A 56,008-nucleotide genomic window follows, 5' to 3' on the forward strand; every position below is an offset into this window, starting at 1 on the left:
CCAGGTCGTCAACATCATCTACGACCCGAACGCCGCCAACTTCGACACCGAGGTGCAGGAGATGGTGGACCTCAACCCGGACGCGATCGTCGTCATCGGCTTCGACGAGTCCGCCCGGATCATCCAGGGTCTGAACGAGAACGGCATCGGCCCGCAGCGCTGACCCGCTGACGGCGCTGTGAGGCCACAGCGCTGACGACAGCACCACCGGCAGCGGCCCGGTACCCCCACGGGGTGCCGGGCCGCTGTGCTGTCCGGCGGTGCCGGGCCCGGGCGCCACTGCCAGGACGCCCCGGGATGAGTGAGTCCGGACAGCGACTGGAGAGGCGCGGTGGGCCGGACCCGTGATCGACGATGGCGGTCGCGGCTCCCGTTCCCGCGCCGTGGTGCCCGACCTCACCCCGCAGCGCGAGGTCGGGCACCGCGCGGTGGGGACGGCGCCGCCGTCGGTCCGCGCGGTGCCGCACGTCCCCGGCCCGGACCGGCGCGCACGGCGAGGCCGGCGCACACGAGCGAGGCCGGCGTCCCCGTGGGGACGCCGGCCTCGTCGCCGTTCGGGAGGGCAGGCCCTCCAGGGGTCACTGCGCCTTGGCGAGGGTCCCCAGGTAGAGCTCGATCACCTTCGGGTCGGTCATCAGCGACTGGCCGGTGTCGGTGTAGGCGTTGCGGCCCTGGTCGAGCACGTAGCCGCGGTCGCAGATCTGCAGGCAGCGGCGGGCGTTCTGCTCGACCATGATGATCGAGACGCCGGTGGCGTTGATCCGCCGGCAGCGGATGAAGACCTCGTCCTGGTAGGCGGGGGAGAGGCCGGCCGACGGCTCGTCGAGCAGCAGGACCGAGGGGTCCATCATCAGCGCCCGGCCCATGGCGACCATCTGCCGCTCGCCGCCCGACAGGGACCCGGCCTTGCCCTTGCGCCGCTCACCGAGCAGCGGGAACAGGTCGATGACGTAGTCGAACCGCTCCTTGAACGTCTTCGACCGCAGGTACACGCCCATCTGCATGTTCTCCTCGATGGTCAGCGAGGGGAACACGTTGTTGTTCTGCGGGACGTATCCGACCCCGAGTGACACCAGTCGGTGCGCCGGCGCGGAGGTGATGTCCTCCCCGCGCAGCTTCACCGAGCCCGAACGCACCGGGATGAGCCCGAACAGCGTCTTGAGCAGCGTGGACTTGCCGGCACCGTTCGGCCCGATGATGCCGACGAGCTCGCCGTCCTGCAGGTAGAAGTCGCAGCCGCGCAGGATGTTGACGCCGGGTACGTAGCCCGCGACGAGGTCGTCGGCACGCACCAGCGCACCCTCGGCGAGGCGCAGGTGCTCCTCGCGGGTGGCCGCCTTCTCGGCGGGGGACAGCTCCGTCGACGACGCCGCTTCCTCCGCCCGCGTCAGGCCCTCGCCCGATTCGTCGACCTCGAACAGCGGCTCGCTCATCGATCGTTCCCCTCGCGCTCGACGTCCGAGCTGATGACATCGCCCTGGGGGACGTTCTCCTCCGCGGCGATCCTGCGTTCGGCCTCGGCGAGGACCTGGTCCTCCTCCTCGACGGTGAGCGGGGCGTCGTGGTGGGCACCGAGGTAGGCGTCGACCACGGCCTGGTTCTGGCTGATCGACTCCGGCGGGCCCTCGGCGATGACCCTGCCGGCGGCCATGACGACCACCCAGTCGCTGATGTCCCGGACGACGTCCATGTCGTGCTCGACGAAGATCACCGTCATGCCCTCCTCACGGAGGTCCTTGACGTGGCCGAGCAGGCTCTGGGTGAGCGCCGGGTTCACGCCGGCCATCGGCTCGTCGAGCATGACGACCTTCGGGTCGCTCATCAGCGCCCGCGCCATCTCCAGCAGCTTGCGCTGACCACCGGAGAGCGTGCCGGCGAAGTCGTCCTTCTTGGCGTCGAGCTTGAACCGCCGCAGCAGGTCCATGGCCTTCGCGGTGTTGTCCCGCTCCTGCGTCCGCCAGGTGCCGGGGACCAGGGCGCGCAAGAAGCTCTCGCCGCGCTGCCCCTGCGCGCCGAGCAGCATGTTCTGCAGCACGGTGAGCCGGGACAGCGCCTTGGTGAGCTGGAAGGTGCGGACGACGCCGAGTCGGGCCACCTGGTGCGGGGCGAGCTTGCCCAGCGGCCGGCCGTCGAACGACCAGGTGCCGGTGTTGGGCTGGTCGAAGCCGGTCAGCAGGTTGAACAGCGTCGTCTTGCCGGCGCCGTTGGGCCCGATCAGGCCGGTGATGCCGCCGCGCTGCACCTCGAGGTGGTCGACGGCGACCGCCGTCAGACCGCCGAAGGTGCGGGTCACGCCGTCGACGACGATCGCCGGGTCGGGCTTGGCGACGCCCACCTCCCAGGGGACGTCCCGCAGCGCCGTCTGCGCCAGCCGCTGCGGGGCGTCCCCACGCTGCCAGGTGCCCGGCTTCTGCAGGGAGGCGCCGGACTCCGACGCGCCGGAGGCCGAGGCGCCTGCGCCGGACGCCGCAGCACCGGACGCCGAGGCCCCCGACGCCGAGGCGCCGTGGGGGTTGGGGTCAGCGCGCATCGAGCATCACCTCTCGTCGGTCGCCGAAGATGCCCTGTGGCCGGAAGATCAGCAGCAGCATCAGGCCCAGGCCCACCAGCACGAACCGGATCTGCGCCACGTCGGTCGAGGAGAGCAGCCCCTCGGGGATGATCCCGTTGTCGATCAGCAGCCGCAGGCCGGTGTCGGCGAACTGGATCACGAACAGCAGGATGATCGCGCCCACCACCGGACCGAGGACGCGCCCGGCGCCGCCGAGGATCAGGGCGGCGTACGCCAGGAAGGTGTTGGCGTTCTGGAACTGGTCCGGGTTCGCCGCGCCGGTGCCCACCACGTAGAACATGCCACCGAAGGCGCCGATCACACCGCCGAGCACGAGCGACTGCATCTTGTACAGGTAGACGTTCTTGCCGAGGGCGCGCACGGCATCCTCGTCCTCGCGGATCGCCTTGAGCACGCGGCCCCAGGGGCTGCGCACGAGCAACCAGACGAGGACGCACAGCAGGGCGACGAGCACCCAGCCGACCAGTGCCACCCACAGCTCCCCGCCTGACCAGCTGGTGCCGAGGATGCGGTAGCGCGTCGCGGTGTCCCAGGGGGCCAGGGCGATGAAGTCACCGTTGAAGGCCGCCAGGCCGCGGGTGCCACCGGTGACCTCGCTGGCCGACACCGACCGGAAGAGCAGTCTCAGCCCCTCCGCCGCCGCGATGGTGGCGATCGCGAGGTAGTCCGCGCGCAGCCGCAGGGTCGGCAGACCCAGCAGCAGCGCGAGCACGACGGCCGCCACGAGGCCGACGACCACCCCGACCCAGAAGTTCCAGCCCCACTGGGAGACGGAGACGGCGATGCCGAAGCCGCCGAGCAGGGCGAATCCGATCTGGCCGAAGTTGAGCAGTCCGGTGTAGCCGAAGTGCACGTTGAGGCCGATGGCCAGCAGTGCGAAGAACACCGCCTGGAAGCCGAGAGCCGACTTGCCGGCGACGGCGAGTGCGTTGACGAGGTCGCCCATGGCTCAGCCGATCCGGGTGCGGCTGCCCAGGATCCCCTGGGGCCGGATGACGAGGATGACGATGAGGAGCAGCAGCCCGCCGACGTACTTGACGTCGTTGGGGATCACGAGCGTCGACATCTGGACGAAGACGCCGACGATGACGCTGCCCACCAGGGCGCCGTAGGCGGTGCCGAGCCCGCCGAGGGTGACGCCGGCGAACATGAGCAGCAGCAACTGGAAGCCCATGTCCCAGCGGACCTGGTCGGACAGCCCGAGCAGCACGCCGCCGAGGGCGGCCAGCCCACCGCCCATCATCCAGACCACCAGGATCACCCGGTTGACGTTGATGCCCGAGGACGCGGCCAGGTCGCGGTTGTCGGAGACGGCCCGCATGGCCTTGCCGATCTTGGTGCGCTGCAGCATGACCGCGACCAGGACCAGCACGACGACGGAGATGACGATCGACACCAGCGACTGGTTGGTGAGGCGGAACAGTCCGTAGTCCACTGCCCTGGAGGTGCCCAGGCCCTGGTACGGGTTCGAGGACCCGCCGTAGAGGATCTGGATGAGGTAGCGCAGCACCAGCGACAGGCCGATCGAGACGACGAGCGCGGCGACCAGGCCGGTGCCGCGGCGGCGCAGCGGGCGCCACAGGCCCAGCTCGTTGAGCGCACCGAACGCGGCGCCCCCGATGATGGCGATGATCGCCGCCGGGAGGAGCGGCACGCCGAGACCGGTGTTGACCCACCAGGCGAACACCGCACCGATCGTGACCAGCTCGCCGTGCGCGAAGTTGGTCAGCCCGGTGGTGCCGAAGATCAGCGACAGGCCGACCGCGCACACCGCGATCAACAGGCCGAAGCGCAGCCCGTCGACCAGCAGCTGGATGGCCCGGACGTTGCCGCCGCCACCGCCGGTGCTGCCGTCGTTCAGGCCGAACTGCACCGGCTGCCGCCGTCCGGTGTCGACGGTGACGGTGCGGCTGTCCTCGCCGGTGATGACGACGCCCTCGGGCAACGAGTCGGCGTCGATGGTGACGGTGTACTGGCCGGGACCGGGGACGTCGATGGCGAAGCGGCCCTCCTCGTCGGTCTCGACGCTGTCGACCTCGTCACCGGCGGCGGTGGTGATCGTCACCTCGATGCCCTCGATGGGGCCGGACCGGCTGGTCTGCAGCGTGCCGATGACCTGCTCGCCCTCGGCGCTCGCGACGCCGGGGACCAGCACGGCGAGGCCGGTGGCGGCGACGAGGACCAGCAGGAGCCGGAGCAGCACCCTGCGGGCGGCCCCCGAGCCCGGGCGGATCGCGCTCCGGTGCGGCCGAGGGGGCCCGGCAGTGGCTGACGGGTGCCTCACACAACCTCCCTGGTCGTGGCAGTGCTCGTGGTGGGCGGTGACCGACGGGCACGCTCGTGCCCACCGTCACAGCGTGCGGTGGGGCGTGACGGTAACCCAGCACCCTCGCCTGCCCACCCCCCGACGCCGAGCTGTGACCTGAGCGCGACCTCCGGGGACCCGCCGGCCGACGCCACACCCGTCCCACCCCGGCGCGTCGGAAGGGGCCGCGGGCCGCGCGGGGTGGACGATCCCGGCACCGTCCAGGGAGGGCTCCCGTGCCAGCAACCGGTCAGTGGTCCCGCGTCACGACGCGCACGGCGCGTCCCGACGACCTGTCCTCGGTCCTCGCGCTGGTGCGCCAGCACCGGGCCGAGGCGCACGCCGAGGGCGTCCTGACCGGGCAGACCCCGGGAGCGGCCGCCGCGGTGGGGTTCCGCCGGCTGCTGACCGACCCCGGTCACCGCGTGGTCCTCGCCGTCCTCCCGGGTGCCAACGCACCGGGTGCCGCCTCGGCCGGTGAGGTGGTCGTCGGTCTCGCCGTCCTGGGGCTGGACCCGCTGTCGACCGTGCTCGGCGTCCCGCAGGTCACCGTCGACAACCTGGTCGTCCACCGCGACCACCGGCGCCGGGGCGCGGGCACCGCGCTGCTGGCCGCCGCGGCGGCCTACGCCGGGGAGCTCGGCGCCCTGCACGTGGTCGCCGCGGTGGGCGGGCACGAGGCCGAGCGGCAGCGCTTCTTCGCGCGGATGGGCTTCGCGCCGCTGACCACCCGCCGGATCGTGCCGCGGGAGACGCTGGCCCGGGCCCTGGCGACCTGGCAGCGCGGCGGGCTGCCCCTGCCGCGCCGCCTGCCGCGGCGGCGTCCGCTGCCGCCCCGCCCGGTGCCCGTGGTCACCGCGGCCGCCGACGGGTGAGCTAGGCGGGGAGGATCGCGCAGGTCAGCCGGGCGGTGGCGGTGGTGCGGCCGGACTCGTCGGTCACCTGGACGAGGAACGTCGACAGCGTCCGCCCGATGCGCGCGGGGGTGCAGACGGCGGTGACCGTGCCCGAGGTGGCCGCGCGCAGGTAGCTCGCGTTGAGCTCCACGCCGACGGCCCGCCGCCCCGGCCCGGCGTTGATCAGCGCCGCCCAGGAGCCGATCGTCTCCACGAGCGAGCAGGTCGCGCCGCCGTGCAGCAGGCCGAAGGGCTGCTGGTTGCCCTCGACGGGCATCGTGGCCACCAGCCGGTCGGGGGCGAAGTCGACGATCTCGATGCCCAGCTTGTCGTCGAGGGGGCTGGCGGCGCTCGGCGGGAGCCAGTCCGGGGGAGGGGTGCTCACGTCGTGGCACGGTAGCCAGCCCGGTCCGCCGGGGCCGGGAACGTCGTGGCCCGCACCTAGGATCGACGGTGATGTCCGCTCCGGTTGCCACCCCCGCGCCCGCCGTCCAGCCCTCCTCGCCGGAGCAGCGGCCGCGGCTGCTGCTGCTCGACGGGCACTCGCTGGCCTACCGGGCCTTCTTCGCGCTCCCGGTCGAGAACTTCTCCACCACGACGGGCCAGCCGACCAACGCCGTCTACGGCTTCACCTCGATGCTGATCAACGTGCTGCGCGACGAGCAGCCCACGCACCTCGCGGTGGCCTTCGACGTCGGCCGGCAGACCTTCCGCAGCGAGATCTACGCCGAGTACAAGGCCAACCGCACCGAGAGCCCGACCGACTTCCGCGGCCAGGTGAGCCTCATCCAGGAGGTCCTGGCGGCGCTGCGGATCCCGGCGGTCACCGCGCCGGGTTACGAGGCCGACGACGTCATCGCCACGCTCACCGTGCAGGCCGTCGCCCAGGGCATGGACGTGCTCATCTGCACCGGCGACCGCGACGCGCTGCAGCTGGTCGGCGAGCACGTCACCGTCCTGTACCCGCGCAAGGGCGTCTCCGACCTGACCCGGTTCACGCCGGAGGAGGTCGAGGCCAAGTACGGGCTGACGCCGCAGCAGTACCCCGACTTCGCCGCGCTGCGGGGCGACCCGAGCGACAACCTGCCCAGCATCCCGAGTGTCGGGGAGAAGACCGCGGCCAAGTGGGTCCGCGAGTACGGCTCCCTCGACGAGCTGGTGGACCGGGTGGACACGGTCAAGGGCAAGGTCGGCGAGAAGCTGCGCGAGCACCTGTCCTCGGTGCTGCAGAACCGGCGGCTCACCGAGCTCGACCGCTCGGTGCCCCTCGACGTCGGCCCGCAGGACCTCGCGCTGCGCGCGTGGGACCGCAACGAGGTGCACACCCTCTTCGACAACCTGCAGTTCCGCGTGCTGCGCGACCGGCTGTTCGCCACGCTGAGCAGCGCCGAGCCGGAGGTCGAGGGCGGGTTCGACGTCACCGCCGACGACGTCCCCGCCGGCGGGCTGGGCGCCTGGCTCGACGCGCACGCGCGCACCGGCCGCACCGGGCTGGTCCTCCGCGGGACGTGGGGCCGGGGCACCGGCGAGCTGGCCGGCATCGCGCTGGCCGCCGCCGACGACCGCGCCGTCTTCGTCGACCTGGGCCCCGGCCTCGACCCCGCCGACGAGCAGGCGCTGGCCGGCTGGCTGGCCGACGCCGCCACCGAGAAGGTCGCCCACGACGTCAAGGGCCCGCTGCTGGCGGTGTGGGCCCGCGGCTGGGACCTGCAGGGCCTGGTCAGCGACACCGCGCTCGCGGCCTACCTCGCCACGCCCGGTCAGCGCTCGTTCGACCTCGCCGACCTGGCGGTGCGGTACCTGCGCCGCGAGCTCAAGGACGACGCGGCCCCCGAGGCGCAGCTGACCCTCGACGGCATGGGCCCGAGCGAGGCCGACCTGGCCGCGGAGGCCGCGCACGCCGACGTCCTCAAGGCCGTCGCGGTCAACGACCTCTCCGACGCCCTCGAGCAGGTGCTCGGCCAGAAGGGCGGGGACCACCTGCTCGACCAGCTCGAGCTGCCGCTGACCCGGGTGCTGGCCCGGATGGAGCAGCGCGGCATCGCCGTCGACATGGACCTGCTCACCGAGCTGCAGCGGGAGTTCGCCGACGGCGTCGCGGCCGCGGCCGCCGAGGCCTACGCCGTCATCGGCCGGGAGATCAACCTCGGCTCGCCCAAGCAGCTGCAGACCGTGCTGTTCGACGAGCTCGGCCTGCCCAAGACCAAGAAGATCAAGAGCGGGTACACCACCGACGCCGACGCGCTGACGTGGCTGCTGGCGCAGACCGGCCACCCCTTCCTCGAGCACCTGCTGCGCCACCGCGACGTCACCCGGCTGCGCACGGTCATCGACGGGCTGATCCCGATGGTCGACGACGGCGGGCGCATCCACACGACGTTCCAGCAGACCATCGCCGCCACCGGCCGGCTGTCCTCGATCGACCCGAACCTGCAGAACATCCCGATCCGCACCGCCGAGGGCCGCCGCATCCGGCAGGCGTTCGTCGTCGGGCCGGGCCACGAGTCGCTGATGACGGCCGACTACAGCCAGATCGAGATGCGGCTGATGGCGCACCTGTCGGAGGACGCCGGGCTGATCGAGGCGTTCACCTCGGGGGAGGACCTGCACTCCTTCGTCGCCTCGCGGGCCTACGACATCCCGATCGACCAGGTCGACCCGGAGATGCGCCGCCGGATCAAGGCGATGAGCTACGGCCTGGCCTACGGGTTGAGCGCCTACGGGCTCGCGCAGCAGCTGCGGATCACCCCGGAGGAGGCGCGCGGCCAGATGCACGCCTACTTCGAGCGCTTCGGCGGGATCCGCGACTACCTCGACGGCGTCGTCGAGGAGGCGCGGCTGCGCGGCTACACCGAGACCACGCTGGGCCGGCGGCGCTACCTGCCCGACCTGACCAGCGACAACGGGCAGCGGCGGCAGATGGCCGAGCGGATGGCGCTCAACGCGCCGATCCAGGGGTCGGCGGCCGACGTCATGAAGGTCGCCATGCTCGGCGTCGAGCGGGCGATCGAGGCCGAGGGCCTGTCCTCGCGGATGCTGCTGCAGGTGCACGACGAGCTCGTCCTCGAGGTGGCGCCGGGGGAGCGGGAGGCGCTGGAGGCGGTCGTCCGCCGGGAGATGGCCGGGGCGGCGCAGCTGTCGGTGCCGCTGGAGGTGTCGGTCGGCGTGGGCCACAGCTGGGACGCCGCCGCCCACTAGGAACGACCACCCCCCACGCCCCGCTCGCATGGGCGACGTGGAGCGCGGCACCGGGTCAGCGGGCGAGGGGTGTGACGACGTGGCCGCTGCCAGGCCGACGGGCTACGTGTCGGTGCTCCGCGTGCCCGGCGCGTTCGCGTTCAGTGCGTCGGCCACGCTGGTGCGGCTGGCGCAGGCGATGCTCGGCCTGGGGTCGGTGCTGCTGCTGGTGCAGCTCGGCCGGTCGTACGCCGTGGCGGGGCTGGTGGCCGGTGCGATCTCCGCCACGCAGGGCGTCGTCGGCCCGCAGGTCTCGCGCCTGGTCGACGTGCACGGGCAGCGAGCGGTCGTGCTGCCGCAGGTCCTCGTGCACGCCGCGGCCGTGAGCGGGCTGGTGGTGGCGAGCCTGGCCGGCGCGCCGACCTGGCTCCTGGCCGGTACGGCGCTGGTCGTGGGTGGCTCGTTGCCGCAGGCGGGCGCCCTCGCGCGAGCCCGGTGGACGGCGCTGCTGGACGACCCGTCGCAGCTGGAGCGTGCCCTGGCACTGGAGTCGCTGGTCGAGGAGGCGGTGTTCGTCGTCGGTCCGGTGCTGGTCACGCTCCTGGCGACCGCCGTCGCCCCGGCGGCCGGGCTGTTCACCGCGCTCGGGCTGGGCGTCGTGGGCACCGGGCTGTTCCTCGCGCAGCGCCGCACGGAACCGGCCCGTCACCTGCCCGGACCGGCCGGAACCGGTGAGCTCGGGGGGAACAGGGCGCCGGTCCGGCACGGCTCGGCACTGACCAGCGCCGGGCTGCTCCTGCTGGTCGGCACCTTCGCGGCGATCGGGGCGCTGTTCGGCTTCGTCGAGGTCGGGGTCGTCGCCCTGTCGAGCCGGCAGCAGGCGCCAGGAGCGGCCGGGACCATGCTCGGACTGTGGGCGGCCGGCAGCCTCGCGGCCGGCCTCCTGTACGGGGCCAGGGCGTGGCGGACCGCCCCGGCGACCCGGTTCCAGGTCAGCGCCGCTGCGATGGCCGCCGGCGCGGTCCTGGTCGCCGTCGCCGCGGGGTCGGGGTCGCTCCTGGCGACGACGGTGGCGCTGATCGCCGCCGGTACGGCGAACGCCCCGACCCTGATCACGGGCAACACGCTGGTACGGCTGGTCGTGCCGGCCCCGAACCTGACCGAGGCCTACACCTGGCTCGGCGTGAGCGTCTTCGCGGGCATCGCCCTCGGCTCGGCCGTCGGTGGCGCCCTGATCGACCACGGCGGTCCCGGTGCAGCCCTGTGGGCCTCGGCCGGCGCCGGCGTCCTCGTCGCCGGGTTGCCGCTGCTCGGGGGCCGCCACCTGGCCGCGCGCGGAGCGCGGGGCCCTGGAGGGTGGCCGTTCCGGTGGGTCACCCGCCGAACGGCGTCGTCGGGGCGGCGCCGATCGTGACCTCGGTGAGCACGCGGCCGGCGGCGTCGACGGTGCGCACCTCGCGCGCGCGGTCCGGCAGCAGCGCGGTCGCGCCGCCGTCGGTGAGCGGGAGGGTGGCCAGCACGGTGCCCCACCCGTCCAGGACGTCCGCGGCCACCGCCTCGGCCGGCGCGGTGACGACCAGCCAGCGGCCCTGGTCCGAGGGCTCGGTCTCCGGGGAGGAGAGGTCGCAGACCCGCGCCACGACCAGGCCGGCCACGTCGGTCGTCCCCGGTGGGGTGTCCACCCCGCACGGCACGGTGCGTCCTCCGCCGCCGGACCCGACCTGACCGGCCCGGGTGGTGACGACCAGGCCACCCTCCGGGCTGCGCGCCACGACGACGGCCACGCTCCCCGGCACGTCGTCCATCGGCAGGGCGCCCGCCCACAGCAGCCGCGGCTCGAGCGCGGCCGGCTCGGCGCCCAGCGGGACGGCGACCTCGGTGAGCGCCTCGGCGACCAGCCGCGGGACGGGTGGGGTGGCGGCCGGCCGCAGCGGCTCCAGCCGCGGCGGTTCGGCGGTCCCGGCCGGCAGCGCGGGCGCGGGCACCGCGGCGTGGTGCACCGGGTCCCCGTCGTGGAGCACCCGGACGCTGGTGCCCGCGCCGAGGGTTGTCGTGGGGACGGTGGTCACCGCGACGCCGTCGTCGGCCGGTACCGGCCGATAGGTCCGGCCGGGTGTGCCGCGCGGGCCGATCTCCAGCCGCGGCGACACCTCCACCTCGTCCCCGCGGGCGACCACGACCACGAGGGACGCCGGCCCCGGACCGCCGACGACCAGCGCGGCCGGCCGGTGCGGCTGCAGCGGCCCCGGCGCGTACGGGGTCAGCGCGTCCGCCGCCGCGCCCACGGGGCCGGTCAGCCACACGCCGCGGCCGTCGCCCTCGGCGGTCCCGGTCAGGAGCACCACCCGGCCGTGCGGGGTGTCGGTGGCGAGCACCACGCCGCGCTCCGCCGCCGGCGGCAGGTCCAGCGGGCCCCAGTCCACCCGCCGCACCGAGTCGAGGAAGGTGGTGTCGGCGGCGAGCGAGCCGCGGGTCGGCCCGGTGAGCACTGGGGCGGCGTCCGGGGCGGCGGAGCCGCGCTCCGCGCGGGGGGCGGCGGGACCGGGCGGGAGCACCTGGGGGACGGCGAGGGCCGCGGCGGCGAGGGCGGCGACGGCGGCCCCGGCGCGCCGCCTGCGGTGCCGGCGGGCGCGGGCCAGCGCGTTGGCGACGGCGGCGTCGGTGTCCAGCCGCCACCGCGGCGGCGGGCCGGGCGGGGCGACCGGGGGGTCGTCGAGCGACTCGACCACCTGCGCCGCGCCGCCCAGCAGGGCCCGCCGGCCGGCGGCGTCGGCCAGGGCGTCGGCCGCGGTCTCGGCGGGATCGGTGCCGCGGCGGCCCCACCGGACCCGGGTCGTGGCCAGCGCGGCCTGGACGGCGGCCTCGGCCCGGGCCGGGTCGCCGGTCAGCCGCAGCGCCTCGCGCAGGAGCCCGTCGCGCTCGGCGCCGACGAAGCGGCGGAAGGCCGCCTCGTCGCCCCCGGTCACCCGGCCAGTGTGCCCTCAGCGGCGGGCGGCGATGGCGTGCAGCTCGTGCACCGACTCGACGGTCGGTGCCCGGGTGAGCAGCCGCTCGAGGGCGCGCTCCTCGCGCAGGCGGGCCCGGAGTCGGCGGCGGTCGGCGAGAGTGGTGCGCAGTCGGGACACGGTGGGTTCCTCTCGGGTCAGGCGGCCGCGGGCAGCGGCGCGCCGGTCAGGGGGCTCCGCACGGCGTAGACGCCGTCGGCGGGGGTGAGCTCGGCGCCCGGCAGGAGCCGGCGGACCAGCCCGACCATGCGGTCGTTGTCGGCCTGGACGTCGGCGGTGAGGGTGCGGACGCCGCGCCGGGCGGCCAGCTCGGTGAGCTCGCCGAGCAGCTGGCGGCCGACGCCGACCCCCTGCCAGCCGTCCTCGACGACCACGGCGACGTCGGCGGTGGCGGGGTCGCCGGGGGAGCGGTCGTAGCGCGCGACCCCGACCACCTCGCCGCCGACGACCGCGACCAGTGCCTCGCGCAGGTCGTGGTCGACCTCCACGAGCCGCGCGGCGCCGAACGGCGGCCGGCGCAGCGGCGCGTGGAAGCGGCGGTAGATGGTCTCCGGCGAGAGCCGGTCCCACAGCCGGCAGAAGCGCGGGCCGTCGTCCGGTCGCACGGGCCTGGTGTCCACGGTCACGTCCATCCCGACCTCCTGGGTTCGTGAGATGAACTGTGCTCCTCCCGAGTGAGTTCGTCAAGCGAACTCAGCGCGGTATGCTGGCCCGGTGAGCGAAGCCCTGCTGGACCGGTCGCGGTGCTCCGTCGCGGGCACGCTGGCCGTCGTCGGTGAGAAGTGGAGCCTGCTGGTCCTGCGCGAGGCGTTCCTCGGCGTGCGCCGGTTCGCCGACTTCCAGCGGGTGCTCGGCGCGCCCCGGGCGGTGCTGACCGACCGGCTGAACACGCTGGTGGACGAGGGGATCCTGCGGCGGGTCCCGTACCAGGCGCAGGGGGAGCGGCAGCGGCACGAGTACCGGCTGACGCAGAAGGGCCTCGACCTCTACCCGGCCCTGGTGGCCCTCATGGAGTGGGGCGACCGGTACGTGGCCGGGGACGGCGAGGCGCCCCTGGAGCTGCGGCACCGCGACTGCGGCGAGCGGGTGCACCTGGACCTGGTCTGCGACAGCGGCCACACGCTCTCCGGCGCCCGGGACGTGCGGCCGGTGTCCGCCCCGGCCGGTGCGGCGCCCGCGGTCAGGAGCGGTGCGCGACCAGGATGAGCGTGCCGGGGACCAGTGCCCCGCGGGCGGGTGACCACTGACCCCACTCCTGCGTGCGCCCCGGCGTCCACTCCGGCTCCACCAGGTCGTCGAGGACCAGCCCGGCCCCGACGACGGCGCGTACCCAGTCGCCGACGGTGCGGTGGTGCTCGACGTAGACGGTGCGGCCCGCGCCGTCGGTCTCCACGTAGGGCCGGCGGTCGAAGTACGAGGACGTGATCCGCAGGTCACCCGGGTCGGGAGAGTCCGGCAGCGGCCAGCGGAACGGGTGGTTCACCGACGCGGCGAACCGCCCGCCCGGTCGGAGCACCCGCGCGACCTCCGCCAGCGCTCCCTCGACGTCGGCCACGAACGGCAGTCCGCCGAACGCCGAGCAGACGACGTCGAACGACGCCCCGGCCAGTGGTAGCGCGCCCGCGTCGGCCTGCACCAGCGGCACGGTCACGCCGGTGGACCGGCCCAGTTCCGCGGCGCGGGCGAGCATGCCCGCCGAGAGGTCCAGCGCGACGACGTCGGCCCCCGCCCGGCGCAGCCAGCGGGCGCAGGGCGCCGAGCCGCACCCGACCTCGAGCACCCGCTGCCCGGCGACGTCGCCGAGCAGGTGCGCGTCGGCCTCGCGCAGGCCCTCCGGGCACCACAGGAAGTCGACGTCGCCGAGGTCGGAGCCGTGCTCGGCGAGGTAGGCCGGCGCCGCGGCGTCCCACCAGCCGCGGTTGGCCCGCGCCGACTCGGCGGTGCCGGCCGGCCGGCGCTCGACCCCGCCCGCGGCGGGGTAGCCGTCGGGACCGAGGGGCAGGCTCATGACACGCCGATCGTGACACGCCGCGGGCGCCGGGCAGAGGTCGCCCACCCTGGTGGACCCGCGTGCGCCCGCGTCCGTACCATGGGAATGCGCCAGAGGTCTGTCAGTGCTGTACCCGCAAGGGATCGGCGCGCGCCGGCTCTCCCCGCTCCCGCGGTCACCCGGCCGCGGTACCCCCGTCCCTACGCATCCCCCGTCCGGAGCACTCGACCACATGACCTCCACCCAGGTCCGTCCCGACAGCACCCCCCAGATCGCGGTGAACGACATCGGCACCGCCGAGGACTTCCTCGCCGCGATCGACCAGACGATCAAGTACTTCAACGACGGCGACATCGTCGAAGGCGTCATCGTCAAGGTCGACCGGGACGAGGTGCTGCTGGACATCGGCTACAAGACCGAGGGCGTCATCCCCTCGCGCGAGCTGTCCATCAAGCACGACGTCGACCCCAACGAGGTCGTCAAGGTCGGCGACGAGGTGGAAGCCCTCGTCCTCCAGAAGGAGGACAAGGAAGGCCGCCTGATCCTGTCCAAGAAGCGCGCCCAGTACGAGCGCGCCTGGGGCACGATCGAGGCCAAGAAGGAAGCCGACGAGGTCGTCACCGGCACCGTCATCGAGGTCGTCAAGGGCGGTCTCATCCTCGACATCGGCCTGCGCGGGTTCCTCCCCGCCTCGCTGGTCGAGATGCGCCGCGTCCGCGACCTGCAGCCCTACGTGGGCCGCGAGCTCGAGGCCAAGATCATCGAGCTCGACAAGAACCGCAACAACGTCGTCCTGTCCCGCCGGCAGTGGCTGGAGCAGACGCAGTCCGAGGTCCGCAGCGAGTTCCTCAACAAGCTCGCCCGCGGCCAGGTGCGCACCGGCGTCGTCTCCTCGATCGTCAACTTCGGCGCGTTCGTCGACCTGGGCGGCGTGGACGGCCTCGTGCACGTCTCCGAGCTGTCCTGGAAGCACATCGACCACCCGTCCGAGGTCGTCGAGGTGGGCCAGGAGGTCACCGTCGAGGTCCTCGACGTCGACCTCGACCGCGAGCGGGTCTCCCTGTCGCTGAAGGCGACGCAGGAGGACCCGTGGCGTCAGTTCGCCCGCACCCACCAGATCGGCCAGGTCGTGCCGGGCAAGGTCACCAAGCTGGTGCCCTTCGGTGCGTTCGTCCGGGTCGACGAGGGCATCGAGGGCCTGGTGCACATCTCCGAGCTGGCCGAGCGCCACGTGGAGATCCCCGAGCAGGTCGTGCAGGTCGGCGACGAGCTCCTGGTCAAGGTCATCGACATCGACCTCGACCGGCGCCGCATCTCGCTGTCGCTCAAGCAGGCCAACGAGGGCGTCATCGGCGACGAGGAGCAGTTCGACCCCGCCGCCTACGGCATGGCCGCCTCGTACGACGAGCAGGGCAACTACATCTACCCCGAGGGCTTCGACCCGGAGACCGGCGAGTGGCTCGAGGGCTACGAGGAGGCCCGCGAGACCTGGGAGCGGCAGTACGCCGAGGCCCAGGCCCGCTTCGAGGCGCACCGCAAGCAGATCGCCGCGGCGCGCGAGGCCGACGCCGAGGCCGCGGCCGGCGGGAACTACTCCTCCGGTGGCGAGGCGCCGGCCAGCGACACCTCCGGTGGCACGCTGGCCAGCGACGAGGCGCTCGCCGCGCTGCGGGCCAAGCTCGCCGGCGGGGAGTGACCTGCTGACCGGCTGACGGTCCGAGACACGACAGAGGCCCAGGACCTGGTGGTCCTGGGCCTCTGTCGTGTCCGGGGCCGTGCGGTACGGCCGCGGGGGAGGGGGCCCGCCCGGCATCCCCGTCCGGGCGGGCCGGTCTCGTCGCCGGGTCCCGCCGCGCACCGGGCGGCCGCGGCGGGACCCGGCGAGAGGGGTCCTGGGGGCTAGAGGCTGAGGATGATGGCGAACGCCGAGCGGGGGCGGCCACCGGCGGCGGCCAGCGACTGCCAGGTGTGCCGGCCGGCCGGCGCGGCGTCGAGCAGCCAGCGCACGAAGGCGGTGCGCCGCGAGGGACGGACGGGGGCGGCGGTCGCGTGCGCCGCCAGCCTCTCGCGGACGGCGGGCAGGTCGGCGACCCGGATGCCGCCGGCACGCTCCACCCGGTGTCGACCGCGGGCGCGGGAGCCGGGGACGACCGTCGCGGTCGCGGGGCGGGTCTGCGACATCGTGGTGCCTGCCTCTCTCGGCTGCGTCCCCCTCCGTGGGTGACCGCCGGGGCGGACGTTATGAGGAGTGACGCGTGTGACTGGAGCGACGCGCCGGACCGGACGCCCGGGTGTTACCCGTCCGTGACCCCCGCCCGCGTGCTGGTTACCGTCCGTACGTGCTGCGGATCGGGTTGACCGGCGGGATCGGATCGGGGAAGAGCACGGTGGCGGCGCTGCTGGCCGCCCGCGGGGCGGTGGTCGTCGACGCCGACCGGATCGCGCGGGAGGTCGTCGAGCCCGGCACGCCGGGCCTGGCCGCGGTCGTCGACGCGTTCGGGCCGCAGGTGCTCACCGCCGACGGCGCGCTGGACCGGGCGGCGCTGGCCTCGATCGTCTTCCGCGACCCCGACGCTCGGGCCCGGCTCGACGGGATCGTCCACCCGCTGGTGCGGGCGCGGGCGCGGGAGGTCATCGCCCAGGCGCCACCGGACGCCGTCGTCGTCCAGGACGTGCCGCTGCTGGTGGAGACCGGCCAGGCCGGCCACCACGACCTGGTGCTGGTGGTCGAGGCCGACCTCGGGACCCGGGTGGCCCGCCTGGCCCTGCGCGGGCTGGGCGAGGACGACGCCCGGGCCCGCATCGCCGCGCAGGCCACCGACGAGCAGCGGCGGGCGGTAGCCGACGTCGTCCTGGACAACAGCGGCGCCCCCGAGGCGCTCGCCGACCAGGTGGAGCGGTTCTGGGCCGAGCGCGTCGCCCCGGCGGTGGGGGAGCGCGGCTGACGGCTCCGGGAACGACGGGAGCCCCGGACCGTGTGGTCCGGGGCTCCGGTGCTGGTGGGCGATACTGGGTTCGAACCAGTGACCTCTACCGTGTCAAGGTAGCGCTCTACCACTGAGCCAATCGCCCGAGTCCGGTCCTGCGACCGGCCCGCTCCACCGCGTCGGTGCGGAGGCGAGGTGGAGACGGGATTTGAACCCGTGTAGACGGCTTTGCAGGCCGTTGCCTCGCCTCTCGGCCACTCCACCGCACACACGAGCGCCGGTCTGGTGACCAGCGCTCGAGGTCTCGAGCGGACGACGGGATTCGAACCCGCGACCCTCACCTTGGCAAGGTGATGCTCTACCAGCTGAGCCACGTCCGCGTTGCTGTCGTGCAGGGAGAACCATACCCGACCCGGAGGCGGGCGTTCACGGGGGGTCCCCCCGGGGGGTCAGCGGGCCCCGGGATCGGCGCCGCCGCCGGAGAGCAGGACGGCCAGCTCCTCGTCGACGTCGAGCGCCGCGGTCTCCTGTCCCGACGGGACCAGTGTCTCGGTCTGCTGCAGGAAGGCGGCCACCGTCGCCCGCGACAGCTCGAAGAGCGCCTCCCCCGACGGGGCCCGCAGGTGCAGGTACAGCACGTCGCCGCTGGTGCGTGCCGGCCAGAGCCGCACGTCGCCGTCGCCGGCCGGGTGCTCGAGGCCCGCGGCGAGCAGCTCGCGGCCGAGCAGCCAGGTGATGCCGTCGTCGACCGGGTCACCCACGTCGCCGAAGCCGATGCGGACCGCGAACGGGTCGCTGACCTCGTAGGACAGGACCGCCGGCACCTCGGTCCACGAGCCGGGACCCACGAGGTGCAGCGTCGTCGGGACGGAGTACCCGGGGGAATCTCGGTGCGGCATGACCTCTCCAACGACCGGCACGCCTGGACGTTGCGCGTCCCGGCGCCCGGGCGTGTCGTCCGTCCGGGTGTTCTGTCACTACCCGACTCACGGCGTGGTGAACCGGGATCAGTGTGCCTGTCGAAGGCCCCGTGTGACGATGGGGTCCGTGACGCGTCCGGCACGACCACCGGAGGGCGACCCCGGTGACGCCGATCTCGTGCGGCGGGTGCGCGCGGGTGACCGTGGTGCCGTCGACGACCTCTACGACCGGTTCCGCCGGCCCGCGTTCGCCCTCGCCCGCCGCATCCTGGCCGACGACACGCTCGCCGAGGACGTGGTCCAGGACGTCTTCCTGAGCGTGTGGCGCGACCCGCACGCCTACGACGGCGCCCGCGGCAGCTTCTCCTCCTGGCTCATGGCGATGGTGCACCACAAGGCGGTCGACGCCGTCCGCCGCGAGGAGGCCCACCGGCGCCGGCGGTCCCGCGCCGAGGACGACCTGCTGCTCGGCGCGCCGACCGCCGCGCACGACGTCGAGGACCAGGCCTGGAGCCGGGTGGTGTCCGACCGGGTGCGGGCGGCCCTGGGCGCGCTGCCCGACGCCCAGCGCGAGGCGCTGACGCTGGCCTACTACGGCGGGTACACCCAGCGGGAGGTCGCGGCGCTGACCAGCGCGCCGCTGGGCACGGTCAAGACCCGCATGCTCGCCGGGATGCGCAGGCTCAGGGAGGAGCTCGGCACGGTCGCCGGACTCGCCGCCGGCGGTGCGCTCAGCGACCCCACGTCGGTCGACGGAGGTGCCCGGTGAGCCCGCGGCCCGAGGACCACCAGGCCTTCGACGAGCTCGCCGTCGGCTGGGCGCTGCACGCGCTCGAGCCCGAGGACGAGGCCGTCTTCGCGTCGCACCTGGCCTCCTGCCCCCGCTGCGCCCGCACGGTGGCCGAGACGTCCGAGGTGATGGCGGCGCTGGCCGGCGACCTGCCACCGGCCGAGCCCTCCGACCGGCTCCGCGACCGGCTGCGCCGGGCCGTCGAGCGCACCGATCAGCTGCCGCCGCCGGCCCCGGTGGCGGGCGGGGACCCCGGTGGGCCCACCGTGCCGGCCCCGCCCGATCCCGCGCCCCAGACCGCGCCCGCCCCCGGCGTCCCCGGGGGGCGGCGGCGGACCGACGTCCCCGGGTCCGGCGCCACCGCGGCCGGCCGGGCGGCCACCGGCTTCCCCGACTACGTCCCGCGGGCCGCTGCCCCCGGCGTCGGCGCCCCGTCGGTGTGGCGGCGGGTGCTGCCCAACGCCCTGGTGGCGGCCGCCGTCGCGGCGATCCTGGCGCTGGGCACCTGGAACGTGGTCCTGGGGTCGTCCCGGGACGAGGCCCAGGCGGTCGCCGCCGGGCAGGCGGAGGTGATCGACGCGCTGCTGCAGCCGGGCCGGGCGGTCATCGCGCCGGTCCACCGCGACGGCGGGGCGGGCGACGGCGGGACCGGCGACGGCGGGGCGGTGGCCACCGTGGTCGCCCGGGAGGGCCGCCTGGAGGTCGTCACCCACGGGCTGCGGGTCAACGACAGCAGCGACAGCACCTACGTGGTGTGGGGGATCGCGGGTGACGCCCCGGTGGCCTTGGGCACCTTCGACGTGATCTCCCCACAGACCGACCTGCGGACCGTAGGCTCCGCCCCGACCGGGATCGACCAGTACGCGGCGTACGCGATCAGCATCGAGCCCGGTCGGCAGGCTCCGGCGGAACCGTCGGAGGTGGTGGCGGACGGGCAGGTGACCAGCTGAGCGGACAGGACACCGTGCCGCCCCTCCCGCAGGAGGCGGCGGCGCGACCGACCGCGCGGGAGCGGCGGGAGCACGCGGCGCAGGACGGGCACCGCAGCCTGCGCGAGCGGGTCGCCGAGGCCCGCTGGCGCCGGGGCATCGCCGCGCGGCGCTCGGTCGACCACGCCTACCGGGTCGTGGTCGGGATCGTCGGCGGCCTCGTCGTCGCCCTGGGGCTGGCCACCATCCCGCTGCCGGGTCCGGGCTGGCTCACGGTCATCGCCGGCCTGTTCGTGCTCGCCAGCGAGTTCACCTGGGCCGAGCGGCTGCTGGAGTTCACCAAGCGCCACGTCCGGGCCTGGACCGAGTGGCTGGGCCGGCAGCCGCTGTGGGTGCGGCTGGGCATCGGCGCGCTGACGGCGGCCTTCGTCTACGGCGTCATGGTCGTCGTCCTGCACCTGACCGGCGTGCCGGACTGGGTGCCGGGGTGGGTGCCGCTCTGGCGCTGAGCATCTGGCATCATGGAGCGCGCAGCGGGCGATTGGCTCAGTGGTAGAGCGCTTCGTTCACACCGAAGAGGTCACTGGTTCGAACCCAGTATCGCCCACCAGCACGAAGGGCCAGGTGAACCCAAAGATGGGGGAGCCTGGCCCTTCGTCGTCTCGGGGGCCAGCCAGCTGGCGGGGACACAACTAGGACACACCGCTCGGCTTGCAGCGTCCGCCCCCGCTTGAGAAAGCAGCTGCGGACCCCTGCGCACAGGGCCTCGACGCCCCCTCAGAGCCGCCGACTGCCTCCAGGCCAGCCACGGAGGTTCCGGGAGCCTCGTTCGTTAGGCAGAGCGCCGTTCAGCCGCTCGGTGCTAGTCCTACGGATGGAAGGCAGGGCGCACTGGCTCGGTCGGCGGACCTACCTGACAGCGCGGTGTCCGGGAGGCCTGAAGTCAGGCTGAGACGATGTGGGGGTGACCGGTGCGTGGGAACCTCTTCATCAGCAGGGCCCTCTTGGCGACCCCTCAGCGGGCGCGGGGGAGATGGGTCCGCCTCCAGCGGGAGATGTGATCGGGCCGGCCTGTCCCAGCTCGGAGGTGCGCGAGGAGCTCTCGACGCTGCTCGAACGTGACGAGTCGCGCGTGGGCGAGGTGTACAGGGGACTCGAGAGGAATCTCACCGCAGACCAGATAGCAGCGGAGTTGGGCGTCTCGACGTCCAACTTCGTGTGGAATTACACGCAAACCATCAGGGCGCTCCTTGAGGGTGACTTGCCTACAGGACCGACTGTTGCCTTGGGGGTCGCGCGCAAGTTCCGGGCCTTGCTCAGAGCTGGAGGATTGTCCCCGGACGCGCGCGCGTACCTCGAGGCGAATCTCGTGGAGCTGGAAAGGCGCGCGAACGATCAGACCGCCCGCGTGGTTGAGGTTCGAGAGGCGCAGCGTCATACCGAACAGGCTGAAGCTCGGAACGACGTAGGCATCTATGCCTATGCGCTTCCTCACTACCTGCGGTACCCCTTCGATCCGGCTAGCGGGCGAACTCTCATGAAGGTCGGACGAAGCGACAGTGATGTCATCGAGCGATTCCGCAACCAAACACGCACCACCGCGCTGCCGGAAGAGCCCATCCTCCTGCGCATTTATCCAACGGGGGACCGATCGACGTCGGACGCCGAATCGGACTTTCATCGGTTGCTCGAAGCAGCGGATCACTATCGAAGCGTGGCTCGCTCCGCCGGTAGGGAGTGGTTCGTGACGAGCACTCGGTTCCTGGATCAAGTCGCCCGCGTCATGCGGTTGCCAATCATCTCGGTGAACGAATCTACGGTTGAGGAGGACTAGGCACGCCGCTGCCTACGTACACCAGTCGTTCCGCCATACCCTGTGCAATTCCGTTCCCTCTCAGTCCGTCCGAGGTCCCGGTGCTAAGCATGCGGGTGCTGGTACCGCACGGCGGCCTGAGCCGTCGGCTAATCCACAGGTGCGGCGGCCCGGACTCCCGCCAGCTCGGGAGTCGGCCAACACTCTCTGTCATGCACCACTCAACTGATCGTTAGCGGACCTGTACAGTTCCGTACTGCTACGAAAGGTCAGCGGAGGCGGCGCCAGGAGGCGGTGGACCTCTCAGGGACGGGCGACAGCTGTCAGGCCCTGTGGGGCTCTTGAGGTACCGCGGCAACGCGGGCGACGATGGGGGAGCGACGAGTGTCGGAGGCTCTGGAGGCTGCTCTCGCGGAGCGGGACGACCTGGACCCGTTTGGTGCAGCTAAGCGGACGCTGTTCGCCCTGCAGTTGAGCCGGGACCTCGAGGACGTGGCATCCGTGGCGGCGTCCGCTGTCACCGACGGCCCTGACGACAAGTCCTGCGACGTTGTATACGTCGATCGAGACGCAGGGTCGATCCTGCTTGCTCAAGGTTATGAGGCAACGGTCCCAAGGCCTCAGGCGCCGAACAATAAGGCCAGCAGCCTTCACCAGGCGGTGAACTGGCTCTTCGGCGCTCAGTCCGCGAGCGACGTCCCCGAACGACTGCGTGAGGCATGGCGGGAGGTGCACGAGGCTCTTGCAGACGGCGCCATCAAGGACATTGAGATCTGGCTAGTTCACAACCTCCCGGAGTCGTCCTCCATCGCCAGCGAGTTGAAGGCAGTCGAGCGAGCTGCCTACCTTCTGACGCAGCAGCGGTACAGCATCGAGGACTTGTCGGTGGCCGCTCGGGAGGTGGGAGTTGAGACGCTGACCGACCGCTATGAGGGATCCCGCACTCCCATCTTGGTTACGGACACCTTCAGTATTCCGGTGTCAGGTTCATTCCTAGAGCAGGGTGAGAACTGGTCGGCTGTCTGCACCAGCATTCCAGCTTCCTGGCTGCACGAGCAGTTTGCGACACACGGGCAGAGGCTCTTCTCGGCCAATATCCGTGGATATCTTGGGAGTCAGCGAGCGCAGGGCAACATCAACAACGGGATCCAGCGGTCCGCCAGGGAGTCGCCTCGTCAGTTCTGGGCCTATAACAACGGCATCACGGCACTCGTCCACTCTGTGGAGCCGGCCGACGACGGGTCGAGTCTTGAGGTCCGCGGCCTCGCGATCGTCAACGGTGCGCAGACCACTGGGGCTATCGGCTCGGTCCCTGCAGACGCCGTCGCAGAAGGAAGACTCCTGGCTCGCTTCATCAAGTGCGATGATCCAGCAACCGTTCAGGAGATTATCCGCTATAACAATCGTCAGAATCCTACGCAGGCCTCGGACTTCCGTAGCAACGACCGTGTCCAGGCGCGCCTCGTGCATGAGTTCTCGACGCTGGGGGTCGTAGGTTACAACGGCGGGCGACGCGGTGGAGCTGAGGACGTGATTAGACGTCCTGGGGAGAACCAGATTTCAGCCAGTGTGGCCGCGCAAGCCCTGGCTGCATTTCATGGCCGCCCAGACATCGCCTACCACGCCAAAGGTCAGATTTGGGAAGCCGACGCTATTTATAGCGAAGTATTTCCCGAACGCACGACGGCGAGGCATATCCTCTTTGCCTACAGTCTGCTGCGTGCCATCGAGCAGTTGCGTCTCGACTTGGGGAATCGCGATGAGGGCGACTTGACGCAGCTCGATCAGGACTTGGCCGGCTGGTTCGGTCTTCGCGGTGCGACCATGCTCGCGGTCGGTGCGGTTGGCGCCGTCAGCGAGACGCTGTTGTGCGACACGGCGATCCCCGATCGGTATGCCTTGAAGTTCAAGGGACGACCCACAGTCCCCGCCGCCGTCGCCATGTGGCGACCGGTATTAGATGCGGTGTTGGCTCTTGCTCCTACCCAGTTGGCACAGCCGTTGACGGTCGCTGGCGCGCTGCGCAACCGGTCTGCGGTGGACACGGCAGTCAATACCTTCCGTGGCATCGTCGCAGCCACGAGGGCGAGCAACGCGAGCCTCTACGCCGACTTCGCGCGGAAGGTCACGCAGGATTAGTGCTACTTGAGACTTCTGGTGAGCGCGTAGTTGGCCAGCTCGTGACGACGGACCGTGGCATTGCCATTGAGACGGTCGATCCGGACTGGCATGACGCAACAGAGACCATCCCTTGTGAGCCGAACACGCACATCGTCTGGTTAGGGCGACCCGACTGAGCCGCGCGTCGCAACTGCATTCGACAAGCCCAGCCGATCGATCAGTCGGCTGTGTTGGTCCTAAGGACGGCGCGAACGGTGGAGGGGTACCACTGGCGCCCACCCTGGGCAGTTGGAACGCCGTCTGAGTTCAGCGCGCGTGCAATGGCGGCGAGGGACATTCCGCGAGCGCTGGCCTGGGCGATGCGCTCGACAATATCTGCGGGCAGAGTGCGCGGACGCCCGAGACGCACGCCAGCCGCCTTGCGAGCGGCTAGGGCGTCCTTGGTGCGCTGACCGATAAGCCTGCGCTCGTACTGGCTGGCTGACACGACGACGTTGGCCGTGAACTCGCCGACGGGCGTCGTCGTGTCTACGCCGAGGTCAAGGCACAGGACGGACCAGCTGCGCTTGCTAGCCCGCTCGAGGAGGCCCCCAAAGTCCTTGACGGAGCGGGACAGGCGGTCAAGCTTGCTAACGATCAAGACGTCCGCCTCGCCAGCATCCAAGCGAATGAGAGCTGCTCTGAGGGCCGGCCGATTGAGGTCCTTGGCGCTTGCGCCCTCCTCGATGACCAACTCGAGGTCCCAACCGCGTCGGGCAGCTTCGCCCTCGAGAGCGGCCCGTTGGGCATCCAGGCCGGCGCCGCTGTTCACCTGCTCGCCCGTGGACACCCGGCAGTAGCCCAGCGCACGGGGCGGGCGGTGGAGGAGTGCGGGAGCCATGTTGTGACCATACAGCAACCAACCGTTTGATGTACGCGCGCAGTGGTAGGCGCTAAGCGCATAACCGCCCCAGCGAGTGAGGTCAGGGACCTCAAGCTTGACCTCGCCGTTAGCAGAGAGGGAACGTGGTCGTCCCGTTGCCAATCTCCGGAGGAGCCTCAAGTGAAGAAGGCAGCCCTGTACCCGACCCTTGCTGTCTTGGCGGTTGCGCTGACCGCTTGTGGTGGTGGGGCGGAGGCTGCCGCGCCGGCCACGCCGATTGAGTCGGCCACGCATGACGTCACACTCGAGTTCGCGTGGTACGTGGACGGCACCATCTATGCGGCGTGTCAGCATCGCGGTGGACCGTATGCCGACATCAATCACGGAACTCCTGTGACGCTGAAGACGGGAGCCGGTGAAACGGTTGGCGCCAGCGCCCTCTCGGAGGCCAATTGCGAGTCGGGGGGCGGAGCCTTCACTTGGACCGTTATCTTCCCTGACGTCCCGATGGACGCTGACTTCTACTCGGTGGAGGTCGGTCAGCGCGGTGAGGTGACTAAGAGCCGGCAGGACCTCGAGGCGAACGACTACACGTTTCAGACGTCCTTGGGCGGCTGAACTGCAGGCTATGGGCGCACTATCCCTCGGAGCCAACGAACCGAGATCCCTGCATCGGTCATGTTGACAGACAGTTCAATCTGCGCGTGTCAGAAAAGTGTTGCCGTGGGCGTAAAGACCAGCGACGTGGCTGTTCGGTGCAATCCGACGTCCTGTGACGTGCGCCACCTGGGCGGTCAGAGGGTAGAACTCCTCCTTGAAGTAGAGGGGGCATCGTTGGCAGGGAGGACCCTGCACCCCGTCTCAGGCTAGTCAAAGCTGATTGTCAGACACTGGAAAACAAGGCAATAGATGAAAACAATGCAATAGATATAATCCCCCCAGGCGTTCCCCGGAAATCCTAGCCGTTGAAGGACCCCGGCGGCGGGGTCTGGCTCGGACGTCCGGCGAAAACAGACCACGAGAATCCCGGGCTAGGGGTGTGGCCGCATTTCCTCCTCTGAGTGTTTCGTCGATGTCGTGTGACGGGCCTCGAGAAAACACGCAACCGTCACCTCCTGGTCTAGCTTGCGAGGCTGCGCGTCACTGAGCGTCTCTGCGCTACTGGCTGACCGTTCCGCGCCTACTGGCTAGGTTCTAATTTCTTTGCACTGCTGCTGCTCGGACACCGGCGGGAGAACGGGGTAAAAGAAACCGCCTTCAATCGCCAGGACAACGACACTGACGAAGGTTGGTGTCCGCCCCGTTGACCTTTGCATCAGCCGCCAACTTCTGCCTCTCTCACGCGCCGCCTTTTCCCCTGGGGTAGGTTCCGTATTGTTTCAACGGCAGGCAGGACGCGGGCGAAAAAAACGCCCGACCTGACAGGACTCGGATGCCGTCAGGCCGGGCGGTCAGGAAACCTCGTGCGTAAACATTCCCGAGTCGTTCAAGCTGTACCTTGAGGGTAGCGCATGTCGCGTTATAAAGCAAATCCGCCGGCGGTCCTGGCTATACGATATCTGCGTCCAGTGCAGCCATGAGAGTGCTGTTCCCTGTGTGCATCAGGTGTCCGTAGCGATCGATGGTGAAGTTTGATGAGGTGTGCCCTGCCCGTGTCTTCAGCTCGAGGAGGTTGGCGCCATGCCCAATCCAATAGCTGATTGCGGTGTGTCGCAGGTCGTGGATGCGGACCTTGAGGCCAGAGGCTTGAGCTGCCGGAAGCCAATAGCGACGTCTGAATGCATTGACGCGCAAGGGTCCGCCAGCCTTCCCTGTGAAAATCACGCTTGCGGAGGTGTTCAGCATGGCCAAGACCTTGGGTGGCACCGGGACGGTCCGGTTGCCAGCTCGGGTCTTTGCGGGCTGAAGCAGCAGGACGCCGCCCACCTCGACGCTCGTCCTGCTGACGCGAACCTGACCGCGCTCCCTGTCTACGTCCGCTTGTGTCAGTGCGGTTGCTTCGCCGATGCGCAGGCCCGAGTACGCCAAAAAAACACAAGGCTACGGAAGTGTGGGTCGATTGATTCCGCGAGCTTCGCGACTTCGGTAGGCGACAAGAACGTCATGGGCTCGCGCTGCTTGGCTGGCAGGTTGACCCCGATGCACGGGTTCGTCCGCAGGCGTCGGGCCTGCACGGCGGCGTGGAGGCACTTCTTGAGCTCGCTGTGCAGCTCGTGCGCTGTGGACGGCTTCACGTCCAGCCGTGCTACCCATGCCTGGATGTCTGCCGTTGTGAGGTCACCGAGGGGGAGCCGGCCGAACTCAGCCAGGTACCTATTAGCAAGGTGACGATTCTTCTCATTGGTGCTTGCGCGCAGGTGGAGGCGAGTTGCCTGCCAGTCCCTCGTCCAGGCGCTCAGGGTGATGCGGGCGTCCCTAGGGTCGATGGCTGCCCCGCTAGCGAGGTCTGCCTCGACCTGGGTCCTGAACTCCCGTGCAGCCTTCCATGTGGAGAAGGTCTTGCTTCGGCTAGCGCCGTGCACTCGGTAGCGCACACGGAAGCCGCCGTTGCGCGGCTCGATCGAGGCCATGCCCATCACTCTCTGTAGCTCTGTGTCCCAACCCCCTGTGAGCGGGAGAGGCTACAACACGAGGAGGACGACCTGCCGTCTGACCTGCTAATTCAGGGACACAGCTAGGACACGCGAGCATTCTTCGGGCCTCTGTGCTGGTCAGACGGGCGCAACGGTCCAAGAATGCAAGTCAGCGCTCTGACCTGCGGAAATCAATTCGACCGCCAGGCTTGCGGGCGTGACCACATAGCGTGATTCGAACCTTCACACCGAAGAGGTCACTGGTTCGAACCCAGTATCGCCCACCGGCACGAGGGGCCGCGCGAACCCGGGAACGGGGGAGCCCGGCCCCTCGTCGTGTCCGGGGCTCGGTGTCCGGGCTCAGCGGGTCCGGTAGCGCGCGTAGATGAGCCCGCTGGCGAAGGTCCGCTGGTCGACCAGGTCGAGGTCGAGGCGGACCCCGTCGGGGAAGAACCGCTTGCCGCCGCCGACCGCGCTCGACGTGATGAACAGGTGGTACTCGTCCACCAGGCCGGCCGCGATCGCCTGCGCGGCGAGGGTGGGGCCGTCGACGGAGAGGTCGTGGTCGGACCCGGCCTTGAGTCGGCGGACCGCGTCGGGGTCGAAGCTCCGCTCGATCCTGGTCCGCTCGCTCGACACCGACTCCAGCGTCGTCGAGTAGACGATCTTCTCGGCGGCCTGCCAGTCGCGCGCGTACTCCACGATGTGCGGCGGCGCGTCGGGCTCCTCGTGCGCCGTCTCCCAGAAGACCATCGTCTCGTACATCCGCCGGCCGTAGAGGAACGTGCGGACGGGCCGGAACAGGTCGCCGATGAAGGTGTGCACCTCCTCGACCTCGGCCCCCGTGCCGAGGTCGCCCTCGGCCGCCTCGGCGTAGCCGTCGAGCGAGGTGATCATCGAGTAGACGAGCTTGGCCATGTGACTCCCTCTCGGACGCGTGGGCCGGTCCTGCGGTGGTCCCGGCGGCCGTGACCGGGAGCCCCGGACCACGCGGTCCGGGGCTCCCGCCGGCTCAGGCCGGGCCGTAGGTCAGGTGCGCCACCCCGTTGCTCAGCGCCTCGACGCCGATGAGCGAGAGCTTCTGCGAGGTGCCCTCGGGGAACAGGTGGACGCCCTGTCCGACGGCGAGCGGGTAGACGTAGAGGTGCAGCTCGTCGACCAGGCCGTCGGCGACCAGCGCCCGCACCAGCGTCACGCTGCCGCTGACGTAGAGGTCGCGGTCGGCCTTCAGCTCGCGGATGCGGTCGGGGTCGTAGCCGCCGACGGCGGTGGAGTTGCGCCACACCGACTCGGCGTCGGTCAGCGTGGAGGAGACGACGTACTTCGTCGTGTCGTTGAAGAACGGCGCGCCCTCGTCCTCCTCGGCGGTCCGCGTGGACCAGGCCGGGGCGAACATCTCGAAGGTGTTCCGGCCGAGCAGGATGCCCGTGGCCGGTGCGGTGATGTTGCCGATCGAGGCGGCCAGGTCGTCGGGGAAGCCGTAGTCCACCGTCCACATCGGCGCGTCGGCGACCCCGTCGACGGTCGTGAACTCGTGCACCCTGATGACGCCCATGTCGTGCTCCTCACTGCTGGTCCGGCGGTCGGCCCGTCCGGGTCGGTCGGTGTCGTCGGGGAGACCCTGGCCCACGACGGAACTCATCGGTACCGGGCACGCCGTGTCGCCGGTCTCACCGGCGCGGGGGTCCGCGGCGCCGCGGCCGGGCGCACCATGGAGGGGATGGCACTGGACAGGGCCGCCCGCCTGGACGCGGCCGTGGAGCGCGACGGACCCACCTGCATCTGGTGCGGCCGCGCGCTGACCGGGCAGGTCACCGCCACGACCGAGCACGTCGTGCCGCGGGTCAAGGGCGGCCCGTCGTGGCTGGAGAACGAGGTCGCCGCGTGCCGCCGCTGCAACGGCGAGCGGGGGCACACCGCGCCGGTCGAGTGGCTGGAGGAGTGCCTGCGCCGCGGCTGGCCCGCCGACGAGGCGCGGCTGGCCCGCGTGCTGGCCGACCTGGCGGCCGCGATCGCCGTCCGCGGCGGCCAGCGCCGGGCCCGGCCCTACCTGGAGTCCCAGCTGCGCCGGCTGCGCCGCCGGGGTCCCGCCGCCGCCTGACCGCACTAGCGTGGCCGCCGTGACGTCGGGCACGGTGGTCGGGATCGCGGTCTACCCGGTGCGCGGGTGCGCCGCGACGCCGCTGCCGCGCGCCGACGTGGGCCCGGGCGGGCTGGCCGGCGACCGCGCGTTCGCCGTCGTCGACGCCACCGGGCGGGTGCTGCGCGGCCGCGACGCGCCGGCGCTGGCCGGCGTCGCCGCCACCGGAGACCCCGCGGCCGACACCGCCGCCGTCGCCGCCGCGGTGGGCGGTCCGGTGCGGCTCGAGCCGCTGACCGGCCGGCCCGAGGGCGCCGCGGCGGTGCACCTGGTCTCCCGCCAGGCGCTGGACCGGGCGGCCGCCGGCGTCGTCCCGGCCGGCTGCGGCGCCGAGGACCCGCGGGCCAACCTGGTGCTCGACCTGCCCGGCGACGACGAGCGCACCTGGGTGGGCCGGCGGCTGCGGCTGGGCACGGCGGTGCTCGAGGTCACCCGGCTGCCGAAGCACTGCCTGGGGGTCTACGCCGAGGTGGACCGGCCGGGGACGGTCGGTGTCGGCGACCCGGTGGTGACCCTCGCGGGAGGGGCCGAGTCGGCCGGGTGAGCGCCGCGGCGGTCGATACGCTGGCCTGCGCGACGCCCGTCCCGTGCCGGCGCCGCCCGAACCGCCCAGCGACCCCCAGGAGATCCCGTGTCCGCCGCGCCAGCCCCCGCCGTCACCACCCCGATCCGGGTGCCGGCCGGGACCACGGCCGAGCAGGCGCTCAAGGACGCCGGGGTCGCGCTCAAGGGTCCCGACGGCGCCGTCGTCGTCCGCGACCTCGCCTCCGGCGACCTGCGCGACCTGTCCTGGGTCCCGGACGCCGACGCCGAGGTCGAGCCGGTCGTGGCCGCCAGCCCCGAGGGCCGCGCGGTCATCCGGCACTCGACCGCGCACGTGCTCGCCCAGGCCGTGCAGGACCTCTTCCCCGGCACCCGCCTGGGCATCGGCCCGCCGGTGGAGAACGGCTTCTACTACGACTTCGACCCCGAGCGGCCCTTCACCCCGGAGGACCTGCAGGCGCTGGAGAAGCGCATGCAGCAGATCGTGAAGGCCGGCCAGCGCTTCTCGCGCCGGGAGGTCACCGAGGACGACGCCCGCGCCGAGCTGGCGCACGAGCCGTACAAGCTCGAGCTCATCGGCCTCAAGGGCGCCGGGGCCGACGGCGCCGACGTCGAGGTCGGTGGCGGGCAGCTGACCGTGTACGACAACCTCGACGCGCGCACCGGCGAGCGGGTGTGGACCGACCTGTGCCGCGGCCCGCACGTGCCGCGCACCAGCAGCATCCCGGCGTTCAGCCTCACCCGGTCGGCGGCGGCCTACTGGCGCGGCGACGAGAAGAACCCGCAGCTGCAGCGGGTGTACGGCACCGCGTGGGAGAGCCGCGAGGCGCACAAGGGGTACCTGGAGCACCTCGCCGAGGCCGAGCGCCGCGACCACCGCCGCCTGGGCGCCGAGCTGGACCTGTTCAGCTTCCCCGACGAGATCGGCTCGGGGCTGGCGGTGTTCCACCCGAAGGGCGGGATCGTCCGGCGCGAGCTGGAGGACTACAGCCGGCAGCGGCACGAGGAGGCCGGCTACTCCTTCGTGAACACCCCGCACATCACCAAGGAGGACCTGTTCCTCACCAGCGGGCACCTGCCGTACTACGCGGAGACGATGTTCCCGCCCATGGAGTTCGAGGGTGCGAACTACTACCTCAAGCCGATGAACTGCCCGATGCACATCCTCGTGTACCGGAGCCGCGGGCGCAGCTACCGCGAGCTGCCGCTGCGGCTGTTCGAGTTCGGCACCGTCTACCGCTACGAGAAGTCCGGGGTGGTGCACGGGCTGACCCGGGTGCGCGGCCTGACCATGGACGACTCGCACATCTTCACCACCCGCGAGGACATGGCCGCCGAGATCCGCGGCGTCCTCGAGTTCGTCCTCGGCCTGCTGCGCGACTACGGCCTCGACGACTTCTACCTGGAGCTGTCCACCCGCGACGACTCGCCGAAGTTCATCGGCGAGGACGCGCAGTGGGAGCGGGCCACCGCGGCGCTGCAGGCGGCCGCCGACGCGTCCGGGCTCGAGCTCGTGCCCGACCCGGGCGGCGCGGCGTTCTACGGGCCGAAGATCTCGGTGCAGGCCCGCGACGCCATCGGCCGGTCGTGGCAGATGTCGACCCTGCAGGTGGACTTCAACTTCCCCGAGCGGTTCGCCCTCGAGTACACCGCCGCCGACGGCTCCCGGCAGCGGCCGGTGATGCTGCACCGCGCGCTGTTCGGCTCCATCGAGCGCTTCTTCGGCATCCTCACCGAGCACTACGCCGGCGCGTTCCCGGCCTGGCTGGCCCCGGTGCAGGTGGTCGGCATCCCGGTCACCGACGACCAGGTCGGTTACCTGCGCGACGTCGCCCTGCGGCTGCGGGAACGGGGCATCCGGGTCGAGGTCGACGACTCCGACGACCGCATGCAGAAGAAGATCCGCAACGCGAGCAAGCAGAAGGTGCCCTTCGTGCTCATCGCGGGCGCCACCGACGCCGAGGCGGGTGCGGTCTCCTTCCGCTACCGCGACGGCAGCCAGCGCAACGGGGTGCCGATCGACGACGCCGTCGACGCCGTGGTCGCCTGGGTGGCCGCCCGGCACAACGCCGACCCGTCGGCCGACGTGCCGCTGGAGCGGCCGTGACCGTCGGCCCGGACGGGTTCTCCGTCCCGGTCTCCAGCGACGACGGCGGCCCGGCGACCGTCTTCGAGCACCTGTGGACGCCCTACCGGATGGCCTACATCCGCGGCTCGGGCAAGCCCACCGGGGAGCACGACTGCCCGTTCTGCCTCATCCCGGCGATGTCGGACGAGGAGGGCCTGGTGGTCGCCCGCGGCGAGACGGTCTTCGCCGTGCTCAACCTCTACCCGTACAACGCCGGACACCTGATGCTGGTCCCGTACCGGCACGTGCCCGACTACACCGACCTCACCGACGCCGAGGTCGCCGAGCTGGGCGCGTTCACGCAGACGGCGATGCGGGTGGTGCGGCAGGTGAGCGGTGCGCACGGGTTCAACATCGGCATGAACCAGGGGTCGGTGGCCGGCGCCGGGATCGCCGACCACCTGCACCAGCACGCGGTGCCGCGCTGGGGCGGCGACACCAACTTCATGCCGGTGATCGGCCTGACCCGGGTGCTGCCGCAGGTGCTGGCCGAGACCCGCGCGCTGCTCGCCCGGAACTGGCCGGGTGCCGCGGCGCCGGTCCCGGGGAGCTGACGTGCTCGGGCAGGGGGCGCGCGCGGCCGTCGGCCGGTTCTGGGCGCCGGTGGTGACCCGGCTGGCCGGCGCCGGCGTGACCCCGGACGCGGTGACCGTGACCGGGACGCTGGGCGCCATCGCCGCCGCGGTGCTGCTCATCGCCCGCGGCGAGCTGTTCTGGGGCGCGTTCACCGTCACGCTGTTCGTGCTGCTCGACATGCTCGACGGCGCCCTGGCCCGCGCCCGGGGCGGCGGGTCGGCGTTCGGCGCGGTGCTCGACTCCACCTGCGACCGCGCCGTCGACGCCGCCGTCTTCGGGGCGCTGGTCTGGTGGTTCACCGGCGCCGGGGAGAACCGGCTGCTCGCGCTGCTGGCCCTCGTCGGCCTCACCCTGGGCGTGCTGACCAGCTACATCAAGGCGCGCGCCGAGGGTGTGGGCATCCCGTGCGACGTCGGGCTGGTCGAGCGCACCGAGCGGCTGATCCTGGTGCTCACCGGCACAGGCCTGACCGGGCTGGGCATCCCCTACGCCGTCGACGTCGGGCTGTGGCTGCTGGTCGCCGGCGGCGCCGTCACGGTGGGGCAGCGGGTGGCCGCCGTCCACCGCGGTGCGCGCGGCCGGACCCTGTCGCCGTCGGCACCGGCTCCGTGAGCCGGCGCCGTGCCCGTCTGGCGTCCCGCGCCACCGACCTCGGCTTCGCCGCGGGCTGGCGGGCCGTGCAGTGGCTGCCCGAGCCGGTCGCCCGTGGCGGCTTCGACGCGGTCGCCCGGGTCGCCGCCCGCCGCCAGGGCCGGGGCACCCGCCAGCTGCGGGCCAACCTGCGGGTCGCCACCGGCGGGGAGCTCGACGAGGAGGCGCTCGACGAGCTCACCACCCGGGCGCTGCGCTCCTACGCGCGCTACTGGCAGGAGGCCTTCCGCCTGCCGCGGCTGGACACGCAGCGGGTGCTGCGGGACACCGTCCTCATCGGGCGGGACCACCTGGCGCGGGCGCGGGAGCAGGGCCGGCCGGTGGTGCTCGCCCTCCCGCACAGCGGCAACTGGGACGCGGCCGGGGTGTGGTTCGTCGACTGGCTCGGCGGGCCGTTCATGACCGTCGCCGAGCGGCTGCGCCCCGAGTCGCTCTACGAGCGCTTCCTCGCCTACCGGGAGACCCTCGGCTTCCGGGTGGTGCCCCTGACCGGCGGCGCCCGGCCCAGCTCCGAGGTGCTCCGCGAGTGGCTCGACGGCGGCCGCTCGGTGTGCCTGCTGGTCGACCGCGACCTGGGCCCCGCCGGGGTGCCGGTCGACTTCTTCGGCCGGCCCACCACCATGCCCGGCGGCCCGGCGCTGCTCGCTGCCCGCACCGGGGCCGCGCTGCACCCGGTCGTGTCCCGGTTCAGCGAGCGCGGCTGGGTGCACGAGGTGTGCCCGGAGGTGCGGCTCGACGGCGCCCCGCGGCTGCGCGACCGGGTGACGGGGGCGATGCAGGGCGTGGCCGACGCCTTCACCGCGGGCATCGCCCGGCGGCCCGAGGACTGGCACGTCCTCGGCCGGATCTGGGCCGACGTGCCGCCCGACCCGCCGGCGGGGGAGCGCGGCTGATGCGGATCGGCCTGGTCTGCCCCTACCAGTGGGACGTGCCCGGCGGGGTGCAGTACCACGTGCGCGACCTCGCCGAGACGCTGCGCGGGCTCGGCCACCACGTCGAGGTGCTCACCCCCGCCGAGCGCGAGGAGTCGCTGACCGACCCCTGGCTGACCTTCGCCGGGCGCACCGTGCCGATCCCGTACAACGGCTCGATGGCCAGCGTGCAGTTCGGGCCGGTGTCGGCGTCCCGCGTGCGGCGCTGGCTGCGCGAGGGGCGCTTCGACGTCGTCCACGTGCACGACCCCGCCCCGCCCTCGATCGGCCTGCTCGTCTGCATGATCGCCAAGGGGCCCATCGTGGCCACCTTCCACGCCGCGACGGTCCGGTCCAAGTGGCTGGTCGCGTGGGGCCCGGTCGTGCGCCCGTGGCTGGAGCGGATCAGCGGCCGGATCGCCGTCTCCGACTTCGCCCGCCGGGTCCAGGTCGAGCACCTCGGCGGCGACGCCGTGATCATCCCCAACGGCGTGCACGTGCCCGCCTTCGCCGACGGCCCGACGCTGCCCGGTGCCGCGCGCGGCGTCGACGGCCCCACGATCGGCTTCCTCGGCCGCTACGACGAGCCGCGCAAGGGCCTGCCGGTGCTGCTCGAGGCGATGCGGACCGTCGTCCGCGACCACCCCGGCGCGCGCCTCCTCGTCGCCGGCCGCGGCGACCCCGACGCGCTGTACGAGGCGGTGGGGGAGGACCTGCGCCCGTCGGTGGCGCTGCTGGGCGAGCTGTCGGAGCCCGACAAGGGCGCGTTCCTGCGCTCGGTCGACGTGTACTGCGCGCCCAACCTGCTCGGCGAGAGCTTCGGCGTGGTGCTCATCGAGGCCATGGCGGCCGGTGCGCCGATCGTCGCCAGCGACCTCGACGCCTTCGCGCGGGTGCTGGAGGACGGCGCGGCCGGGGTGCTGGTCCGCCGCGGGGACAGCGCGGCCCTGGCCCGCGCGCTGTCGGGGCTGCTCGACGACCCCGCGCGCCGGGCGGCGCTGTCGGCGGCCGGGCGGGAGGCCGCGGCGGGGTACGACTGGCAGGTGGTGGCGCGCAAGGTGCTCGCCGTCTACGAGACCGTCGCCGTGCCCGGCGCCGGCGGGGTCACCGCCGCCGACGACGACGAGCTGGCCGCCGCCACCGGCACCCCGGGCGCAGAGGACGGGGTGTTGCCGTCCCTGCGCAGGCGCGTCCGCCGCTAGCGTGGTCAGGCGTGACGCCCGATGCCTGGATGCTGCTCGCCGCGGGCGTCGTCGTGCTCCTGCTCGCCTGCTGGACGGCCTGGACGCTCACCCGGCTGCGGCGGCTGGAGGTCCGGGTGGCCCGCGCGTGGACGGTGCTCGACGACCGGCTGCAGCAGCGCGCCGCGCTCGCCGCCGACCTGGCCTCCGACTGCTCGGCCGCGCTCGGCGAGGACCGCACCGTCCGGCTCAAGGCCGCCGCGCACGACGCCCACCACCCGCGGAGCGGGGACCGTGAGCTGGCCGAGAACGCCCTCGGCCGCGAGCTGCGCGCACTGCCCCGCGAGGTGCCCGGCATCCCGACGGCGCGGCTGACCGCGCTGGCCGAGGCCGACGCCCGCATGGCGCTGGCGCGGCGGTTCTACAACGACGCCGTCCGCGACACGCACCTGCTGCGGATGCGCCGGCTGCCCCGGCTGCTGCGGCTGCACGCCGACCGGCCGCTGCCGCGGTTCTTCGACGTCGAGGACGGCCTGGACGCCGTCCTGACCGGGGCCGGGACGGCCCGCGGCTGAGCGCTCCCGAGGTGTCGACCCCGTGACCGCGCAGCAGGACGAGGTCGGGAGTGCCCGCCGGCCTCCCGGGCCCGAGCGGGCAGCCCCCCGGCGGCTCGGCGGCGTCGACCTCGCCCGCGGGCTCGCCGTCCTGGGCATGTTCGGCGCCCACCTCGGCGCCACCGGGGAGCTCGGCTGGGACCCGGCCACCTGGCGGGCGGTCGTCGACGGCCGCTCGTCGATCCTGTTCGCCACGCTGGCCGGGGTGTCCATCGCCCTGCTGTCCGGCGGGCGCACCCCGCCGGCCGGCCACGAGCTGGCCCGGGCGCGGACCCGGATCCTGGTCCGCGCCGCCTGGGTGTTCGCCATCGGCGGCGTGCTGGAGCTGCTCGACACCTTCGTCGCGATCATCCTCGGCGTCTACGCGGCGCTGTTCGTCCTGGCGCTGCCGTTCCTGCGCTGGTCCCCGGCCCGGCTGCTGCTGGCCGCCGGCGTCGTCGCCCTGGCCGGCCCGCCGCTGGCGCTCGCGGTCGGCCGGTACGCGACCGAGCACGGCGAGGAGGGCAACGCCTTCGCCTTCCTGCTGTTCACCGGCTACTACCCGGCGGCGGTGTGGCTGGCCTTCGTGCTGGCCGGGCTGGCGGTCGGCCGGATGGACCTCGCCGCCGCCCGGGTGCGCGCGGGCCTGGTGGCCGGCGGCGCGGCCGCCGCGGTGCTCGGCTACGTCGGGGGCCGGCTGAGCACCCTGGAGTTCGCGCCCGGGGAGCGGCTGGCCGGCATCGAGGCCGGGTTCGGCGCCGAGGGGGAGTGGGACCCGGCCTGGTTCGCCGGCGCCGAGCCGCACAGCAGCACGCCGTTCGAGGTGCTCGGGTCCGGCGGGGTGGCGGTCGCCGTCATCGGCCTGTGCCTGGTCCTCGCCGACCTGCTGCCGCGGCTGACCTGGCCGCTGGCGTCGGTGGGCGCGCTGGCGCTGTCGGTCTACACCGCCCAGATCGTGGCCATCGAGGTGTTCGACGTCGACTACGGCGAGTCCTGGGGGCAGTGGGTGCGCTTCAGCCTCACCGCCGTGCTGCTGGCGTCGGTGTGGCGGTGGCAGCTGGGCCGCGGCCCGGTGGAGCGGCTGCTGACCTGGAGCTCGCGGCGCGCGGCCGGGCCCTGACCGTGCCCGCCTGCCCGGCCGGGCCCGTCCGGCCGGGTCGGGGGCCGGCGGGCCGCCGGTAGGATCGACCGGTGCGCCCGGGTGCCGGTGCCGGGCGCCCGGGACGAGGAGGACAGCCGTGAGCGGCCATTCCAAGTGGGCGACCACCAAGCACAAGAAGGCCGCGATCGACGCCAAGCGCGGCAAGCTGTTCGCCAAGCTGATCAAGAACGTCGAGGTCGCGGCACGCACCGGCGGCGGTGACCCGGCGGGCAACCCGACGCTCTACGACGCCATCCAGAAGGCGAAGAAGTCCTCGGTCCCCAACGACAACATCGACCGCGCGGTCAAGCGCGGGTCGGGCGCCGAGGCCGGGGGCACCGACTACCAGAACATCACCTACGAGGGCTATGCCGCCGGCGGTGTCGCGGTGCTCGTCGAGTGCCTCACCGACAACCGCAACCGCGCCGCCTCCGAGGTGCGCACCGCGATGACCCGCAACGGCGGCTCCATGGCCGACCCGGGCTCGGTGTCCTACCTGTTCACCCGCAAGGGCGTCGTCGTCGTGCCCAAGTCCGACGGCGTCGACGAGGACAGCGTGCTCCTGGCCGTCCTCGACGCCGGCGCCGAGGAGGTCCGCGACCTCGGCGACACCCTCGAGGTCGTCTGCGAGCCCACCGACCTGGTCGCGGTGCGCACCGCCCTGCAGGACGCCGGCATCGACTACGACTCGGCCGAGGCCGGCTTCGTCCCCAGCGTCACCGTCGAGCTCGACGAGGAGGGCGCCGGCAAGGTGTTCCGCCTCATCGACGCCCTCGAGGACTGCGACGACGTGCAGAACGTCTACGCCAACTACGACGTCTCCGACGAGGTGCTCGAGAAGGTGGGCTGACGACGGCCCGCGTGTCGCGCCCTCTCGTCGCACGGGCCGGTTAGCCTCGGTCGAACACCAGTTCGGTCATCGGGAGGCGTCCATGCGGGTCCTCGGCATCGACCCGGGGCTCACCCGGTGCGGGTGGGGCGTCGTCGACGGCCGTCCCGGCGCCCGGCCGGAGGCCGTCGGGGTGGGCGTCATCCGCAGCTCCGCCGACCTCGACCTGGAGCTGCGGCTGCTGGAGCTGCACACCCAGGTGACGGCGCTGCTGCGCGAGCACCGGCCCGACGTCGTGGCCATCGAGCGGGTCTTCACCCAGAACAACAAGGGCACCGCCACCGGCACCGCCCAGGCGGCGGGCGTGGCGGCGCTGGCCGCCGCGCAGGCCGACCGGCCGGTCGCCTGGCACACGCCCAGCGAGGTCAAGGCGGCCATCTCCGGCAGCGGCCGCGCGGACAAGGAGCAGGTCACCCTCATGGTCACCCGGGTGCTGGGCCTCGCGGCCGCCCCCAAGCCGGCCGACGCCGCCGACGCGCTCGCCCTGGCGGTCTGCCACGTCTGGCGCGGCCCGGCGCAGCAGCGGCTGCGCAGCGCGGCGATCGCCGGCGGCATCGGCGCACCGGTGGTGCAGCGGACGCTGCCGCGCTGGCAGGGGGTGTCCCGGTGATCGCGAGCGTCAACGGCCGGGTGGCGGCGGTCGGGCCCGACGGCGCGGTGGTCGAGGTCGGCGGGGTCGGCCTGTCGGTGCAGTGCACGCCGGGCACCATCGCCCGGCTCGTGGTGGGGGAGCAGGCCCGGCTGGCCACCAGCCTCGTCGTCCGCGAGGACTCCCTGACCCTCTACGGCTTCGCCGACGACGACGAGCGCCAGCTGTTCGAGCTGCTGCAGACGGCCAACGGGGTCGGCCCGCGGCTGGCCCAGGCGGTGCTGGCCATCCACCCGCCGCGCGAGGTGCGCCGCGCGGTGTCGATGGCCGACGTCAAGGCGCTCACCCAGGTGCCCGGCATCGGCAAGAAGGGCGCGGAGCGGCTGATCCTCGAGCTGCGCGACCGGCTGGGCTCCACCACCACCGACACCCAGCTCGACGGCGGCGCGCTGCCGGCGGGCGCCGCGCCGGTCACCCCGGTGGCGCCCTGGCGCGACCAGCTCACCGCCGCGCTGGTGGGCCTGGGCTGGTCCAGCCGCGAGGCCGACACCGCGCTCACCGCGCTCGCGCCGGTCGCCGACGAGCAGCTCACCGGCACCGGCCGGGTCGACGTCGCGCTGCTCCTGCGCCAGGCGCTGCAGCTGCTGGGCCGGTCGTGAGCGGGCCGTTCGACCGGTCGCTGACCGGGGAGGTGGCCTCGGGCATCGGCCGCGACCTCGGCGTCTCGCCGCAGGCCGGTGACGAGGAGCGGGTCGTCGAGTCGGCGCTGCGCCCGCACTCGCTGACCGACTTCATCGGCCAGCCCAAGGTGGCCCGCCAGCTCGCGCTGGTGCTCGAGGGCGCCAAGCGCCGGGGCCGGCCGCCGGACCACGTGCTGCTGTCGGGCCCGCCCGGCCTGGGCAAGACCAGCCTCGCGCTCATCATCGGCTCGGAGCTGGGCACCTCGGTGAAGATCACCAGCGGTCCGGCGATCGAGCGCTCCGGCGACCTCGCGGCGATGCTGTCCAACCTCGGCCCCGGCGACGTGCTGTTCATCGACGAGATCCACCGCATCGCGCGGCCGGCCGAGGAACTGCTGTACATGGCGATGGAGGACTTCCGGGTCGACGTCGTCGTCGGCAAGGGGCCCGGCGCCACCGCCATCCCGCTGGAGATCAACCCGTTCACCCTCGTCGGCGCGACCACCCGGGCCGGCCTGCTCACCGGCCCGCTGCGCGACCGGTTCGGCTTCGTCGGCCAGATGGAGTTCTACGAGCCCGCCGAGCTGCAGCAGGTGCTCGCCCGCAGCGCCGACCTGCTCGGCGTCGAGCTCACCGACGACGGCTCGGCCGAGATCGCGGGCCGCTCCCGGGGCACCCCGCGCATCGCCAACCGGCTGCTGCGCCGGGTGCGCGACTACGCCGAGGTGGAGGCCGACGGCCGGGTGACCCGGGCCGTCGCGCGGGCCGCGCTGGCGCTCTACGACGTCGACGAGCTCGGGCTCGACCGGCTCGACCGGGCGGTGCTCGAGGCGCTGGTCGCCCGCTTCAACGGCGGCCCGGTGGGCGTGAGCACCCTCGCCGTCGCGGTGGGGGAGGAGCCGCACACCGTGGAGGAGGTGTGCGAGCCGTTCCTCGTGCGCGCCGGCCTGCTGGCCCGCACGCCCCGCGGGCGGGTGGCCACCGAGGCGGCCTGGCGGCACCTCGGCCGGCCGCTGCCGCGCGGCGGGATCCCCCTCGGAGGTGTCACAGCCGCCCCGCGTGACCCGGGTTCGTCGTCGGAACCGCTCTTCGACGCCTAGACTGATCGGCGCTGGCGCGCAAGTCGGCCCCTCGCCGGGCCGTTCGGGTCCCGGCTCCGCGACCCGGTGTCGGCGGGGGCCGGCCCGCGCGCCTCGACCGACGTACCCGAGCGGTCCCGACCCGGGCCGCACCGACCGCGTGCACCCGGCGCGGTAGAGAGGCACCACCGTCGTGGAACTGTTCCCCCTGCTCCTGCTCGTGCTGGCCTTCGTGGCCCTGGTCGTCCTGCCGGCGCGGGCCCGCAAGCGCCAGCAGAACCAGACGCAGTCGGCGCTGGCGATCGGCGTCCCGGTCATCATGGCCGGGGGCGTGCACGCCACGGTGGCGAGCCTCGACGACCCGGCCACCGTCCAGGTCGAGATCGCCCCGGGTGTCGTCGTCACCTACGCCCGGCAGGCGGTCCTGCAGGTGCGCCCGCCGGCCGGGGAGGTCCCCGGCCCGGTCGTCACCGGCGAGACGGTGGTGGACCCGGCGGTCGACCCCTCGGTGGACGAGACGTCCGCCCGGGACGACCGGCGCGGTGACGGTTCCTCCGGCAAGACCCTCTGACGGGGCGTCCGGTGGCCAACCGCGCCCTGCCCGCGAGCCGTTACTTCGGCGCCTTCTTCCTGATCGTGGCCGTCATGTACGGCCTCATCTTCCTCACCGGCAGCGACCGCACCCCCCAGCTCGGCCTGGACCTGCGCGGCGGCACCACGGTGACGCTGACCGCCCGCACCCCCGACGGGCAGGCGCCGGCTCCCGAGGACCTCGAGCTCGCCCGGCAGATCATCGAGCAGCGGGTCAACGGTCTCGGCGTGGCCGAGGCCGAGGTGGTCACCGAGGGCGAGTCCAACATCGTCATCTCGGTGCCCGGTGACAGCGGCGAGCAGGCGCGCGAGCTCGGCCAGACCGCCCAGCTGCGCTTCCGGCCGGTGATCACCGGCCCGGAGACGGCGGCCCCGGCCGAGACCACCGACGAGGCCACGCCGACCGACCCGGCGGCCCCCACCGACTCGGCGGCCCCGACGGACTCGGCGGCGCCCACGGACTCGGCGGCCCCGACGGACTCCGCGGCGGCCACGGACTCGGCGGCGCCCGGTGACGAGGCGATCAGCGACCCCGCGCTCGACACCGACCGTCCCGCGGTGACCCAGGAGGAGGCCGCGGCCGAGTACGCCACGCTGACCTGCGCGCCCGAGGACACCGCCGGCGAGGTCGCCCGCCCCGACGACCACGTCGCGGCGTGCAGCGAGGACGGCACCCAGAAGTACCTCCTCGGCCCGACGATCATCGAGGGCACCGAGATCGCCGACGCCTCCGCCGGCACCCAGCCCACCACCGGCGAGTGGGTCGTGCTGCTCGACTTCAACAGCGAGGGCCGGGCCACCTGGGCCGAGTACACGGCCGCCAACGTCGGCAGCAACGTCGCCTTCACCCTCGACGGCCGGGTGGTCTCCGCGCCCACCATCCAGGGCGCCATCAACGGCCAGACGACGATCACCGGCCAGTTCGACCAGGAGAGCGCCGAGGAACTGGCCAACCAGCTCCGCTACGGCGCGTTGCCGCTGACCTTCACCCAGGCCACCGCGGAGTCGATCTCCACCGAGCTCGGCTCCGAGCAGCTGCGGGCCGGCCTGATCGCCGGGGCCATCGGCATCGCGCTGGTCTTCGTCTACGCGCTGGTCTACTACCGGCTGCTGGGCCTGGTGATGATCGCCAGCCTGGTGCTCTCGGCGGTCGTGGTCTACGCCAGCCTGGTGCTGCTGGGCCGCGAGATCGGGTTCACCCTGAGCCTGGCCGGCATCGCCGGGTTCATCGTCGCGATCGGCATCACCGCCGACTCGTTCGTCGTGTACTTCGAGCGGCTCAAGGACGAGATCCGCGAGGGCCGCAGCCTGCGCTCGGCCGTGCCGCGGGCCTGGGTCCGCGCCCGCCGGACCATCCTCTCGGCCGACGCGGTCAGCTTCCTGGCCGCGGCCATCCTGTACTGGCTGGCCATCGGCGACGTGAAGGGCTTCGCGTTCACCCTGGGTCTGTCCACGGTGCTCGACCTGGTCGTCGTCTTCCTCTTCACCCACCCGCTGATGGCGGTGCTGGCCCGCTTCCCGGCCTTCAGCCGGAGCCGGTTCTCCGGTCTCGGCCGGGTCGACCGCTCGCGCCGGTCCGCCGCCCCGCAGGCCCGCGCCGACCGCGAGCTGGTCGGCGCCGGCAGCGGCGCCCGCGCGTCCCAGGACAGGAGCCAGGCATGAGCCGCGAGCAGGACCGCGACACCGCCGACGACCGGGAGCGCGAGGTCCCGGTCGGCACCGAGGCCGACGAGGCGCGCGCCGCCGGGGTCGACGCCGCGGAGGACGCCGCCGCGGCCGGCCAGGCCGCCGGAGACCTCGCGCTGGCCGACGCCGGCCTGCCCGCCGAGGGGCAGGACGGCACCACCCGGCGCCCGCCGCACCGGGCGTCGCTGGCGCACCGCCTCTACAACGGCGAGGCCGGGCTCGACGTCGTCGGCCGCAGCCGGCTGATCTACAAGATCACCGCCGTCGTCGTGCTCGTCTGCGTCGCCTCGATGCTGTTCCGCGGCTTCAACTTCGGCATCGACTTCGCCGGGGGCAACAGCTTCCGGGTGGCCGGCGGGATCGAGCAGCTCGAGGAGGTCCGCCAGGCCGCCACCGACGCGGGCGCCGACGTCGCCTCGGCCCAGGTGGTCGGCGGCGACGAGATCCTGCTGCGCACCGGCGCCCTGGACAACGAGGGAGAGCGGGCGGTCGTCGACGCCGTCGCCGACGCCGCCGGGGTGGCGCCCGACCAGGTCAGCCCCGAGTCGGTGAGCGCCGAGTGGGGGCAGGACATCACCGACCAGGCGCTGCTGGCGCTGGCGGTCTTCCTCGTCGCGGTCATCGCGTTCCTGGCCATCCGGTTCCAGCCCAAGATGGCGGTCGGCGCGATCGTCGCCCTGCTGCACGACCTGGTGGTCACCGCCGGGGTGTACTCGCTGGTCGGGTTCGAGGTCACGCCGTCGACGGTCATCGGCCTGCTCACCATCCTCGGGTTCTCGCTGTACGACACCGTCGTCGTCTTCGACAAGGTCGACGAGAACACCCGCGACCTGGAGAAGACGGCCCGCATGACCTGGGGCGAGGCGGCGAACCTGGCGGTCAACCAGACCCTCATGCGCTCGATCAACACCTCGGTCATCGCGCTGCTGCCGGTCGCCGGCCTGCTGTTCGTCGGGGCGGGCCTGCTCGGCGTCGGCACGCTCAAGGACCTCGCGCTGGTGCTGTTCGTCGGCCTGGCCGCAGGCGCGTACTCGTCGATCTTCCTGGCCACCCCGATCGTCGCCGACCTCAAGGAGCGCGAGCCGGAGGTGCAGGCGCTGCGCCGCCGGGTGCTCGCCCGCCGGTCGGCCGCCGCCCGCACCGGTGCCCGCGTGGCCGCCGGCCCGGTGGCCAGCGCCCGCCGCAACCGCGGCGCCGGCCGCGCCGGGGGCGTGGCCCTCGCCGAGCGGGACGTCGACGCGTTCGGTCCCGCCGAGGCCGACGTGGTCGTGGAGTCGCCGGCGTCGGTGGGCCCGGAGCCCGCGCGCCGTCCCGGCCCGCGCGGGGCGACGGCCGCCCCGCGCCCCGGCCAGCGGCCGCAGCGGCCGGGCCCGCGGTCGGGCACGAAGAAACGACGGTGACACGGGGCGAGGAGCGACGGTGACGGGCACCGTCCCGCTCGACGAGCTCATCGCCGGGCTGGCCGTCGAGGTCCCGGACTTCCCGACCCCCGGGGTGGTCTTCCGCGACCTGACGCCGGTCTTCGCCGACGGCCCGGTCTTCCGCCGCGTGGTCGAGGGGCTGGCCGCGCCCGCGCTGGAGGACCCGCGGGCGGCCGCGGTGGCGCACGTCGACGACGGCGTGCCCGGCGACCCGGGCTTCGACGTCGTCGTGGGCGTGGAGGCGCGCGGGTTCCTGCTCGCCGCGGCGGTGGCGCTGCAGGCCGGCGTCGGCGTGGTGCCGGTCCGCAAGGCCGGCAAGCTGCCGCGGGACCGCGTCACCGCGGACTACGCGCTGGAGTACGGCACCGCGACCATCGAGATGCACACCGACTCGCTGCACCGCGGCCAGCGGGTGCTGCTGGTCGACGACGTGCTGGCCACCGGGGGCACGCTCGCCGCCTCCGTCGCGCTGGTGGAGGAGCTCGGCGCCGTCGTCACCGCGGTCTCCGTGGTCATCGAGCTGACCGCCCTCGGCGGACGGGAGCGGCTGGTCCCGCACCCGGTGCACGCCCTCTGGACCACCTGAGGGGGAGCACCGGCCCTGCGGAGGCCGTTCCGTGACCCGGCCCGGCTAGCATGGGAGAGGTCCTCCCTCGTCTGCCGGCAGGAGTCCCCGTGGCCCCCGACGCGCCCGCCACCCGCGTGGCTGGCGCGCGGCCCGAGCAGGCGACCGGCCCGGCCGGGCCCGGTCCCGCGGCGCCGACCCCGGAGCCGGACCCCGCCCGCCAGGACACCGCGCTCCAGCACACCGCGCCCCAGGACCCGGCGGCGGAGCAGCGCTCCGCACCGGCCGGGCGTCCGCTGGTGCGCCGCCCCGACGACGTCGGCAGCGAGCCGCCGGAGGAGGGCGGGACCGGGTCGCCGCGCCCGCGGCGGGTCCGCGACCGGCTGGCCCGCCGCATCGTCACCGGCCAGCGCAGCGCCGTGGTCCGCCCGGTCCTCGAGCCGCTGGCCGCGCTGCACCGGCAGAGCCACCCCAAGGCCGACCTCGCGCTGCTGCAGCGCGCCTACGACGTCGCCGAGGCCGCGCACGCCTCCCAGAAGCGCAAGAGCGGCGACCCCTACATCACCCACCCGCTGGCCGTGGCCACCGTCCTGGCCGGGCTGGGGATGGACACCACGACGCTGGTGGCCGCGCTGCTGCACGACACCGTCGAGGACACCGGCAAGACGCTCGAGGCGATCAGCGCCGACTTCGGCCCCGAGGTCGCCCACCTCGTCGACGGGGTCACCAAGATCGACAAGGTGAAGCTCGGCGACGCCGCCCAGGCCGAGACGATCCGCAAGATGATCGTGGCGATGGCCCGCGACCCCCGGGTGCTGGTCATCAAGCTCGCCGACCGCCTGCACAACATGCGCACGCTGCGCTTCCTCCCGCCGGAGAAGCAGGAGAAGAAGGCGCGCGAGACGCTGGAGATCCTCGCCCCGCTGGCCCACCGCCTGGGCATGAACACGATCAAGTGGGAACTCGAGGACCTCGCGTTCGCCACGCTCTACCCCAAGCGCTACGACGAGATCGTCCGGCTGGTCGCCGAGCGGGCGCCGTCCCGGGACACCTACCTCGCCGAGGTCACCGCCGCGGTGACCGAGCAGCTCAAGGCCGCGGGCATCCCGGCGGTCGTCACCGGCCGGCCCAAGCACTACTACTCGATCTACCAGAAGATGATCGTCCGCGGCCGGGACTTCACCGACATCTGGGACCTGGTGGGCATCCGGATCCTGGTCGACACCGTCCGCGACTGCTACGCCGCGCTGGGCATCATGCACGCGCACTGGCAGCCGGTGCCCGGGCGGTTCAAGGACTTCGTCGCGATGCCGAAGTTCAACATGTACCAGTCGCTGCACACGACGGTGATCGGCCCGCACGGCAAGCCGGTCGAGCTGCAGATCCGCACGCACGACATGCACCGCACCGCCGAGTACGGCATCGCCGCGCACTGGAAGTACAAGGAGAAGGCGCGCAGCGGCGGCCGCCCCGGGCCCGGCGAGTTCGGCGCCAGCAAGGTCGGCACCCCCGACGACATGCTCTGGCTGCGCCAGCTCCTCGACTGGCAGCGGGAGGCCCAGGAGCCCGGCGAGTTCCTCGAGACCCTGCGCTACGACCTCGGGCCGCAGGAGGTCTTCGTCTTCACGCCCAAGGGCGACGTCGTCAGCCTGCCCGGCGGGGCGACGCCGGTCGACTTCGCCTACGCGGTCCACACCGAGGTCGGCCACCGCTGCATCGGCGCCCGGGTCAACGGCGCGCTGGTCAGCCTGGACAGCAACCTCGCCAACGGCGACGTCGTCGAGATCTTCACCTCCCGCTCGCCCACGGCCGGGCCGTCGAAGGACTGGCTGGGCTTCGTCGGGTCCTCCCGGGCGCGCACCAAGATCCGGCAGTGGTTCACCAAGGAGCGGCGCGACGACGCCGTCGAGGCCGGCAAGGAGGCGCTGACCCGCGCCATGCGCAAGGCCGGGCTGCCGCTGCAGCGGCTGCTCGGCGGCGACGCCCTGGCCACGCTGGCCAAGGACCTGCGCTACGCCGACGTCACGGCGCTCTACGCCGCGGTGGGGGAGAACCAGATCTCGGCGGCGTCGATCGTCGAGAAGCTGATGACCGCGCTGGGCGGCGCCGAGGGCGCGGTCGAGGACATCGCCGAGACCGCGATCCCCACCCGCCGGACGGTCTCCCGGCGCACCGGCAGCGGCGACCCGGGCGTCGTCGTGCACGGCATGAACGACGTGTGGGCCAAGCTCGCCAAGTGCTGCACCCCGGTCCCCGGCGACGACATCCTGGGCTTCGTCACCCGCGGCGGCGGGGTGAGCGTGCACCGCACCGACTGCACCAACGCCGCCGACCTGCGCCGCAAGAGCGAGCGGCTGGTCGAGGTCGACTGGGCCAGCCACCCCGGGTCGGTGTTCCTCGTCTCGATCCAGGTGGAGGCGCTCGACCGGCACCGGCTGCTCTCCGACGTCACCAAGGTCCTGGCCGACGAGCGGGTCAACATCCTGTCGGCGTCGGTGCAGACCAGCCGCGACCGGGTGGCGATCAGCCGGTTCACCTTCGAGCTGGCCGACCCGGCGCACCTCGGCGCGGTGCTGCAGGCGGTCCGCAACGTCGACGGCGTCTTCGACGTCGAGCGCGTCACCGCATAACGGTCAGGCCGGCCGGCGGGCGACGACGGCCCACAGCGGGTCGCCGGTGCCGGGCGCGGTGCGCAGCGACACCTGCGGCTCGGTGAAGCGCCTGGTGCGCCGGACGAGCTCGGCGACCAGCTCCCCGTGCTGCTCGTCGGAGGTGAGCAGCCAGCCGCGCACCGCCTTGGTCGGGAAGCACCGGTTGGAGAAGGTCACCGCCAGCGGCCCGCCCGGGCGCAGCACCCGGGCCACCTCGGCGAGCACCTCGACCGGCCGCGTCAGGTAGTCGATCGACACGCAGCAGACGGCGGCGTCGACGTCCGCGTCGGGCAGCGGCAGCCGCGGGTCCGCGTTGAGGTCGTGCACCACCCGCTCGGTGGCGGCGCGGTTGGCCGCCAGCTCGGCGGCGTTCATGCCGAGCACCACCAGCTCGGCCGGCGGCGTGCGGAAGTGCGAGACCCACGACGACATGAGGTCGAGCACCCGCACCGGGGCGGGCGCCGACCCGTCGATGCCCAGTTCGGCGTAGAGGTCGCCGACGGCGGCGATCGCGGCGTCGTCGATGTGGGTGACCAGCCGCGGCGGGCCGTAGAACTCGGCGTCGGGCCGCTCGTCGGCCCGGGAGAAGAAGCCTGCGGGGAACCCGGCGTAGGGATCGGGTCGGGTCGTCACGTGGCCGGGGTCATGGACACGATGGTGACCGGCACGGTCGGGGCGCCGCCGCCGGGGGAGGGGTCTAGCGAGCCGTCGTTGCCGTTGGCCGCGACGACGTCGAGCACGGCCAGCCCGGCGTCGTCGATCGTGCCGACGACGGTGTAGTCCGGCGGCAGCGTGCTGTCGCCCCACACCAGGAAGAACTGGCTGCCGTCGAGGCCCTGCCCGCTGTTGGCCATCGCCACGGTGCCGCGCGGGTAGGTCTCGTCGCCGTCGACGTCGGTGGGGAAGGCGTAGGTGGGCCCGCCCGCGCCGGTGCCGGTGGGGTCGCCGCACTGCAGCACCTGCAGGCCCTGGGTGTCGACCTCCCGGTGGCACGCCGAGCCGTCGAAGAAGCCCAGGCCGGCCAGGTGCAGCATGCTCGCCGCCGCGCACGGCGCGCCGGCCCGGTCGAGCGTGAGGACCAGCTCGCCCAGCGACGTCGTCATGCGCAGGTCCGCGGTGCCCTCGGCGGGAACCTCGGTGGCCGGCGGGTCGACGTCGACGGCGTAGGGGTTGCCCGACCGGGCGGCGATCCAGTCGCAGGTCGCCGTCGTCCCGGCCGGGTCCGCCGCGCTCCCGCCGCCGCTGCCCGCGGCCGGCGAGGCCGTCCCCGCGACGGTGCCGGTGCAGGCGGCCAGCGACAGCACGGCCAGCGGGACCGCCGCGCCGGTGCGCGCCCCGGCGCGCAGCCGGGAGGTCACGCGGCGACGGTGAGGGACTCGATGCGGACCTCCTGCGTCGGCGCGCCGTCGCCGGGGCCGTTGCTGCCGTCGTTGCCGGCGGCGGCGACGGTGTCGAGCGTGGCCAGGCCCGCCTCGTCGATGGTGCCCAGCACGGTGTAGTTCGGCGGCAGCTGGCTGTCGCCCCACACCAGGAAGAACTGGCTGCCGTCGAAGCCCTGCCCGCTGTTGGCCATCGCGACCGTGCCGCGCGGGTAGGTCTCGTCGCCGCTCACCTGGGTCGGGAACTGGTAGGCCGGCCCGCCGCGGCCGGTGCCGCTGGGGTCGCCGCACTGCAGCACCCTGAGGCCCTCGGAGTCGGTCTCCCGGTGGCAGACCGTGCCGTCGAAGTAGCCCTGCTGCGCCAGGTAGACCATGCTCGCCACCCCGCACGGGGCGTTGGCGTTGTCGAGGGTGAGCCCGATCGGGCCGACGTTGGTGGTGATGCTCACCGCCGTGGTCCCGGTCGGGACGACCTCGGCGGGCGGGGTGCCGGTGTCGCCGCGCAGGTCGGGGTTGCTCGCGGTGTCGGCCGGGGTCCAGTCGCAGGTGCCGTCGCTGCCGTCGACGACCCCGGGCGTCGTCGGCGCCGCGCTGGTGCTGGTCGCGGCCTCCGCGGTGCTCGGGTCCTCGTCGCCGCCACCGAAGCCGGCGACGAGCGAGACCGCGCCGCCCACCAGGACGACGGCGAGCACGGTCACCACGACGAGCAGGTTGCGGCGGCGCTTGCGGGCCAGCTCGGCACGGCGCTCGAGCTGCCGCTGCAGGCGGCGCTGCGCGGCAACCCGCCGCTGCTTGTTGGTCGGCACGGGTCGGACACTCCTCGGACGGACGGCTGCTCCGCGGGGCGCGGTCACGGCCCCCCGGCCGCACCACCCGGTCACCCCGCTGGTCGATCCGCGAGTGTAGGTGGCCGACCTGGGGACGCCGGTCCGCCGGACCGCAGGGGCGCTGCGAACGGCGCGCGTAACCTGCACGGGTGCTCATCCGCTCGTTCCCGGCCGGCGCCTTCGCGACCAACTGCTACGCCGTCGCTCCCGGGCCGCGGTCGGAGTGCGTCGTGGTCGACCCCGGCATGGACGCCGTCGAGCCGCTGGCGCGGATGCTCGCCGAGGACGGGCTCAAGCCGGTCGCGGTGGTCCTCACCCACGGCCACCTCGACCACACCTTCTCGGTCCTGCCGGTGTGCGACGGCTACGACATCCCCGCCTACCTGCACCCGGAGGACTCCGGGATGCTGGCCGACCCCGCCCGCTGGCACGGCCCGGCGCTGGCGCCGTTGGTGGCGGGCGTCCGGCTGCCCGACCCGGCGGGGGTCCGGCCCCTCGACGACGGCGCCGTGCTGTCGTTGGCCGGGGTGGAGCTCACCGTCCGGCACGCGCCCGGGCACACCCGCGGCTCGGTCGTGTTCACCCTGGACCTGGGGGAGGCCCCCGGGCTGCTCGCCGGCGACGTGCTGTTCGCCGGGTCGGTGGGCCGGGTCGACCTGCCCGGCGGGTCGTGGCCGGACATGCTCCGCTCGCTGCGCGACGTCGTGCTGCCCCTCGACGACGACACCGTCGTGCTGCCCGGCCACGGCCCGGCGACGACGGTCGGCCGCGAGCGGGCCACCAACCCCTACCTGGCCGAGGCCGCCGCCGGGGAAGGCGCCGCGCCGAAGGGCCGGGGCCTGTGAGTGAGCATCGCAGCGAGCGCCGGCGAGCGAGGAGCGGAGCGAACAGCCGAGCGGAGCGAGGAGGGATGACGTCGTGAGCGGGATGACCGCGCCCAAGGGCGCCTTCGACGTCCTGCCGCCGGAGTCGGCGCGCTTCCTCGCCGTCCGCGACACGCTCACCGCACCGCTGCGGCGCGCCGGGTACGGCTACGTCGAGACGCCGGTGTTCGAGCACACCGAGGTCTTCTCCCGCGGCGTGGGGGAGTCCACCGACGTCGTGACCAAGGAGATGTACACCTTCGACGACCGCGGCGGCCGCTCGCTGACGCTGCGCCCCGAGCTCACCGCCGGGCTGATGCGGGCGTTCATCGAGCACCGGCTGCACACCGGACCGCTGCCGGTGAAGCTGTGGACGGTCGGCTCGGCGTTCCGCTACGAGCGCCCGCAGGCCGGCCGCTACCGGCACTTCACCCAGGTCGACATGGAGGCCCTCGGCGTCGACGACCCCGCGCTGGACGCCGAGGTCGTGGCGCTGGGCGTGCAGGGCTTCCGCGACCTCGGGCTCACCGACTTCGAGCTGCTGCTCACCTCGCTCGGCGACGCGACCGACCGGCCGCCGTACCGGGATCGGCTGGTCGAGTACCTGGCGAAGCTCGACCTCGACGAGGAGACCCGCCGCCGGGCGGAGATCAACCCGCTGCGGGTGCTCGACGACAAGCGGCCCGAGGTGCAGGCCCAGCTCGACGACGCCCCGCTCATGGTCGACCACCTGTCGGACGCCACGCGGGCGCACTACGACGCCGTCCGCCAGCACCTCACCGACCTCGGCGTGACCTGGACCGAGGCGCCCCGGCTGGTGCGCGGGCTGGACTACTACACGAAGACGACGTTCGAGTTCGTCCACCACGGGCTGGGCGCGCAGTCGGCGATCGGCGGCGGCGGGCGCTACGACGGGCTGTCCGCGGCGCTCGGCGGGCCGGACGTGAGCGGCATCGGGTACGCCGTCGGCGTCGACCGGACGCTGCTGGCGGTGCAGGCGGAGGGGCTCGACGTCGCCGCGGCCCCCGGGGTGCAGGCGTTCGTCGTGCCGCTGGGTGCCGACGCCAAGCGGCTGGCGGTCCGCCTGGTCGGCCGGCTGCGCGAGGCCGGCGTGTCCGCGGACACCGTCTACGGCGACCGCGGGCTCAAGGGCGCGATGAAGGCCGCCGACCGGTCGGGTGCCTCGCACGCGGTCGTCATCGGCGAGCGGGACCTGGCCGAGGGCGTCGGCCAGCTGAAGGACCTGCGCACGGGGGAGCAGCGCGCCGTCCCCGTGGGTGACCTGTTCGAGGCGCTGCGGACGGCGGTGAGTGCGTGATGGAGACCCGACCCCTGGGACGGACCGGCGCGGAGGTCTCCGTCGTCGGCCTGGGCACCTGGCAGCTGGGCGGTGACTGGGGCGACGTCGACGAGGACGCCGCCGCGGGTGTGCTCGACGCCGCCCTCGACGCCGGCGTGACGCTGCTCGACACCGCCGACGTCTACGGCGACGGCCGCAGCGAGGAGCGCATCCGCAAGGCGCTGGCCGCCCGCTCGGAGCGGCCGTTCGTGGCCACCAAGGCCGGCCGCCGCGCCGACCCCTTCGAGGCCGCGCAGTACACCCCGGAGAACCTGCGGGCCTGGGTCGACCGGTCGCGGCGCAACCTCGGCGTCGACACCCTCGACCTGGTGCAGCTGCACTGCCCGCCGACGGCCGTGTACTCCGACCAGCGGGTGTACGACGCGCTCGACGCCATGGTCGCCGACGGCGCGATCGCCGCCTACGGCGTGTCGGTGGAGACCGTCGCCGAGGGGCTGACCGCGCTCGAGCACCCCGGCGTGCAGTCGATCCAGGTGATCCTCAACGTCTTCCGCCGCAAGCCGCTCGAGGAGCTGCTGCCCGCGGCCGCCGCGGCCGGCGTCGGCGTGCTGGCCCGGGTGCCCCTGGCCAGCGGCCTGCTGTCGGGGAGGTACAGCGAGTCGACGACGTTCGGCGCCGACGACCACCGGAACTACAACCGCCACGGCGAGGCCTTCGACGTCGGCGAGACCTTCTCCGGCGTGCCCTACGAGGTCGGCGTCGCCGCCGCGCGGGAGTTCACCGCGATCTGCGGCGACCGGGTGCCGGCCCAGGTGGCGCTGCGCTGGGTGGTCCAGCAGCCCGGCGTCACCTGCGTCATCCCCGGTGCCCGCTCGGTGGAGCAGGTGCGGTCGAACGTCGCCGCCGCCGACCTCCCGCCGCTCACCGACGCCGAGCTGGCCGACCTCGAGCGGCTCTACGACGAGCGCATCCGGCAGCACGTCCACGACCGCTGGTGACACCTCCCATCCCCTGAGAGAGAGACCCCTGTGCTCCGCACCCACGACGCCGGCACGCTGCGCGCGTCCGACGCCGGTTCCACCGTCACCCTCGCCGGCTGGGTGGCCCGCCGGCGCGACCACGGCGGCGTCGTCTTCGTCGACCTCCGCGACGCCTCGGGCTACGTGCAGGTCGTCGTCCGCGAGGAGGAGGCGCACGCCCTCCGCAACGAGTTCTGCGTGCTGGTGACCGGGGAGGTCCGGCAGCGGCCGGCCGGCAACGAGAACCCCGAGCTGCCCACCGGTGAGATCGAGGTGGCCGCCGCCGAGCTGCGGGTGCTCTCGCCGGCGGCGCCGCTGCCGTTCCCGATCGAGACCGACCAGGCCGCCTCCGACGACGTCCGCTACAAGTACCGCTACCTCGACCTGCGCCGGCAGGGCCCGGCCCGGATCATCCGGCTGCGCAGCGAGGTCAACCGGATCGCCCGCGGCGTGATGGCGCAGCACGGCTTCGTCGAGGTGGAGACGCCCGACCTGACCCGGTCCACGCCCGAGGGCGCCCGCGACTTCCTCGTGCCGGTGCGGCTGCAGCCGGGCAAGTGGTACGCGCTGCCGCAGTCGCCGCAGCTGTTCAAGCAGCTGCTGATGATCGGCGGGCTGGAGCGCTACTACCAGATCGCCCGCTGCTTCCGGGACGAGGACTTCCGCGCCGACCGGCAGCCGGAGTTCACCCAGCTGGACTTCGAGATGAGCTTCGTCGAGCGCGACGACGTGCTCGCCGTCGTCGCGGACGTCGTCCGCGCGCTGTGGCGGGAGCTGGCCTCGCACGAGGTCCCCGAGATCCCGCGGATGACCTACCGCGAGGCGATGGACCGGTTCGGGTCGGACAAGCCCGACCTGCGGTTCGGCATCGAGCTCACCGAGCTGACCGGGTTCTTCGCCGACACGCCGTTCCGCGTGTTCCAGGCGCCCTACGTGGGCGCGGTGGTCATGCCCGGCGGCGGCTCGCAGCCGCGCCGCGCCTTCGACGCCTGGCAGGACTGGGCCCGCTCGCGGGGCTACCGCGGCCTGGCCTACGTGACCGTCGCCGAGGACGGCACGCTCGGCGGCCCGGTGGCGAAGAACATCTCCGACGCCGAGCGCTCCGGGCTGGTCGAGGCCGTGGGGGCGCAGCCGGGGGACTGCGTGTTCTTCGCCGCCGGCCCGCGCCGGTCCTCCCAGGAGCTGCTCGGGGCGGCCCGCAACGAGATCGCCCGGCGGCTGGAGCTGGTCGAGCCGGGCACCTGGTCGTTCCTGTTCGTCGTCGACTTCCCGATGTTCGAGCAGACCGAGGACGGCGACTGGACGTTCATGCACCACCCGTTCACCTCGCCCACGCCGGAGTGGCGCGACCGGTTCGCCGAGGACAAGGGCGCGGCGCTCTCCGACGCCTACGACCTGGTCGTCAACGGCAACGAGCTGGCCAGCGGCTCGGTCCGGATCGCCGACCCCGAGCTGCAGGAGCGGGTGTTCGAGACCCTCGGCATGTCCCGCGAGGAGGCCCGCGAGCGGTTCGGCTTCTTCCTCGAGGCCTTCGCCTACGGCCCGCCGCCGCACGCCGGTGCCGCGCTCGGGTGGGACCGGCTCACCGCGCTGCTGGCCGGGGTCGACTCGATCCGCGAGGTCATCGCCTTCCCCAAGACCGGCGCCGGGTACGACCCGCTGACCGGCGCGCCCACGCCGATCACCGACGCGCAGCGCAAGGAGGCCGGCATCGACGCCGTCGCCGACGAGCCGGCCCTGCCCGGCGAGCCCGGCGCCCCCGGGCCCACGAACCCGGCGCACTGAGCCGACCGGGCCGGCAGGGCCGGCTCAGCCGGCCCGGTCGGCCACCTCCTGCGGCCACACGACGCGGAACCGCTCGAACACCACCTCGAGCTCCTCGTCCCAGTCCTGGCCGAGAGCGGCCAGGGTGCGGGTGAAGTAGCGCAGGTGGCCGTGGAGCCAGTCCTCGCGGGTGCGGTCCCCCTCGCCCTCGTCCCAGGCGAAGGCGTCGTCGACGCTGTCGAGCCGGCCGACCCGCAGCTCGGTCGAGCGCAGCACCGCCCGGGGCCGCCCGTCGCCGTCGCAGGCGATCCAGTACCCGCCGATGCGGGGGAGCGGCTCGCCCTCGCGCGCGAAGTCGCCGACCAGGCCGGCGGTGGCCCGCTTCGTGCCGGCGAGCACGAGTGCGATGAGCTCGTCGGCCAGGGACCGGCTGTCGCCGAAGCGCTCGACGGGCGGCTCGTCCTCGGGCGGGCCGCCCGCCGGCCGGGTCGCGGCGTACTCCCGCCACATCGCGGCGGCCTCCTCGCGGCGCAGCGCGCCCGGTGCGTCGTCGGTGACCATGTGCGGTCCTCCTCGTCTCGGTAGCGTCCCGGGCATGCCGCTGCGCGCCCGCACCCTGCTCGGTCCCGGTCCGTCCAACCCCTACCCCGAGGCGACGGTCGCCCTCGGGCAGCCGCTGCTCGGGCACCTCGACCCGGTGTTCCTCGGCATCCTCGACGAGACCTCCGAGCGGCTGCGCACGCTGTTCGGCACCACCAACCGGCGCACGCTGCCGCTGTCGGCCACCGGGTCGGCGGGCATGGAGGCGTCGTTCGTGAACACGGTGGGCCCCGGCGACGTCGTCGTCGTGGCGGTCAACGGCCTGTTCGGCGAGCGGATGGTCGACGTCGCCTCGCGCTGCGGCGCCGAGGTGGTGCGGGTCGACCACGAGTGGGGGCAGCCGGTCGACCCCGAGCGGGTGCTCGCCGCGCACCCCGCGCCCAAGCTGATCGCCGCCGTGCACGCCGAGACCTCGACCGGGGTGCGCTCGGACCTGGAGCCGCTGGCCGCCGGCAAGGGCGACGCGCTGCTGCTGGCCGACTGCGTCACCTCCCTCGGCGGCATCCCCGTGCGGCTCGACGAGTGGGGCGTGGACCTGGCCTACTCCGGCTCGCAGAAGTGCCTGGGCGTCGCGCCCGGCCTCGCACCGTTCACCATCTCTGACCGCGCGTGGGAGCGGCGGATCGAGAAGCCGCAGAGCTGGTACCTCGACCTCGGCATGCTCGGGGGCTACGCCGGCGAGGCCGCCGGGTCCGGCGGCCGCACGTACCACCACACCGCACCGACCGGGATGGTCGTCTCGCTGCACGCCGGCCTCGGCCGGATCCTCGACGAGGGCCTCGACGCCGTCCACGCGCGGCACACCGAGGCCGGCCGGCTGCTGGCCGAGGGCCTGCAGGCGATGGGCCTGGAGCTCTTCGCCCCCGAGGGGCACCGGCTGCCGGAGCTGACCACCGTCCGCGTGCCCGACGGCGTCGACTCCGCGGCCGTGCGCAAGGAGCTGCTCGAGCGCTACGACCTCGAGATCGGCGGCGGGGTGGGCGCCTACGCGACGTCGGTCTGGCGGATCGGGCTCATGGGGCCCAACGCCGCTCCGGAGAAGGTCGCGCTGGTGCTGGCCGCGCTGCGCGAGGTGCTGGGCCGCTGAGCGCGTGCTCGTGACCCGTCCCTCCGCCGGCTGAGTGTGCAGTCGTGGTCGCGGCGCCCGGCGCGTCGGCCCGTGTCGTCGACCAGGACTGCGCACTCGGCCCGCGGTCACCACCGGGCGCCCCGGCTCCGGAGGGCTCCGGCCACCCGGGACAGCACCTGGTCCCGGCGACCCAGGTCGTCCTCCCCGAAGCGCAGGACCAGCCATCCGTGCGCGGCCATCAGCGTGTACCGGTCGAGGTCGCGCCGGAACTGGCGCCGTCCGGCGTGGTGGC

The 56,008-nt window shown here is 73.4% G+C and carries 57 protein-coding genes and 4 tRNA genes (2 of these 61 only partly in view); 37 read left to right on the plus strand and 24 right to left on the minus strand.

Annotation, left to right across the window (positions count from 1 at the left end):
- A protein-coding gene (locus ACI79V_RS07785) for an ABC transporter substrate-binding protein (RefSeq protein ID WP_456888065.1) crosses the window boundary here: on the plus strand, positions 1 to 163 show its final stretch. Its footprint begins 1,181 nt before the window's first position; only the last 163 of its 1,344 coding nucleotides appear in the window; the start codon falls outside the window, past its left edge; the stop codon is at positions 161 to 163.
- A gap of 415 nt (positions 164 to 578) precedes the next feature.
- Here ACI79V_RS07785 and ACI79V_RS07790 read toward each other — a convergent pair whose 3' ends face one another.
- From ACI79V_RS07790 to ACI79V_RS07805, 4 genes are read right to left on the minus strand one after another with little or no spacing between them, the layout of a single operon-like run.
- Positions 579 to 1,433 carry an ABC transporter ATP-binding protein gene (locus ACI79V_RS07790; RefSeq protein WP_456877877.1) on the minus strand — a complete coding sequence of 285 codons (855 nt, stop codon included), beginning with the start codon at positions 1,431 to 1,433 and terminating at the stop codon, positions 579 to 581.
- Positions 1,430 to 2,530, minus strand: coding sequence for an ABC transporter ATP-binding protein (locus tag ACI79V_RS07795; protein ID WP_456888068.1), 1,101 nt, complete (start codon positions 2,528 to 2,530; stop codon positions 1,430 to 1,432). The genes ACI79V_RS07790 and ACI79V_RS07795 overlap by 4 nt, the downstream gene beginning before the upstream one ends.
- Positions 2,520 to 3,518 carry a branched-chain amino acid ABC transporter permease gene (locus ACI79V_RS07800; RefSeq protein WP_456877879.1) on the minus strand — a complete coding sequence of 333 codons (999 nt, stop codon included), beginning with the start codon at positions 3,516 to 3,518 and terminating at the stop codon, positions 2,520 to 2,522. Before ACI79V_RS07800 ends, ACI79V_RS07795 begins: the two co-directional genes overlap by 11 nt.
- A 3-nt stretch (positions 3,519 to 3,521) precedes the next feature.
- The gene (locus ACI79V_RS07805; RefSeq protein WP_456888070.1) at positions 3,522 to 4,775 is read right to left on the minus strand and encodes a branched-chain amino acid ABC transporter permease; all 1,254 of its coding nucleotides are present in this window, start codon (positions 4,773 to 4,775) and stop codon (positions 3,522 to 3,524) included.
- Between the two features lie 338 nt (positions 4,776 to 5,113).
- Here ACI79V_RS07805 and ACI79V_RS07810 point away from each other — a divergent pair, with 338 nt between their 5' ends.
- Entirely contained in the window at positions 5,114 to 5,752 is a 639-nt protein-coding gene (locus tag ACI79V_RS07810) for a GNAT family N-acetyltransferase (RefSeq protein WP_456888072.1), read from the plus strand.
- 1 nt (position 5,753) lies between these two features.
- Here the strand turns inward: ACI79V_RS07810 and ACI79V_RS07815 are convergent, their stop codons facing one another.
- Positions 5,754 to 6,158: a PaaI family thioesterase gene (locus ACI79V_RS07815; RefSeq protein ID WP_456888074.1), complete on the minus strand. Its 405-nt coding sequence runs from the start codon at positions 6,156 to 6,158 to the stop codon at positions 5,754 to 5,756.
- A gap of 71 nt (positions 6,159 to 6,229) precedes the next feature.
- On the opposite strand from ACI79V_RS07815, the gene polA reads away from it, so the two are divergent.
- Together polA and ACI79V_RS07825 are read left to right on the plus strand one after the other, a co-directional pair.
- A complete protein-coding gene (polA, locus tag ACI79V_RS07820; RefSeq protein WP_456888076.1) occupies positions 6,230 to 8,971 on the plus strand; it encodes a DNA polymerase I in 2,742 nt (913 codons plus the stop codon).
- Positions 8,972 to 9,050: 79 nt separating this feature from the next.
- Positions 9,051 to 10,364, plus strand: a complete 1,314-nt coding sequence (locus ACI79V_RS07825) for an MFS transporter (protein WP_456888078.1) — start codon at positions 9,051 to 9,053, stop codon at positions 10,362 to 10,364.
- Here the strand turns inward: ACI79V_RS07825 and ACI79V_RS07830 are convergent.
- The 3 genes from ACI79V_RS07830 to ACI79V_RS07840 are packed head-to-tail and all read right to left on the minus strand — an operon-like array spanning position 10,324 to position 12,587.
- Complete coding sequence (locus ACI79V_RS07830; RefSeq protein WP_456888080.1) at positions 10,324 to 11,916, minus strand: hypothetical protein; 1,593 nt, start codon at positions 11,914 to 11,916, stop codon at positions 10,324 to 10,326. The two genes, ACI79V_RS07825 and ACI79V_RS07830, sit on opposite strands and share 41 nt — an antisense overlap.
- 15 nt (positions 11,917 to 11,931) lie before the next feature.
- Positions 11,932 to 12,075 (minus strand): hypothetical protein, encoded by a 144-nt coding sequence (locus ACI79V_RS07835; RefSeq protein ID WP_456888082.1) that lies wholly within the window; start codon positions 12,073 to 12,075, stop codon positions 11,932 to 11,934.
- 17 nt (positions 12,076 to 12,092) lie between these two features.
- A complete protein-coding gene (locus tag ACI79V_RS07840; RefSeq protein ID WP_456888084.1) occupies positions 12,093 to 12,587 on the minus strand; it encodes an N-acetyltransferase family protein in 495 nt (164 codons plus the stop codon).
- A gap of 82 nt (positions 12,588 to 12,669) precedes the next feature.
- Here ACI79V_RS07840 and ACI79V_RS07845 point away from each other — a divergent pair, with 82 nt between their 5' ends.
- On the plus strand, positions 12,670 to 13,161 hold the full coding sequence (locus tag ACI79V_RS07845; RefSeq protein WP_456888085.1) for a winged helix-turn-helix transcriptional regulator: 492 nt from the start codon (positions 12,670 to 12,672) through the stop codon (positions 13,159 to 13,161).
- Here the strand turns inward: ACI79V_RS07845 and ACI79V_RS07850 are convergent.
- On the minus strand, positions 13,136 to 13,963 hold the full coding sequence (locus tag ACI79V_RS07850; protein ID WP_456888087.1) for a class I SAM-dependent methyltransferase: 828 nt from the start codon (positions 13,961 to 13,963) through the stop codon (positions 13,136 to 13,138). The two genes, ACI79V_RS07845 and ACI79V_RS07850, sit on opposite strands and share 26 nt — an antisense overlap.
- A 214-nt stretch (positions 13,964 to 14,177) precedes the next feature.
- Between ACI79V_RS07850 and rpsA the strand changes: the two genes are divergently transcribed.
- Entirely contained in the window at positions 14,178 to 15,641 is a 1,464-nt protein-coding gene (gene rpsA, locus ACI79V_RS07855) for a 30S ribosomal protein S1 (protein WP_456877109.1), read from the plus strand.
- A gap of 203 nt (positions 15,642 to 15,844) precedes the next feature.
- Here the strand turns inward: rpsA and ACI79V_RS07860 are convergent, their stop codons facing one another.
- Entirely contained in the window at positions 15,845 to 16,126 is a 282-nt protein-coding gene (locus ACI79V_RS07860; protein ID WP_456888089.1) for a hypothetical protein, read from the minus strand.
- 158 nt (positions 16,127 to 16,284) lie between these two features.
- Here ACI79V_RS07860 and coaE point away from each other — a divergent pair, with 158 nt between their 5' ends.
- The gene (gene coaE / locus ACI79V_RS07865) at positions 16,285 to 16,890 is read left to right on the plus strand and encodes a dephospho-CoA kinase (protein ID WP_456888091.1); all 606 of its coding nucleotides are present in this window, start codon (positions 16,285 to 16,287) and stop codon (positions 16,888 to 16,890) included.
- Between the two features lie 52 nt (positions 16,891 to 16,942).
- On the opposite strand, the gene ACI79V_RS07870 is transcribed toward coaE, so the two are convergent.
- The 4 genes from ACI79V_RS07870 to ACI79V_RS07885 all read right to left on the minus strand — a co-directional run bounded on the left by ACI79V_RS07870 (position 16,943) and on the right by ACI79V_RS07885 (position 17,792).
- Positions 16,943 to 17,017: transfer RNA gene (locus ACI79V_RS07870), tRNA-Val, on the minus strand.
- A 48-nt stretch (positions 17,018 to 17,065) separates the two neighbouring features.
- A tRNA-Cys gene (locus tag ACI79V_RS07875) sits at positions 17,066 to 17,136 on the minus strand.
- A gap of 43 nt (positions 17,137 to 17,179) precedes the next feature.
- Positions 17,180 to 17,252 (minus strand) — tRNA-Gly (locus ACI79V_RS07880).
- A 69-nt stretch (positions 17,253 to 17,321) separates the two neighbouring features.
- Complete coding sequence (locus tag ACI79V_RS07885) at positions 17,322 to 17,792, minus strand: SsgA family sporulation/cell division regulator (RefSeq protein ID WP_456888094.1); 471 nt, start codon at positions 17,790 to 17,792, stop codon at positions 17,322 to 17,324.
- A 118-nt stretch (positions 17,793 to 17,910) separates the two neighbouring features.
- On the opposite strand from ACI79V_RS07885, the gene ACI79V_RS07890 reads away from it, so the two are divergent.
- From ACI79V_RS07890 to ACI79V_RS07915, 6 genes are all read left to right on the plus strand, one after another.
- Positions 17,911 to 18,561 (plus strand): sigma-70 family RNA polymerase sigma factor, encoded by a 651-nt coding sequence (locus ACI79V_RS07890; RefSeq protein ID WP_456888097.1) that lies wholly within the window; start codon positions 17,911 to 17,913, stop codon positions 18,559 to 18,561.
- Positions 18,558 to 19,532 (plus strand): anti-sigma factor domain-containing protein, encoded by a 975-nt coding sequence (locus ACI79V_RS07895; protein WP_456888099.1) that lies wholly within the window; start codon positions 18,558 to 18,560, stop codon positions 19,530 to 19,532. The genes ACI79V_RS07890 and ACI79V_RS07895 overlap by 4 nt, the downstream gene beginning before the upstream one ends.
- 14 nt (positions 19,533 to 19,546) lie before the next feature.
- On the plus strand, positions 19,547 to 20,020 hold the full coding sequence (locus tag ACI79V_RS07900) for a PGPGW domain-containing protein (protein ID WP_456888101.1): 474 nt from the start codon (positions 19,547 to 19,549) through the stop codon (positions 20,018 to 20,020).
- Positions 20,021 to 20,046: 26 nt separating this feature from the next.
- Positions 20,047 to 20,121, plus strand: a tRNA-Val gene (locus ACI79V_RS07905).
- Positions 20,122 to 20,598: 477 nt separating this feature from the next.
- The gene (locus tag ACI79V_RS07910) at positions 20,599 to 21,345 is read left to right on the plus strand and encodes a GIY-YIG nuclease family protein (protein WP_456888103.1); all 747 of its coding nucleotides are present in this window, start codon (positions 20,599 to 20,601) and stop codon (positions 21,343 to 21,345) included.
- 363 nt (positions 21,346 to 21,708) lie between these two features.
- On the plus strand, positions 21,709 to 23,463 hold the full coding sequence (locus ACI79V_RS07915) for an AIPR family protein (protein WP_456888105.1): 1,755 nt from the start codon (positions 21,709 to 21,711) through the stop codon (positions 23,461 to 23,463).
- Positions 23,464 to 23,662: 199 nt separating this feature from the next.
- Here ACI79V_RS07915 and ACI79V_RS07920 read toward each other — a convergent pair whose 3' ends face one another.
- Entirely contained in the window at positions 23,663 to 24,325 is a 663-nt protein-coding gene (locus ACI79V_RS07920; protein WP_456888107.1) for a recombinase family protein, read from the minus strand.
- Between the two features lie 162 nt (positions 24,326 to 24,487).
- On the opposite strand from ACI79V_RS07920, the gene ACI79V_RS07925 reads away from it, so the two are divergent.
- Positions 24,488 to 24,925 (plus strand): hypothetical protein, encoded by a 438-nt coding sequence (locus ACI79V_RS07925; RefSeq protein WP_456888109.1) that lies wholly within the window; start codon positions 24,488 to 24,490, stop codon positions 24,923 to 24,925.
- A gap of 930 nt (positions 24,926 to 25,855) precedes the next feature.
- Here ACI79V_RS07925 and ACI79V_RS07930 read toward each other — a convergent pair.
- The 4 genes from ACI79V_RS07930 to ACI79V_RS07945 form a co-directional block, all read right to left on the minus strand.
- Entirely contained in the window at positions 25,856 to 26,335 is a 480-nt protein-coding gene (locus tag ACI79V_RS07930) for a site-specific integrase (RefSeq protein ID WP_456888111.1), read from the minus strand.
- Positions 26,293 to 26,877, minus strand: a complete 585-nt coding sequence (locus tag ACI79V_RS07935) for a hypothetical protein (RefSeq protein ID WP_456888113.1) — start codon at positions 26,875 to 26,877, stop codon at positions 26,293 to 26,295. Before ACI79V_RS07935 ends, ACI79V_RS07930 begins: the two co-directional genes overlap by 43 nt.
- 363 nt (positions 26,878 to 27,240) lie before the next feature.
- On the minus strand, positions 27,241 to 27,798 hold the full coding sequence (locus tag ACI79V_RS07940) for a dihydrofolate reductase family protein (RefSeq protein ID WP_456888115.1): 558 nt from the start codon (positions 27,796 to 27,798) through the stop codon (positions 27,241 to 27,243).
- Between the two features lie 94 nt (positions 27,799 to 27,892).
- The gene (locus ACI79V_RS07945) at positions 27,893 to 28,435 is read right to left on the minus strand and encodes a dihydrofolate reductase family protein (protein WP_456877116.1); all 543 of its coding nucleotides are present in this window, start codon (positions 28,433 to 28,435) and stop codon (positions 27,893 to 27,895) included.
- A gap of 165 nt (positions 28,436 to 28,600) precedes the next feature.
- Here ACI79V_RS07945 and ACI79V_RS07950 point away from each other — a divergent pair, with 165 nt between their 5' ends.
- The 18 genes from ACI79V_RS07950 (at position 28,601) to ACI79V_RS08035 (ending at position 46,874) form a co-directional block, all read left to right on the plus strand.
- Entirely contained in the window at positions 28,601 to 28,981 is a 381-nt protein-coding gene (locus ACI79V_RS07950; RefSeq protein WP_456877117.1) for an HNH endonuclease, read from the plus strand.
- A 19-nt stretch (positions 28,982 to 29,000) separates the two neighbouring features.
- Positions 29,001 to 29,564 (plus strand): MOSC N-terminal beta barrel domain-containing protein, encoded by a 564-nt coding sequence (locus ACI79V_RS07955; RefSeq protein ID WP_456888117.1) that lies wholly within the window; start codon positions 29,001 to 29,003, stop codon positions 29,562 to 29,564.
- A gap of 87 nt (positions 29,565 to 29,651) precedes the next feature.
- Entirely contained in the window at positions 29,652 to 31,670 is a 2,019-nt protein-coding gene (gene thrS / locus ACI79V_RS07960; RefSeq protein ID WP_456888121.1) for a threonine--tRNA ligase, read from the plus strand.
- Positions 31,667 to 32,245, plus strand: a complete 579-nt coding sequence (locus tag ACI79V_RS07965) for an HIT family protein (protein WP_456888123.1) — start codon at positions 31,667 to 31,669, stop codon at positions 32,243 to 32,245. Before thrS ends, ACI79V_RS07965 begins: the two co-directional genes overlap by 4 nt.
- Position 32,246: 1 nt before the next feature.
- Positions 32,247 to 32,879: a phosphatidylinositol phosphate synthase gene (gene pgsA / locus ACI79V_RS07970; protein ID WP_456888125.1), complete on the plus strand. Its 633-nt coding sequence runs from the start codon at positions 32,247 to 32,249 to the stop codon at positions 32,877 to 32,879.
- A complete protein-coding gene (locus tag ACI79V_RS07975; protein ID WP_456888128.1) occupies positions 32,876 to 33,811 on the plus strand; it encodes a phosphatidylinositol mannoside acyltransferase in 936 nt (311 codons plus the stop codon). Before pgsA ends, ACI79V_RS07975 begins: the two co-directional genes overlap by 4 nt.
- A complete protein-coding gene (locus ACI79V_RS07980) occupies positions 33,811 to 35,031 on the plus strand; it encodes a glycosyltransferase family 4 protein (protein WP_456888130.1) in 1,221 nt (406 codons plus the stop codon). Before ACI79V_RS07975 ends, ACI79V_RS07980 begins: the two co-directional genes overlap by 1 nt.
- An 11-nt stretch (positions 35,032 to 35,042) precedes the next feature.
- Positions 35,043 to 35,585 carry a hypothetical protein gene (locus ACI79V_RS07985; RefSeq protein ID WP_456888132.1) on the plus strand — a complete coding sequence of 181 codons (543 nt, stop codon included), beginning with the start codon at positions 35,043 to 35,045 and terminating at the stop codon, positions 35,583 to 35,585.
- A gap of 22 nt (positions 35,586 to 35,607) precedes the next feature.
- The gene (locus ACI79V_RS07990) at positions 35,608 to 36,723 is read left to right on the plus strand and encodes a heparan-alpha-glucosaminide N-acetyltransferase domain-containing protein (protein ID WP_456888134.1); all 1,116 of its coding nucleotides are present in this window, start codon (positions 35,608 to 35,610) and stop codon (positions 36,721 to 36,723) included.
- A 118-nt stretch (positions 36,724 to 36,841) separates the two neighbouring features.
- Positions 36,842 to 37,594 carry a YebC/PmpR family DNA-binding transcriptional regulator gene (locus ACI79V_RS07995; protein ID WP_456877126.1) on the plus strand — a complete coding sequence of 251 codons (753 nt, stop codon included), beginning with the start codon at positions 36,842 to 36,844 and terminating at the stop codon, positions 37,592 to 37,594.
- Between the two features lie 82 nt (positions 37,595 to 37,676).
- Positions 37,677 to 38,243 (plus strand): crossover junction endodeoxyribonuclease RuvC, encoded by a 567-nt coding sequence (ruvC, locus tag ACI79V_RS08000; RefSeq protein WP_456877127.1) that lies wholly within the window; start codon positions 37,677 to 37,679, stop codon positions 38,241 to 38,243.
- Entirely contained in the window at positions 38,240 to 38,881 is a 642-nt protein-coding gene (gene ruvA, locus ACI79V_RS08005; RefSeq protein WP_456888138.1) for a Holliday junction branch migration protein RuvA, read from the plus strand. The genes ruvC and ruvA overlap by 4 nt, the downstream gene beginning before the upstream one ends.
- Complete coding sequence (gene ruvB / locus ACI79V_RS08010; RefSeq protein WP_456877129.1) at positions 38,878 to 40,002, plus strand: Holliday junction branch migration DNA helicase RuvB; 1,125 nt, start codon at positions 38,878 to 38,880, stop codon at positions 40,000 to 40,002. Before ruvA ends, ruvB begins: the two co-directional genes overlap by 4 nt.
- A gap of 172 nt (positions 40,003 to 40,174) precedes the next feature.
- Positions 40,175 to 40,552, plus strand: a complete 378-nt coding sequence (locus ACI79V_RS08015) for a preprotein translocase subunit YajC (RefSeq protein ID WP_456888141.1) — start codon at positions 40,175 to 40,177, stop codon at positions 40,550 to 40,552.
- A gap of 11 nt (positions 40,553 to 40,563) precedes the next feature.
- The gene (gene secD, locus ACI79V_RS08020; RefSeq protein WP_456888146.1) at positions 40,564 to 42,234 is read left to right on the plus strand and encodes a protein translocase subunit SecD; all 1,671 of its coding nucleotides are present in this window, start codon (positions 40,564 to 40,566) and stop codon (positions 42,232 to 42,234) included.
- Positions 42,231 to 43,658 (plus strand): protein translocase subunit SecF, encoded by a 1,428-nt coding sequence (gene secF, locus ACI79V_RS08025; RefSeq protein ID WP_456888148.1) that lies wholly within the window; start codon positions 42,231 to 42,233, stop codon positions 43,656 to 43,658. The genes secD and secF overlap by 4 nt, the downstream gene beginning before the upstream one ends.
- A gap of 19 nt (positions 43,659 to 43,677) precedes the next feature.
- Positions 43,678 to 44,265, plus strand: coding sequence for an adenine phosphoribosyltransferase (locus ACI79V_RS08030; protein ID WP_456888150.1), 588 nt, complete (start codon positions 43,678 to 43,680; stop codon positions 44,263 to 44,265).
- Between the two features lie 89 nt (positions 44,266 to 44,354).
- Positions 44,355 to 46,874 (plus strand): RelA/SpoT family protein, encoded by a 2,520-nt coding sequence (locus ACI79V_RS08035; protein WP_456888151.1) that lies wholly within the window; start codon positions 44,355 to 44,357, stop codon positions 46,872 to 46,874.
- Between the two features lie 3 nt (positions 46,875 to 46,877).
- On the opposite strand, the gene ACI79V_RS08040 is transcribed toward ACI79V_RS08035, so the two are convergent.
- Genes ACI79V_RS08040 through ACI79V_RS08050 form a run of 3 tightly spaced genes read right to left on the minus strand, consistent with a single transcriptional unit; the run spans position 46,878 to position 49,080 of the window.
- The gene (locus ACI79V_RS08040) at positions 46,878 to 47,528 is read right to left on the minus strand and encodes a class I SAM-dependent methyltransferase (protein WP_456888153.1); all 651 of its coding nucleotides are present in this window, start codon (positions 47,526 to 47,528) and stop codon (positions 46,878 to 46,880) included.
- Positions 47,525 to 48,253: a peptidylprolyl isomerase gene (locus ACI79V_RS08045; RefSeq protein WP_456888155.1), complete on the minus strand. Its 729-nt coding sequence runs from the start codon at positions 48,251 to 48,253 to the stop codon at positions 47,525 to 47,527. Before ACI79V_RS08045 ends, ACI79V_RS08040 begins: the two co-directional genes overlap by 4 nt.
- Positions 48,250 to 49,080, minus strand: a complete 831-nt coding sequence (locus tag ACI79V_RS08050; protein ID WP_456888157.1) for a peptidylprolyl isomerase — start codon at positions 49,078 to 49,080, stop codon at positions 48,250 to 48,252. The genes ACI79V_RS08045 and ACI79V_RS08050 overlap by 4 nt, the downstream gene beginning before the upstream one ends.
- Positions 49,081 to 49,250: 170 nt before the next feature.
- Here ACI79V_RS08050 and ACI79V_RS08055 point away from each other — a divergent pair, with 170 nt between their 5' ends.
- The 4 genes from ACI79V_RS08055 (at position 49,251) to aspS (ending at position 54,068) form a co-directional block, all read left to right on the plus strand.
- Positions 49,251 to 49,946, plus strand: a complete 696-nt coding sequence (locus ACI79V_RS08055) for an MBL fold metallo-hydrolase (RefSeq protein ID WP_456888159.1) — start codon at positions 49,251 to 49,253, stop codon at positions 49,944 to 49,946.
- An 82-nt stretch (positions 49,947 to 50,028) separates the two neighbouring features.
- Positions 50,029 to 51,282 (plus strand): histidine--tRNA ligase, encoded by a 1,254-nt coding sequence (hisS, locus tag ACI79V_RS08060; RefSeq protein WP_456888280.1) that lies wholly within the window; start codon positions 50,029 to 50,031, stop codon positions 51,280 to 51,282.
- The gene (locus ACI79V_RS08065; RefSeq protein ID WP_456888161.1) at positions 51,282 to 52,262 is read left to right on the plus strand and encodes an aldo/keto reductase; all 981 of its coding nucleotides are present in this window, start codon (positions 51,282 to 51,284) and stop codon (positions 52,260 to 52,262) included. The genes hisS and ACI79V_RS08065 overlap by 1 nt, the downstream gene beginning before the upstream one ends.
- Before the next feature lie 30 nt (positions 52,263 to 52,292).
- Entirely contained in the window at positions 52,293 to 54,068 is a 1,776-nt protein-coding gene (gene aspS / locus ACI79V_RS08070; protein ID WP_456888162.1) for an aspartate--tRNA ligase, read from the plus strand.
- Between the two features lie 24 nt (positions 54,069 to 54,092).
- Here aspS and ACI79V_RS08075 read toward each other — a convergent pair whose 3' ends face one another.
- Complete coding sequence (locus ACI79V_RS08075) at positions 54,093 to 54,608, minus strand: ASCH domain-containing protein (RefSeq protein WP_456888164.1); 516 nt, start codon at positions 54,606 to 54,608, stop codon at positions 54,093 to 54,095.
- Between the two features lie 34 nt (positions 54,609 to 54,642).
- Here ACI79V_RS08075 and ACI79V_RS08080 point away from each other — a divergent pair, with 34 nt between their 5' ends.
- Positions 54,643 to 55,734, plus strand: coding sequence for a pyridoxal-phosphate-dependent aminotransferase family protein (locus ACI79V_RS08080; protein ID WP_456888166.1), 1,092 nt, complete (start codon positions 54,643 to 54,645; stop codon positions 55,732 to 55,734).
- 107 nt (positions 55,735 to 55,841) lie between these two features.
- On the opposite strand, the gene ACI79V_RS08085 is transcribed toward ACI79V_RS08080, so the two are convergent.
- Positions 55,842 to 56,008: the end of an endonuclease domain-containing protein gene (locus ACI79V_RS08085; protein WP_456888168.1), read on the minus strand. The gene runs 703 nt beyond the window's last position; the window shows 167 of its 870 coding nt (coding positions 704-870); its start codon lies off the right edge, out of view; its stop codon occupies positions 55,842 to 55,844.

The organism is Geodermatophilus sp. SYSU D00700, from assembly GCF_054050255.1.

Coding starts and splice junctions, on each gene's coding strand:
- ACI79V_RS07790 (WP_456877877.1), bottom strand. CDS start 1,433: ATGAGCGAGCCGCTGTTCGAGGTCGACGAATCGGGCGAGGGCCTGACG.
- ACI79V_RS07890 (WP_456888097.1), top strand. CDS start 17,911: ATGGGGTCCGTGACGCGTCCGGCACGACCACCGGAGGGCGACCCCGGT.
- ACI79V_RS07840 (WP_456888084.1), bottom strand. CDS start 12,587: ATGGACGTGACCGTGGACACCAGGCCCGTGCGACCGGACGACGGCCCG.
- ACI79V_RS07850 (WP_456888087.1), bottom strand. CDS start 13,963: ATGAGCCTGCCCCTCGGTCCCGACGGCTACCCCGCCGCGGGCGGGGTC.
- ACI79V_RS07860 (WP_456888089.1), bottom strand. CDS start 16,126: ATGTCGCAGACCCGCCCCGCGACCGCGACGGTCGTCCCCGGCTCCCGC.
- ACI79V_RS08075 (WP_456888164.1), bottom strand. CDS start 54,608: ATGGTCACCGACGACGCACCGGGCGCGCTGCGCCGCGAGGAGGCCGCC.
- ACI79V_RS08065 (WP_456888161.1), top strand. CDS start 51,282: ATGGAGACCCGACCCCTGGGACGGACCGGCGCGGAGGTCTCCGTCGTC.
- ACI79V_RS07920 (WP_456888107.1), bottom strand. CDS start 24,325: ATGGCTCCCGCACTCCTCCACCGCCCGCCCCGTGCGCTGGGCTACTGC.
- secF (WP_456888148.1), top strand. CDS start 42,231: ATGAGCCGCGAGCAGGACCGCGACACCGCCGACGACCGGGAGCGCGAG.
- ACI79V_RS07795 (WP_456888068.1), bottom strand. CDS start 2,530: ATGCGCGCTGACCCCAACCCCCACGGCGCCTCGGCGTCGGGGGCCTCG.
- ACI79V_RS07800 (WP_456877879.1), bottom strand. CDS start 3,518: ATGGGCGACCTCGTCAACGCACTCGCCGTCGCCGGCAAGTCGGCTCTC.
- ruvC (WP_456877127.1), top strand. CDS start 37,677: ATGCGGGTCCTCGGCATCGACCCGGGGCTCACCCGGTGCGGGTGGGGC.
- polA (WP_456888076.1), top strand. CDS start 6,230: ATGTCCGCTCCGGTTGCCACCCCCGCGCCCGCCGTCCAGCCCTCCTCG.
- ACI79V_RS07950 (WP_456877117.1), top strand. CDS start 28,601: ATGGCACTGGACAGGGCCGCCCGCCTGGACGCGGCCGTGGAGCGCGAC.
- ACI79V_RS07980 (WP_456888130.1), top strand. CDS start 33,811: ATGCGGATCGGCCTGGTCTGCCCCTACCAGTGGGACGTGCCCGGCGGG.
- ACI79V_RS07935 (WP_456888113.1), bottom strand. CDS start 26,877: ATGGCCTCGATCGAGCCGCGCAACGGCGGCTTCCGTGTGCGCTACCGA.
- hisS (WP_456888280.1), top strand. CDS start 50,029: ATGACCGCGCCCAAGGGCGCCTTCGACGTCCTGCCGCCGGAGTCGGCG.
- ACI79V_RS07945 (WP_456877116.1), bottom strand. CDS start 28,435: ATGGGCGTCATCAGGGTGCACGAGTTCACGACCGTCGACGGGGTCGCC.
- rpsA (WP_456877109.1), top strand. CDS start 14,178: ATGACCTCCACCCAGGTCCGTCCCGACAGCACCCCCCAGATCGCGGTG.
- ACI79V_RS07940 (WP_456888115.1), bottom strand. CDS start 27,798: ATGGCCAAGCTCGTCTACTCGATGATCACCTCGCTCGACGGCTACGCC.
- ACI79V_RS08080 (WP_456888166.1), top strand. CDS start 54,643: ATGCCGCTGCGCGCCCGCACCCTGCTCGGTCCCGGTCCGTCCAACCCC.